The sequence below is a fragment of the Streptomyces tatrensis genome (assembly GCF_049310065.1).
Classification (GTDB): domain Bacteria; phylum Actinomycetota; class Actinomycetes; order Streptomycetales; family Streptomycetaceae; genus Streptomyces.
Genome location: NZ_JBMDLB010000011.1, coordinates 5653704 through 5711374, shown reverse-complemented (window position 1 = coordinate 5711374; position 57671 = coordinate 5653704). Strand labels below are relative to the sequence as shown.

49 protein-coding genes and 4 tRNA genes (1 of these 53 only partly in view) are annotated in these 57671 nt (G+C 70.6%); 17 read left to right on the top strand and 36 right to left on the bottom strand.

Annotation, left to right across the window (positions count from 1 at the left end; translation table 11 throughout):
- Positions 1-202 precede the first annotated feature (202 nt).
- A complete protein-coding gene (locus tag ACODT5_RS42060) occupies positions 203-2683 on the top strand; it encodes a YfhO family protein (protein WP_422524218.1) in 2481 nt (826 codons plus the stop codon).
- Positions 2684-2771: 88 nt separating this feature from the next.
- Here ACODT5_RS42060 and ACODT5_RS42055 read toward each other — a convergent pair whose 3' ends face one another.
- From ACODT5_RS42055 to ACODT5_RS42010, 10 genes are all read right to left on the bottom strand, one after another.
- Positions 2772-6671, bottom strand: coding sequence for a DNA-directed RNA polymerase subunit beta' (locus ACODT5_RS42055; RefSeq protein WP_422524217.1), 3900 nt, complete (start codon positions 6669-6671; stop codon positions 2772-2774).
- A 97-nt stretch (positions 6672-6768) separates the two neighbouring features.
- Positions 6769-10251 (bottom strand): DNA-directed RNA polymerase subunit beta, encoded by a 3483-nt coding sequence (gene rpoB / locus ACODT5_RS42050; protein WP_422524216.1) that lies wholly within the window; start codon positions 10249-10251, stop codon positions 6769-6771.
- A 587-nt stretch (positions 10252-10838) separates the two neighbouring features.
- Positions 10839-11219 (bottom strand): 50S ribosomal protein L7/L12, encoded by a 381-nt coding sequence (gene rplL, locus ACODT5_RS42045; protein WP_422524215.1) that lies wholly within the window; start codon positions 11217-11219, stop codon positions 10839-10841.
- 110 nt (positions 11220-11329) lie between these two features.
- A complete protein-coding gene (rplJ, locus tag ACODT5_RS42040; protein ID WP_215023401.1) occupies positions 11330-11860 on the bottom strand; it encodes a 50S ribosomal protein L10 in 531 nt (176 codons plus the stop codon).
- A gap of 291 nt (positions 11861-12151) precedes the next feature.
- The gene (locus tag ACODT5_RS42035) at positions 12152-12970 is read right to left on the bottom strand and encodes an SCO4651 family lipoprotein (RefSeq protein ID WP_422524214.1); all 819 of its coding nucleotides are present in this window, start codon (positions 12968-12970) and stop codon (positions 12152-12154) included.
- A 239-nt stretch (positions 12971-13209) separates the two neighbouring features.
- On the bottom strand, positions 13210-13938 hold the full coding sequence (gene rplA / locus ACODT5_RS42030; RefSeq protein WP_327254470.1) for a 50S ribosomal protein L1: 729 nt from the start codon (positions 13936-13938) through the stop codon (positions 13210-13212).
- 86 nt (positions 13939-14024) lie between these two features.
- Positions 14025-14459, bottom strand: coding sequence for a 50S ribosomal protein L11 (rplK, locus tag ACODT5_RS42025; protein ID WP_266905484.1), 435 nt, complete (start codon positions 14457-14459; stop codon positions 14025-14027).
- 170 nt (positions 14460-14629) lie between these two features.
- Positions 14630-15592, bottom strand: a complete 963-nt coding sequence (gene nusG, locus ACODT5_RS42020) for a transcription termination/antitermination protein NusG (RefSeq protein WP_422524213.1) — start codon at positions 15590-15592, stop codon at positions 14630-14632.
- Positions 15593-15676: 84 nt separating this feature from the next.
- Positions 15677-15958: a preprotein translocase subunit SecE gene (gene secE / locus ACODT5_RS42015; protein ID WP_243333337.1), complete on the bottom strand. Its 282-nt coding sequence runs from the start codon at positions 15956-15958 to the stop codon at positions 15677-15679.
- A 107-nt stretch (positions 15959-16065) separates the two neighbouring features.
- Positions 16066-16138 (bottom strand) — tRNA-Trp (locus ACODT5_RS42010).
- Between the two features lie 191 nt (positions 16139-16329).
- On the opposite strand from ACODT5_RS42010, the gene ACODT5_RS42005 reads away from it, so the two are divergent.
- Positions 16330-17556, top strand: coding sequence for a pyridoxal phosphate-dependent aminotransferase (locus ACODT5_RS42005; RefSeq protein ID WP_422524212.1), 1227 nt, complete (start codon positions 16330-16332; stop codon positions 17554-17556).
- Positions 17557-17944: 388 nt separating this feature from the next.
- On the top strand, positions 17945-18964 hold the full coding sequence (locus ACODT5_RS42000) for an adenosine deaminase (RefSeq protein WP_422524211.1): 1020 nt from the start codon (positions 17945-17947) through the stop codon (positions 18962-18964).
- 15 nt (positions 18965-18979) lie between these two features.
- On the opposite strand, the gene ACODT5_RS41995 is transcribed toward ACODT5_RS42000, so the two are convergent.
- The 9 genes from ACODT5_RS41995 to ACODT5_RS41955 all read right to left on the bottom strand — a co-directional run bounded on the left by ACODT5_RS41995 (position 18980) and on the right by ACODT5_RS41955 (position 24852).
- Positions 18980-19396 carry a hypothetical protein gene (locus ACODT5_RS41995; RefSeq protein WP_422524210.1) on the bottom strand — a complete coding sequence of 139 codons (417 nt, stop codon included), beginning with the start codon at positions 19394-19396 and terminating at the stop codon, positions 18980-18982.
- A gap of 17 nt (positions 19397-19413) precedes the next feature.
- Positions 19414-20469 (bottom strand): UDP-N-acetylmuramate dehydrogenase, encoded by a 1056-nt coding sequence (locus tag ACODT5_RS41990; RefSeq protein ID WP_422524209.1) that lies wholly within the window; start codon positions 20467-20469, stop codon positions 19414-19416.
- Positions 20470-21013: 544 nt separating this feature from the next.
- The gene (locus tag ACODT5_RS41985; RefSeq protein WP_422525198.1) at positions 21014-22555 is read right to left on the bottom strand and encodes an MFS transporter; all 1542 of its coding nucleotides are present in this window, start codon (positions 22553-22555) and stop codon (positions 21014-21016) included.
- A 120-nt stretch (positions 22556-22675) separates the two neighbouring features.
- Positions 22676-23236 (bottom strand): TetR/AcrR family transcriptional regulator, encoded by a 561-nt coding sequence (locus ACODT5_RS41980; RefSeq protein WP_422524208.1) that lies wholly within the window; start codon positions 23234-23236, stop codon positions 22676-22678.
- 124 nt (positions 23237-23360) lie between these two features.
- A complete protein-coding gene (locus tag ACODT5_RS41975) occupies positions 23361-23789 on the bottom strand; it encodes a MaoC family dehydratase (protein WP_384658428.1) in 429 nt (142 codons plus the stop codon).
- 1 nt (position 23790) lies between these two features.
- A complete protein-coding gene (locus tag ACODT5_RS41970; RefSeq protein ID WP_422524207.1) occupies positions 23791-24282 on the bottom strand; it encodes an FAS1-like dehydratase domain-containing protein in 492 nt (163 codons plus the stop codon).
- 122 nt (positions 24283-24404) lie between these two features.
- Entirely contained in the window at positions 24405-24569 is a 165-nt protein-coding gene (gene rpmG / locus ACODT5_RS41965; RefSeq protein WP_003956487.1) for a 50S ribosomal protein L33, read from the bottom strand.
- 89 nt (positions 24570-24658) lie between these two features.
- Positions 24659-24731 (bottom strand) — tRNA-Met (locus ACODT5_RS41960).
- Positions 24732-24779: 48 nt separating this feature from the next.
- Positions 24780-24852, bottom strand: a tRNA-Thr gene (locus ACODT5_RS41955).
- Between the two features lie 474 nt (positions 24853-25326).
- Between ACODT5_RS41955 and ACODT5_RS41950 the strand changes: the two genes are divergently transcribed.
- Together ACODT5_RS41950 and ACODT5_RS41945 are read left to right on the top strand one after the other, a co-directional pair.
- The gene (locus ACODT5_RS41950) at positions 25327-26694 is read left to right on the top strand and encodes an amidohydrolase family protein (protein WP_422524206.1); all 1368 of its coding nucleotides are present in this window, start codon (positions 25327-25329) and stop codon (positions 26692-26694) included.
- 54 nt (positions 26695-26748) lie between these two features.
- Positions 26749-27405 carry an SDR family oxidoreductase gene (locus ACODT5_RS41945; protein ID WP_422524205.1) on the top strand — a complete coding sequence of 219 codons (657 nt, stop codon included), beginning with the start codon at positions 26749-26751 and terminating at the stop codon, positions 27403-27405.
- A 132-nt stretch (positions 27406-27537) separates the two neighbouring features.
- Here ACODT5_RS41945 and ACODT5_RS41940 read toward each other — a convergent pair whose 3' ends face one another.
- The gene (locus tag ACODT5_RS41940; protein WP_422524204.1) at positions 27538-27975 is read right to left on the bottom strand and encodes a DUF3574 domain-containing protein; all 438 of its coding nucleotides are present in this window, start codon (positions 27973-27975) and stop codon (positions 27538-27540) included.
- 179 nt (positions 27976-28154) lie between these two features.
- Positions 28155-28236, bottom strand: a tRNA-Tyr gene (locus tag ACODT5_RS41935).
- Between the two features lie 198 nt (positions 28237-28434).
- Here ACODT5_RS41935 and ACODT5_RS41930 point away from each other — a divergent pair.
- From ACODT5_RS41930 to ACODT5_RS41920, 3 genes are all read left to right on the top strand, one after another.
- Complete coding sequence (locus tag ACODT5_RS41930) at positions 28435-28923, top strand: YajQ family cyclic di-GMP-binding protein (protein ID WP_266905515.1); 489 nt, start codon at positions 28435-28437, stop codon at positions 28921-28923.
- Positions 28924-29220: 297 nt separating this feature from the next.
- Complete coding sequence (locus ACODT5_RS41925; protein WP_422524203.1) at positions 29221-30648, top strand: SulP family inorganic anion transporter; 1428 nt, start codon at positions 29221-29223, stop codon at positions 30646-30648.
- Positions 30649-30675: 27 nt separating this feature from the next.
- A complete protein-coding gene (locus ACODT5_RS41920) occupies positions 30676-31932 on the top strand; it encodes an APC family permease (protein ID WP_422525197.1) in 1257 nt (418 codons plus the stop codon).
- Here the strand turns inward: ACODT5_RS41920 and ACODT5_RS41915 are convergent.
- From ACODT5_RS41915 to ACODT5_RS41850, 14 genes are all read right to left on the bottom strand, one after another.
- Positions 31916-32461: an SMI1/KNR4 family protein gene (locus tag ACODT5_RS41915; protein WP_422524202.1), complete on the bottom strand. Its 546-nt coding sequence runs from the start codon at positions 32459-32461 to the stop codon at positions 31916-31918. The two genes, ACODT5_RS41920 and ACODT5_RS41915, sit on opposite strands and share 17 nt — an antisense overlap.
- 47 nt (positions 32462-32508) lie before the next feature.
- Complete coding sequence (locus ACODT5_RS41910; protein WP_422524201.1) at positions 32509-33552, bottom strand: glycosyltransferase family 2 protein; 1044 nt, start codon at positions 33550-33552, stop codon at positions 32509-32511.
- A gap of 100 nt (positions 33553-33652) precedes the next feature.
- The gene (locus tag ACODT5_RS41905; RefSeq protein ID WP_266880582.1) at positions 33653-34045 is read right to left on the bottom strand and encodes a YccF domain-containing protein; all 393 of its coding nucleotides are present in this window, start codon (positions 34043-34045) and stop codon (positions 33653-33655) included.
- Positions 34042-34905, bottom strand: a complete 864-nt coding sequence (htpX, locus tag ACODT5_RS41900) for a zinc metalloprotease HtpX (RefSeq protein WP_422524200.1) — start codon at positions 34903-34905, stop codon at positions 34042-34044. Before htpX ends, ACODT5_RS41905 begins: the two co-directional genes overlap by 4 nt.
- 288 nt (positions 34906-35193) lie before the next feature.
- The gene (locus tag ACODT5_RS41895; protein ID WP_422524199.1) at positions 35194-36804 is read right to left on the bottom strand and encodes an NADH-quinone oxidoreductase subunit N; all 1611 of its coding nucleotides are present in this window, start codon (positions 36802-36804) and stop codon (positions 35194-35196) included.
- Positions 36801-38369 carry a complex I subunit 4 family protein gene (locus ACODT5_RS41890; protein WP_422525196.1) on the bottom strand — a complete coding sequence of 523 codons (1569 nt, stop codon included), beginning with the start codon at positions 38367-38369 and terminating at the stop codon, positions 36801-36803. Before ACODT5_RS41890 ends, ACODT5_RS41895 begins: the two co-directional genes overlap by 4 nt.
- A gap of 38 nt (positions 38370-38407) precedes the next feature.
- A complete protein-coding gene (locus tag ACODT5_RS41885; protein WP_422524198.1) occupies positions 38408-40435 on the bottom strand; it encodes an NADH-quinone oxidoreductase subunit 5 family protein in 2028 nt (675 codons plus the stop codon).
- Positions 40432-40812: an NADH-quinone oxidoreductase subunit NuoK gene (gene nuoK, locus ACODT5_RS41880; RefSeq protein ID WP_422524197.1), complete on the bottom strand. Its 381-nt coding sequence runs from the start codon at positions 40810-40812 to the stop codon at positions 40432-40434. The genes ACODT5_RS41885 and nuoK overlap by 4 nt, the downstream gene beginning before the upstream one ends.
- Positions 40812-41417: an NADH-quinone oxidoreductase subunit J family protein gene (locus ACODT5_RS41875; RefSeq protein WP_422524196.1), complete on the bottom strand. Its 606-nt coding sequence runs from the start codon at positions 41415-41417 to the stop codon at positions 40812-40814. The genes nuoK and ACODT5_RS41875 overlap by 1 nt, the downstream gene beginning before the upstream one ends.
- On the bottom strand, positions 41414-42004 hold the full coding sequence (locus ACODT5_RS41870; RefSeq protein WP_422524195.1) for a NuoI/complex I 23 kDa subunit family protein: 591 nt from the start codon (positions 42002-42004) through the stop codon (positions 41414-41416). The genes ACODT5_RS41875 and ACODT5_RS41870 overlap by 4 nt, the downstream gene beginning before the upstream one ends.
- Positions 42005-42973: a complex I subunit 1/NuoH family protein gene (locus ACODT5_RS41865; RefSeq protein ID WP_422524194.1), complete on the bottom strand. Its 969-nt coding sequence runs from the start codon at positions 42971-42973 to the stop codon at positions 42005-42007.
- A complete protein-coding gene (locus ACODT5_RS41860; protein ID WP_422524193.1) occupies positions 42970-44232 on the bottom strand; it encodes an NADH-quinone oxidoreductase subunit C in 1263 nt (420 codons plus the stop codon). Before ACODT5_RS41860 ends, ACODT5_RS41865 begins: the two co-directional genes overlap by 4 nt.
- Complete coding sequence (locus tag ACODT5_RS41855) at positions 44229-44846, bottom strand: NADH-quinone oxidoreductase subunit B (protein WP_385380590.1); 618 nt, start codon at positions 44844-44846, stop codon at positions 44229-44231. Before ACODT5_RS41855 ends, ACODT5_RS41860 begins: the two co-directional genes overlap by 4 nt.
- The gene (locus tag ACODT5_RS41850) at positions 44837-45244 is read right to left on the bottom strand and encodes an NADH-quinone oxidoreductase subunit A (protein WP_250740903.1); all 408 of its coding nucleotides are present in this window, start codon (positions 45242-45244) and stop codon (positions 44837-44839) included. Before ACODT5_RS41850 ends, ACODT5_RS41855 begins: the two co-directional genes overlap by 10 nt.
- Positions 45245-45411: 167 nt before the next feature.
- On the opposite strand from ACODT5_RS41850, the gene ACODT5_RS41845 reads away from it, so the two are divergent.
- The 6 genes from ACODT5_RS41845 (at position 45412) to rarD (ending at position 54125) form a co-directional block, all read left to right on the top strand.
- Positions 45412-46605 carry a sensor histidine kinase gene (locus ACODT5_RS41845; RefSeq protein WP_422524192.1) on the top strand — a complete coding sequence of 398 codons (1194 nt, stop codon included), beginning with the start codon at positions 45412-45414 and terminating at the stop codon, positions 46603-46605.
- Between the two features lie 820 nt (positions 46606-47425).
- A complete protein-coding gene (locus ACODT5_RS41840) occupies positions 47426-48736 on the top strand; it encodes a sensor histidine kinase (protein WP_422524191.1) in 1311 nt (436 codons plus the stop codon).
- 322 nt (positions 48737-49058) lie between these two features.
- The gene (locus tag ACODT5_RS41835; RefSeq protein ID WP_308313410.1) at positions 49059-49718 is read left to right on the top strand and encodes a response regulator transcription factor; all 660 of its coding nucleotides are present in this window, start codon (positions 49059-49061) and stop codon (positions 49716-49718) included.
- Positions 49719-49862: 144 nt separating this feature from the next.
- Positions 49863-51839, top strand: coding sequence for a 2-oxoacid:acceptor oxidoreductase subunit alpha (locus ACODT5_RS41830; protein ID WP_422524190.1), 1977 nt, complete (start codon positions 49863-49865; stop codon positions 51837-51839).
- Positions 51832-52899, top strand: coding sequence for a 2-oxoacid:ferredoxin oxidoreductase subunit beta (locus ACODT5_RS41825; RefSeq protein WP_422524189.1), 1068 nt, complete (start codon positions 51832-51834; stop codon positions 52897-52899). The genes ACODT5_RS41830 and ACODT5_RS41825 overlap by 8 nt, the downstream gene beginning before the upstream one ends.
- 221 nt (positions 52900-53120) lie before the next feature.
- The gene (rarD, locus tag ACODT5_RS41820; protein WP_422524188.1) at positions 53121-54125 is read left to right on the top strand and encodes an EamA family transporter RarD; all 1005 of its coding nucleotides are present in this window, start codon (positions 53121-53123) and stop codon (positions 54123-54125) included.
- A 78-nt stretch (positions 54126-54203) separates the two neighbouring features.
- Here the strand turns inward: rarD and ACODT5_RS41815 are convergent, their stop codons facing one another.
- Positions 54204-54602, bottom strand: coding sequence for a DUF6193 family natural product biosynthesis protein (locus tag ACODT5_RS41815; protein ID WP_422524187.1), 399 nt, complete (start codon positions 54600-54602; stop codon positions 54204-54206).
- Positions 54603-55025: 423 nt separating this feature from the next.
- On the opposite strand from ACODT5_RS41815, the gene ACODT5_RS41810 reads away from it, so the two are divergent.
- The 3 genes from ACODT5_RS41810 to ACODT5_RS41800 all read left to right on the top strand — a co-directional run.
- Entirely contained in the window at positions 55026-55691 is a 666-nt protein-coding gene (locus ACODT5_RS41810) for a YybH family protein (RefSeq protein WP_422524186.1), read from the top strand.
- A gap of 189 nt (positions 55692-55880) precedes the next feature.
- The gene (locus tag ACODT5_RS41805) at positions 55881-56522 is read left to right on the top strand and encodes an isochorismatase family protein (protein ID WP_422524185.1); all 642 of its coding nucleotides are present in this window, start codon (positions 55881-55883) and stop codon (positions 56520-56522) included.
- Positions 56519-57671: the 5' portion of an anthranilate synthase family protein gene (locus ACODT5_RS41800; protein WP_422524184.1), read on the top strand. It continues 752 nt past the right edge of the window; the window shows 1153 of its 1905 coding nt (coding positions 1-1153); the start codon lies at positions 56519-56521; its stop codon lies beyond the right edge, outside the window. Before ACODT5_RS41805 ends, ACODT5_RS41800 begins: the two co-directional genes overlap by 4 nt.

Genomic DNA, 57671 nt, shown 5'->3' with positions numbered 1-57671 from the left:
CGGAGCCGGCGAGCGCACCCTGCGCACACCCGTCCGGACCGCCCTGCCGACAGCCGCCCCACCGCCCGTCCGGGTCCACGCGTCCGGGCTCCCCGGCCCCGCCACGCCGTCAACCGCCCTGGAGCGCGGCCGCTGCGCGACAGCATGGGCGCCCGATCCGACGTACCACCAGCCGGACAGTCGACCAGCAGGGAGCAGACCCTTGGGGACCTTGGCCGTCGAGCCCGCGACGCAGAGCAGTCCGCCCGCCGATCAGGACCGGCGCCGGCCCGCACCGCGCCGCGCCCTCCGCTTCTACGGCCCGCTCCTCGCGTTCCTCACGGCCTCGGGCGCCTTCTGCGCGTCCTGGGCGGTCCGGGGCACCTTCCCCTTCGGCGACACCGGCCGGGCCGTCAACGACCAGGCCAACCAGTACGTCCCCTTCCACCGGGCCCTGTGGGACCTGGTCCACGGCAGGGCCGCCGGCGACCTCCTCTTCACCTGGCGCGGCGGCTTCGGCCAGCAGTTCCTGTCCGACTACTACACCTACCTCGGCAACCCCTTCTCCTGGCTGGCCGTCCTGGTCCCCCGCGCCCACGTGGACCTCGCCGTCTTCGCGATCACCCCGGTCACGATGGGCGCCGCCGCCGCCCTGATGACCGTCTACCTCGGCAAGCTCCACGCCGGCCCGTGGTGGCAGCGGGGCGTGCTCGGAGCCGTCTACGGGCTGTGCGGCTGGGCGCTCAGCGACGCCTCGTACATCCCGATGTGGCTGTGGGGCCTGGTCGCGCTCCCGCTGCTGGGCATCGCCGTCGAGTGGTGCCTGGAGGACCGCCGCTGGCCCGGCGTGGCCCTGCTGGTCGCGCTCGCCTGGTTCGGGAACTTCTACACGGCGATGATGGCGACGATGGCCGCCTGCGTGCTGCTCGCCGTCCGCCTGATCGTCCTCGAGCTCACCGGAGCCCAGCGGCTGCGCACCGCGTGGCGGGCCGGGACGGCCGCCGCGACGGGCATCCTGCTCACGCTCCCCCTGCTCCTGCCCGCGTTCCTCTCCAGCGGAGCCGCCCAGCCCACCGGAGCGGCCGCCTTCGACCCCGTCCGGATCGAGGTCTTCCTGACGGGCATGCTCCCCGGCACCCATCTGTGGGGCGGCCGTCCCCGGCTGTACGTGGCCTCGCTCGGCCTGATCCTGGCCGGGTCCTTCCTCCTCAACACGCGGATCGCGCGCAGGACCCGCCTGGCCTGGACGGCGGCGGCCCTGCTCGTCGTCCTCTCGTTCCAGTTCCCGCCCACCCAGTACGTCTGGCACGGGCTGGCCGTGCCGAACGGCAACCCGTACCGCGAGACCTTCGTGTTCAGCGGCATGGTGGTGGTCATCGCCTGGCTGTCGCTGGCCAACCGGCCGCGCCCGGCGCACCTGGCCCTGACGGCGGCCCTGCTGGTCGCCGCGACCTTCGCGCTGCGCCACACCGACGACTTCGGCGGGGCCACCTGGCCGGCCGTCCTGGGGGGCGGCGCGGTGTCGCTCCTCGCGCTGGTCCTCCTGGCCCTGGGAGAGAAGCACCGCGTACTGGTCCCCGTGGCCGCGGTCCTCATGGTCGGCGTCGTCTTCGCCGAATCCACCGCCGCCGCCGCGGGCGCGGACGCCCGCCGTGCCCGCGAACGCTGGGCGAAGCCGATCGCCACCTCCAGCAGGTCGATCACCAACCACTTCGACGCCGTCCGCTCGGTCGACGGCTGGCCCGCGTACCGCACCGACTCGGGCGGCCCGCAGACCTCGTACAACGACGCCCTCGCGCTCCGGGCACACGGCCCGCAGTACTACAGCAGCTACCTCCCCGAGGCCACGTACAAGGCCCTGGAACCCCTCGGCTACGGCTACAAGAACGACGGCCGCACCCTCTTCGGCGCCGACAACCCCGTCCTGGACGCGATCTTCTCGATCGGCGCCCGCGCCGAACCGGGCCCGGAGAAGGACAGCTGGACGGCCCGCACCTTCCCCGCCCCGCCACTGGTCACCGTCCGCAGCGCCCCGTACACCTCCCCCAACCCCCCGGCCGGCGTCTACGCCCACCAGGAGCAGGTCCTCGGCGCCACCGTCTACCGGGTTCCGCCCGTCACCCGCGGCGGCAGCGCCGCGAAGCAGCGGTACACCGCCCGGTGCGCCCCCGGCTCCGAAGCCTTCTGGTACTCGCCCCGGCTGTACGGCACCCTCTCCTACGCGGGCACCGAGAGGCCCCTGGAGGACCGCACGGCCGGGGTCCTGCGCCTGGGCGGGGTCCCCGCCTCCGGACGGGTCGACGTCACCGTGCGGACCCGTACCAGGGGCGCCGCCGCCGGCGCCCACCCCGTCGGCTGCCTGGACCGGGCCGCGCTCGCCACGACGGTCGGCCGCCTCACGGCCACGGGCGCCACCCGCGTCAGCGCGGGCGGCCACACCATCGAGGCCACCCTCCCGAAGGAGGCCTCCGGCACCGCCGTCTTCGCGATGACCGCCGTCCCCGGCTGGCGGTGCTCGGCCCCGGTGAAGAGCTTCCACGGCCTGGTCTCCCTGGACATCCCGCAGGGCACGGCCAAGGTCTCCTGCACCTTCCGCCCCGAGGGCCTCACCCCGGGCCTGGCAGGCGCCACCCTCGGCCTCCTGGCCCTGGCCTCGGTCACCATGACGGGCCTGCGCCTGCGCCGGCGCCGCACCGGAGCCTGATCCCGGCCGGGCCCGACCCAGGACACGAAGAAGCCCCCCGCCTCTCCTCTCGGAGCGGCGGGGGGCTTCCTCGTACTAGCTAACGAGCTCAGCCGTTGTACGGGCCGTAGTCGTAGTCCTCCAGCGGGACAGCCTGGCCGGAGCCGGTGCCGAAGGGCGAGTAGTCGATGTCGTCGTAGCCGACGGCCGAGTACATCGCGGCCTTGGCTTCCTCGGTCGGCTCGACCCGGATGTTGCGGTAGCGGGCGAGGCCCGTACCGGCCGGGATGAGCTTACCGATGATGACGTTCTCCTTGAGGCCGATCAGGGAGTCGGACTTGGCGTTGATCGCCGCGTCCGTCAGAACCCTGGTCGTCTCCTGGAAGGACGCCGCCGACAGCCAGGACTCGGTCGCGAGCGAGGCCTTGGTGATACCCATCAGCTGCGGACGGCCGGAGGCGGGGTGACCGCCCTCGGTGACCACACGACGGTTCTCGGTCTCGAACTTCGACCGCTCGACCAGCTCGCCCGGCAGGAGCTCCGCGTCGCCGGACTCGATGATCGTCACGCGGCGCAGCATCTGCCGGATGATGATCTCGATGTGCTTGTCGTGGATCGACACGCCCTGCGAGTTGTAGACCTTCTGGACTTCGCCGACCAAGTGGACCTGGACCGCACGCTGGCCGAGGATGCGCAGCACGTCGTGCGGGTTGGTCGCACCCATGGTGAGCTTCTGGCCGACCTCGACGTGGTCACCCTCGCTGACGATGACCTTGGCGCGCTTGGAGATCGGGAAGGGCGTCTCCTCGCTGCCGTCGTCGGGCGTGATGACGATCTTCTTCGTCTTCTCGGTCTCCTCGATCCGCACGCGACCGGCGGCCTCGGAGATCGGGGCGACACCCTTCGGGGTACGGGCCTCGAAGAGCTCGACGACACGCGGCAGACCCTGCGTGATGTCGTCACCGGCCACACCACCGGTGTGGAAGGTACGCATCGTCAGCTGGGTACCGGGCTCACCGATGGACTGGGCCGCGATGATGCCGACCGCCTCACCGATGTCGACCAGCTTGCCGGTGGCGAGCGAGCGTCCGTAGCAGAAGGCACAGGTGCCGACCGCGGACTCACAGGTCAGGACCGAGCGGGTCTTGACCTCCTCGACGCCGTTCGCGATGAGGGCGTCGATGAGCACGTCACCGAGGTCCACGTTGGCCGGCGCGATGACCTTGCCGTCGATGACGACGTCCTCGGCCAGCATGCGGGCGTAGATGGAGGTCTCGACGTCGTCGGCCTTGCGCAGAACGCCGGTCTCGTCCTTGACGCCGATCTTCAGCTTCAGGCCGCGCTCGGTGCCGCAGTCCTCCTCGCGGATGATGACGTCCTGCGAGACGTCCACCAGACGACGGGTGAGGTAACCCGAGTCGGCGGTACGCAGCGCGGTGTCCGCCAGACCCTTACGGGCACCGTGCGTGGAGATGAAGTACTCCAGAACGGTGAGGCCCTCACGGAAGGACGCCTTGATCGGACGCGGGATGGTCTCGTTCTTCGCGTTCGACACCAGACCACGCATACCGGCGATCTGTCGCATCTGCATCATGTTTCCTCGGGCACCCGAGTCAACCATCATGAAGATGGGGTTCGTCTTGGGGAAGTTCGCGTTCATCGCCTCGGCAACCTCGTTGGTCGCCTTGGTCCAGATCGCGATGAGCTCCTGCGTGCGCTCGTCCTTGGTGATCAGACCGCGCTCGTACTGCTTCTGGACCTTCTCGTCCAGCTCCTCGTAGCCCTTGACGATGGCCTTCTTGGCCTCGGGCACGACGATGTCGGAGACGGCCACGGTGACGCCCGAACGGGTCGCCCAGTGGAAGCCGGCCGCCTTCAGGTTGTCGAGCGTCGCCGCCACGATCACCTTGGGGTAGCGCTCCGCCAGGTCGTTGACGATCTCGGAGAGCTGCTTCTTGCCCACCGAGTAGTCGACGAACGGGTAGTCCTCGGGCAGCAGCTCGTTGAAGAGCGCGCGACCCAGGGTGGTGCGCAGCCGGAACTGGTCGCCCGCCTGGAACTCCTGCTCGCCTTCCTCGGCGACCGGGTGCACCCAGCCACGCGGAGGGATGGTGCCCACCGGGAAGCGGATGTCCACGGCCGACTGGAGCGCCAGCTCACCGTTGTCGAACGCCATGGTCGCCTCGGCGGTCGAGCCGAACGCACGGCCCTCGCCCTTGACGTCACGGAGCTCGCCGTCGGTGGTGAGGAAGAACAGACCCAGCACCATGTCCTGGGTCGGCATGGTGACGGGACGACCGTCTGCCGGCTTCAGGATGTTGTTCGAGGACAGCATCAGGATGCGGGCCTCGGCCTGCGCCTCTGCCGAAAGCGGCAGGTGCACGGCCATCTGGTCACCGTCGAAGTCCGCGTTGAACGCGGTGCAGACGAGCGGGTGGATCTGGATGGCCTTGCCTTCGACCAGCTGGGGCTCGAAGGCCTGGATGCCGAGGCGGTGCAGCGTGGGCGCACGGTTCAGCAGAACCGGGTGCTCGGCGATGACCTCTTCGAGCACGTCGTAGACGACCGTGCGGCCGCGCTCGACCATGCGCTTCGCCGACTTGATGTTCTGCGCGTGGTTCAGGTCGACCAGGCGCTTCATCACGAACGGCTTGAAGAGCTCCAGCGCCATGGCCTTGGGCAGACCACACTGGTGCAGCTTCAGCTGGGGACCGACGACGATCACGGAACGCGCGGAGTAGTCCACGCGCTTGCCGAGAAGGTTCTGACGGAATCGACCCTGCTTGCCCTTGAGCATGTCGCTCAGGGACTTCAGCGGGCGGTTACCGGGACCGGTCACCGGACGACCACGACGACCGTTGTCGAAGAGGGCGTCGACGGCCTCCTGAAGCATGCGCTTCTCGTTGTTCACGATGATCTCGGGGGCACCGAGGTCGAGAAGGCGCTTCAGACGGTTGTTGCGGTTGATCACGCGGCGGTACAGGTCGTTCAGGTCGGAGGTCGCGAAGCGGCCACCGTCCAGCTGCACCATCGGACGCAGGTCCGGCGGGATCACCGGCACGCAGTCCAGAACCATGCCCTTGGGCTTGTTGCTGGTCTGCAGGAACGCGGAGACGACCTTGAGGCGCTTGAGCGCACGGGTCTTCTTCTGGCCCTTGCCGGTACGGATGATCTCGCGGAGGCGCTCGGCCTCTTCGTCGAGGTCGAAGGACTCCAGACGCTTCTGGAGCGCCGCGGCGCCCATGCAGCCGTCGAAGTACGTACCGAAGCGGTCGCGCAGCTCGCGGTAGAGCAGCTCGTCGCCCTCGAGGTCCTGGACCTTGAGGTTCTTGAAGCGGGCCCACACCTCGTCGAGGCGGTCGATCTCGCGCTGGGCGCGGTCACGGAGCTGCTTCATCTCGCGCTCGGCACCTTCGCGCACCTTGCGGCGTACGTCGGCCTTGGCGCCCTCGGCCTCGAGCTCGGCCAGGTCGGTCTCGAGCTTCTTGGCGCGGCCTTCGAGGTCCGAGTCGCGTCGGTTCTCGATCTGCTGGCGCTCGACGGAGACGTGCGCCTCCAGGGACGGGAGGTCGCGGGTGCGGCGCTCGTCGTCCACGAACGTGATCATGTACGCGGCGAAGTAGATGACCTTTTCGAGGTCCTTCGGCGCGAGGTCCAGCAGGTATCCGAGGCGCGACGGGACGCCCTTGAAGTACCAGATGTGGGTGACGGGAGCGGCAAGCTCGATGTGGCCCATCCGCTCGCGACGCACCTTGGCGCGCGTGACTTCGACGCCACAACGCTCACAGATGATGCCCTTGAAGCGGACACGCTTGTACTTACCGCAGTAGCACTCCCAGTCCCGGGTCGGACCGAAGATCTTCTCGCAGAAGAGTCCGTCCTTCTCGGGCTTGAGGGTGCGGTAGTTGATGGTCTCCGGCTTCTTGACCTCGCCGTGGGACCAGGTTCGGATGTCGTCCGCGGTGGCAAGGCCGATCCGCAGCTCGTCGAAGAAGTTGACGTCGAGCACTGTGCGTCAATCCCTCTTTCGGGGTCGAGTCTCAATCATGGTCTGAACGGTCCCGGGGATGACGGGGGGCTCTTGAGCGAGCCCCCCGTCAGGCCCGTCAGACCTCTTCGACGCTGCTCGGCTCACGCCGGGACAGGTCGATACCGAGCTCCTCCGCCGCGCGGAAGACGTCCTCGTCGGTGTCGCGCATCTCGATGGACATGCCGTCCGAGGACAGCACCTCCACGTTGAGGCAGAGCGACTGCATTTCCTTGATGAGCACCTTGAAGGACTCGGGAATGCCCGGCTCGGGGATGTTCTCGCCCTTGACGATGGCCTCGTAGACCTTCACGCGGCCGGTCACGTCATCGGACTTGATGGTCAGGAGCTCCTGGAGGGCGTAAGCGGCGCCATAAGCCTCAAGCGCCCACACCTCCATCTCACCGAAGCGCTGGCCACCGAACTGCGCCTTACCACCCAGCGGCTGCTGCGTGATCATCGAGTACGGACCGGTCGACCGAGCGTGGAGCTTGTCATCGACCAGGTGGTGGAGCTTCAGGATGTACATGTAGCCGATCGAGACCGGCTCCGGGAACGGCTCGCCGGAGCGGCCGTCGAACAGGTGCGCCTTGCCGGTCGGGAGGACCAGGCGGTCCCCGTCGCGGTTCGGGATGGTGTGCTCGAACAGGCCGGAGATCTCGTCCTCGCGGGCACCGTCGAACACCGGGGTGGCGACGTTGGTACCGGGCGCGACCTTGTCGGCGCCGATGACCTTCAGCCGCTCGGCCCACTCCTCGCCGAGCCCGGAGACGTCCCAGCCGCGGCTGGCGAGCCAGCCGAGGTGGATCTCCAGGACCTGTCCCGGGTTCATTCGGGACGGGACACCCAGCGGGTTCAGGATGATGTCGACCGGCGTGCCGTCCTCAAGGAAGGGCATGTCCTCGATCGGAAGGATCTTGGAGATGACACCCTTGTTGCCGTGGCGGCCGGCGAGCTTGTCACCGTCGGTGATCTTGCGCTTCTGGGCGACGTAGACGCGGACCAGCTGGTTCACGCCCGGGGGAAGCTCGTCGCCCTCCTCGCGGTCGAAGACGCGGACACCGATGACCTTGCCGATCTCACCGTGAGGAACCTTGAGCGAGGTGTCACGCACCTCGCGGGCCTTCTCACCGAAGATCGCGCGGAGCAGGCGCTCTTCCGGGGTCAGCTCGGTCTCGCCCTTGGGCGTGACCTTGCCGACCAGGATGTCGCCGGCGACTACGTCCGCACCGATGCGGATGATGCCGCGCTCGTCGAGGTCCGCCAGGACCTCCTCGGAGACGTTCGGGATGTCCCGGGTGATCTCCTCGGGGCCCAGCTTGGTGTCACGGGCGTCGACCTCGTGCTCCTCGATGTGAATCGAGGAGAGGACGTCGTCCTGTACGAGGCGCTGCGACAGGATGATCGCGTCCTCGTAGTTGTGACCTTCCCAGGGCATGAACGCGACGAGCAGGTTCTTGCCGAGGGCCATTTCGCCCTCTTCGGTCGCAGGACCGTCGGCGAGGACCTGGGACTCCACGATCCGGTCACCCTCGTTGACGATGACCTTCTGGTTGACCGAGGTGCCCTGATTCGAGCGGGAGAACTTGGCGACGCGGTACGTGGTGTACGTGCCGTCGTCGTTGGCGACGGTGATGTAGTCGGCCGAGACCTCCTGGACGACACCGTCCTTCTCCGCACGGATCGAGTCACCGGCGTCGACCGCACAGCGGTACTCCATGCCGGTGCCGACGAGCGGCGCCTCCGCCTTGATGAGCGGAACGGCCTGGCGCATCATGTTCGCGCCCATGAGGGCACGGTTGGCGTCGTCGTGCTCCAGGAAGGGGATCATCGCGGTGGCGACGGACACCATCTGGCGCGGGGAGACGTCCATGTAGTCGACGTCGTCGCCGGCGATGTAGTCGATCTCGCCGCCACGACGACGAACCAGCACGCGGTTCTCGGTGAAGCGCATGTCGTCGGACAGGCCGGCGTTGGCCTGGGCGATGACGAAGCGGTCTTCCTCGTCGGCCGTCAGGTAGTCGACCTCGTCGGTGACGACACCCTCGATGACCTTGCGGTACGGGGTCTCGACGAAACCGAACGCGTTGACGCGGCCGTAGGACGCGAGCGAGCCGATCAGACCGATGTTCGGGCCTTCAGGGGTCTCGATCGGGCACATGCGGCCGTAGTGCGACGGGTGAACGTCTCGGACCTCGAAGCCGGCCCGCTCACGGGACAGACCACCCGGGCCAAGCGCCGACAGACGGCGCTTGTGGGTGAGACCCGACAGCGGGTTGTTCTGGTCCATGAACTGCGACAGCTGGCTGGTGCCGAAGAACTCCTTGATGGAGGCGACGACCGGCCGGATGTTGATCAGGGTCTGCGGCGTGATCGCCTCGACGTCCTGGGTCGTCATCCGCTCGCGGACGACGCGCTCCATACGAGCCAGACCCGTACGGACCTGGTTCTGGATGAGCTCGCCGACGTTGCGCAGACGACGGTTGCCGAAGTGGTCGATGTCGTCGGTCTCGACGACGATCGAACGACCCGACTCACCGACGGTCTCGGTCTCACCGGCGTGCAGCTTGACCAGGTACTTGATGGTCGCGATGACGTCGTCGGTGGTGAGAACGCCGGCGTCCAGCGGCTCATCGGCGCCGAGCTTCTTGTTCACCTTGTAGCGGCCGACCTTCGCGAGGTCGTAGCGCTTCGGGTTGAAGTAGAGGTTCTCGAGCAGCGTCTGAGCGGCCTCGCGGGTCGGCGGTTCGCCCGGACGCAGCTTGCGGTAGATGTCGAGCAGCGCGTCGTCCTGGCCCTGGGTGTGGTCCTTCTCCAGGGTGGCGCGCATGGACTCGTACTGGCCGAACTCCTCCATGATCTGCTCGGTGGTCCAGCCGAGAGCCTTCAGGAGAACGGTGACGGACTGCTTGCGCTTGCGGTCGATGCGAACACCGACCATGTCGCGCTTGTCGATCTCCATCTCGAGCCAGGCACCCCGGGAAGGGATGATCTTGGCGGCGAAGATGTCCTTGTCGGACGTCTTGTCGATGGAGGAGTCGAAGTAGACACCGGGGGAACGGACGAGCTGCGACACGACGACACGCTCGGTGCCGTTGATGACGAAGGTGCCCTTGTTGGTCATGAGCGGGAAATCGCCCATGAAGACCGTCTGAGACTTGATCTCTCCGGTCTCGTTGTTCGTGAACTCGGCAGTGACGAAAAGCGGCGCCGCGTACGTGAAGTCGCGGTCCTTGCACTCGTCGACCGAGTTCTTCGCCGGCTCGAAACGGTGGTCGCGGAACGTCAGCGACATCGACCCGGAGAAGTCCTCGATCGGCGAGATCTCCTCGAAGATCTCTTCCAGACCGGACTTGGTGGGAACGTCCTGTCCGCTCTCAAGCGCCGACTCGACGCGAGACTTCCAGGCGGCGTTGCCGAGCAGCCAGTCAAAGCTCTCGGTCTGCAGCGCCAGGAGGTTCGGAACCTCGAGGGGCTCCTTGATCTTTGCAAAGGAGATGCGCAGCGGGGCGGTGCTGGCACCGTTGTTCGTATTGGTCGAGGCGTTGCGCGAGGCGGCCAAGAGGGGGTCCTTCCGAGGGCTCGGACTCACTACGCGCGTACCGGTCCCAGCTGACACAGAAGACAAGCGCCCCCCATCTGGTCAAAGGACCAGCTCAGGGCCGTTCAATCAAGTGTGCTCATGCGTGGGCATGCCCCTGGCGACGGGCAGGGGGCAGCTAACAGGCAGCGCAAAGGGTCAGTGTAGCCACTAGGCTCACTGATGTCCAGACCAGGTTTCCGGAAACCGGCAACAGGCCTTCCCCATGTCGTTTAAACAACTGTGCGTCCCGCTCGGCTCGCATACAGAGCGCGTAGCAGTACTGCCCTCTTCGTAGTCGATCCATGCCCGATACGGACCCGATCCATGCCTCGGATCTCGGATCGGGCCTGCCGATCTCACGACGGATCTGAGAATTGCGCGCCGCGTCCCGTTCGTCAAGGCCCCCTGCTCCGAGCGGATCATCGAAGGACCCTGCCGCAGAGCAACGAAGATCACCCTACTCCCCAACGAGACGGGGGCAAATCAGGCACTCCGGGTACGCCAAAGGGCGACCACCCTTACGGGTGATCGCCCTTGGTTGAGGCCTCAGAGAGGCCTCAGAGGTGTTACTTGACCTCGACGGAAGCGCCGGCGGCCTTGAGGGTCTCGGCGGCCTTGTCAGCGGCCTCCTTGGCGACCTTCTCGAGGACGGGCTTCGGAGCGCCGTCGACGAGGTCCTTGGCCTCCTTCAGACCGAGGGAGGTCAGCTCGCGGACGACCTTGATGACCTGGATCTTCTTGTCACCGGCGGCGGTGAGGATGACGTCGAACTCGTCCTGCTCCTCGACCTCGGCGGGGGCGGCAGCGCCACCGGCCGGGGCAGCGGCGACGGCCGCAGCGGCGGTGACGTCGAACTTCTCCTCGAACGCCTTCACGAACTCGGAGAGCTCGATGAGCGTGAGCTCCTCGAACTGAGCGAGCAGGTCTTCCTGAGAGAGCTTCGCCATGATGGGCGATCCTTCCACTAAATCGGCAGGTGCCGGATGTATATAGAGGCGGGCGTAACGGCCCGCTTTGACCCACGCACTAGGCGGCGTGGATCAGTGCGCGAGCCGAATTACTCGGCACCGCCCTGCTCGGCGAGCTTGACGCGAAGCGCTTCCGCAGTGCGGACGAACTTCGACGGCAGCGCCTGGAAGAGCGAGGCAGCCTGAGACTGCTTGCCCTTGAACGCGCCGGCCAGCTTGCTGAGCAGAACCTCGCGGGACTCGAGGTCCGCAAGCTTCTTGATCTCATCGGCGGTGAGCGCCTTACCATCAAGGACACCCGCCTTGATGATGAGGTTCGGGTTTTCCTTGGCGAAGTCACGCAGGCTCTTCGCCGACTCCACCGGGTCACCGGTGATGAAGGCGACCGCGGTGGGACCAGCGAAGTGCTCGTCCAGCGCGGTGATCCCGGCCTGGTTGGCCGCAATCTTGGTCAGCGTGTTCTTCACCACGGCGTACTGGGCGTTCTCACCGAGAGAGCGACGCAGCGTCTTGAGCTGCGCGACGGTGAGACCCCGGTACTCGGTCAGCACGGCGGCGTTCGAGTCGCGGAACTGGTCCGTGAGCTCGGCTACCGCGGCAGCCTTGTTGGGCGTCGGCATAGTGCGTCGGCCTCCTTCCGGGTGATGAGGACCGCTCAGAAGGGGCGTAAATACGAAACGCCCCGGCGCAGGCGCCAGGGCGTAGCTCAACCGGAACGAGTCCGGGAACTTTCCTTGAACACCTGCGCAGGACGTCCGCAGTTAGCGGATCCTTCGGCCACCGCACCCTTGCAGGCACGGCAACGACCAGCGGTCTTTGGCTTCTTCGGAAGAGTACGTGAACCACCCGATGAGGAGCAAATCCGCCCGCCGGGGCCCTCGCGGACCGGTCCCCGCAAGGGCCCCTGCTGCTCAGCGACCCATGACCTCGTCGAAGTCCGCCGTGTCCCCGGCCGGGGGCGCGACCACGGCGGGAGTCGTACCGAAGGCGGAGAACTTCGCCTTCGTCCGGAGCGGACCCTCCGGGGCCCCCGTCTCCGTGGAGTCCCAGCGGACGGGATACCCGTCCTTGCCGATCCACAGGTCGACGCGGAGCTCCTTGACGCCCTTGAGCGCCTCGTGGAGGTACTGGCGGTTCTTCTCCTCCATGACCTTCGTGGCCTCGTCCGCCTTCAGCAGCTCCGCGCCCGTGAGGATGGCCTTGTAGTGCTCGGCCTCGATCCCGTCGACCTGCTCCGCGCCCACGTACCGGACGGTGTCCTGCCCGAGGAGCATCGCCAGGTACTCGGCCGGGTCCTCGTTGCGCCGCACACCCGGCTTTCCGTCCTTGGCCAGGTCCATCTTCATCCAGGACTTGCCCTGCAGGGGCTTGTCCAGCTTGGTCCAGATGGTGTCGCCGATCATGATCGAGTGCTTGTCGGGCCCGTCGCCCTTCAGGACGACGTCGTGGCTGGACGGGTACCAGCCCTTGGAGCCGGACTGGCCCGAGGTCTTCTGTGCCGGGTCGGTGGTCGTCAGCTCGACCTCGGCGGACTTGGCGGCCGCCGTCTTGAGGTAGGCCGCCTTCACCGCCTCCGCGGGCGTCGGAGGCTTGGCCGCCTCGCTCGTCGAGTCGCCGCCCCCGCCCTTGCCCACGGCGGGCTCGTCCGCGCCGCATGCCGCGAGGCCGCTCACGAGCAGTGCTGCGCCCGCCAGGGCGGCACCGGTCCGCGTCCGGACAGCCTTGTTCATTCCGTGCTCCCCCATGAAAGAAAACCTTGTTCGTCGTTCGTCGTCGTTGCTGTTCCTGTACGCGAACGAAAGCGCCGCCCCTGGCGTGCGTGATCGTCGGCTTTGAAACGCGACCCTACGGGCCGGTCGGCCGATCACTCCGCCGTTTTCCGGGCGGAACGCAAGAACGGGCCCTTCGCCCCCCATGGGGGGCGAAGGGCCCGTTCGGCAACTTCAGCGGGCCGTCAGGCCCGGCTCAGTCAGACCGCGGCCGGGTCTTCCTCGACGAGGAGGTTCCGGGTGCGGTTGGAGTCCAGCAGGATGCCGGGGCCCATGGTGGTGCTGAGGGCGGCCTTCTTGATGTAGCGGCCCTTCGCGGCGGACGGCTTCAGACGAAGGATCTCGTCCAGGGCCGCGCCGTAGTTCTCGACCAGCTGCTCATCGGAGAAGGAGACCTTGCCGATGATGAAGTGCAGGTTCGAGTGCTTGTCGACGCGGAACTCGATCTTGCCACCCTTGATCTCGGTGACAGCCTTCGCGACGTCCATCGTGACGGTGCCGGTCTTCGGGTTCGGCATCAGGCCACGGGGACCGAGCACGCGGCCGAGGCGGCCGACCTTGCCCATGAGGTCCGGCGTGGCGACAACGGCGTCGAACTCGTTGAGGCGGTTGCCCTTGGCGATCTCGTTGATGAGCTCGTCGTCGCCGACAATGTCGGCGCCGGCGGCTTCCGCGGCCGCAGCACGGTCACCGGTCGCGAAGACCAGGACCCGGGCGGTCTTGCCGGTGCCGTGCGGGAGGTTCACGGTGCCGCGGACCATCTGGTCGGCCTTGCGCGGGTCTACACCCAGGCGGAAGGCGACCTCGACGGTGCTGTCGAACTTGGTCGCGGAGGTCTCCTTGGCGACACGGACGGCCTCGAGCGGGGCGTAAAGCTTCTCCCGGTCGACCTTGGCGTCCGCAGCGCGGAGAGTCTTGCTGCGCTTCACTTCTGCTCCTGTGTTGTGATCAGGCATGGAGTCGTGGTGCGGACCAGCGCTTGGCCCTACCACTGTGGTGCTGGGGGGTGGCTGAATCAGCCTTCGACCGTGACGCCCATCGAACGCGCGGTGCCGGCGATGATCTTCATCGCGGCGTCGACGTCGTTGGCGTTCAGGTCGGGCATCTTCAGCTCGGCGATCTCGCGGACCTGGGCGCCGGAAAGCTTGGCGACCTTGGTCTTGTGCGGCTCGCCGGAGCCCTTCTCGATGCCTGCGGCCTTCAGGATGAGGCGCGCGGCCGGCGGCGTCTTGGTGATGAAGGTGAAGGAGCGGTCGTCGTAGACCGTGATCTCCACCGGCACGACCATGCCACGCTGCGACTCGGTCGCGGCGTTGTAGGCCTTGCAGAACTCCATGATGTTGACGCCGTGCTGACCGAGCGCGGGGCCGACCGGCGGAGCCGGGTTGGCCGCACCGGCCTTGATCTGGAGCTTGATAAGCCCCGTGATCTTCTTCTTCTTGGGAGGCATTGCTCTCTCCGGGTCCTAGTGAGAGTTTTCGCCGCCAATCCGGTCATCCGGATGGAGGCATACCGCACCACGATAACGGGTATCGGTGCGAGGCAGAAAACCGAGCAGGTCAGACCGCCCGCAAGCGGGCCATCTGACCTGTCCGGAAGCGTGTGCCAGAAGGCTGTGGATCAGTTCTTCTGGATCTGGTCGAAGCTGAGCTCGACCGGGGTCTCGCGGCCGAAGATCTCGACGAGACCCTTGACCTTCTTCGAGTCCGGGTTGATCTCGTTGATGGTCGCCTGCAGCGTCGCGAACGGGCCGTCGGTGACGGTGACCGAGTCGCCGACCTCGAAGTCCAGGACCTCGATGGCGCGCTTGACGGCGGGAGCCGGCAGACCGGCCTCTTCCGCTGCCAGCTTGGCGGCCTTCTCCTGCAGCTCCGGAGCGAGCATCTTGACGATCTCGTCCAGGGTCAGCGGGTACGGGTCGTACGCGTTGCCCACGAAGCCGGTGACGCCCGGGGTGTTGCGGACGACGCCCCAGGACTCGTTCGTCAGATCCATGCGGACGAGAACGTAACCGGGCAGCTTGTTCTGCCGGACGTTCTTGCGCTCGCCGTTCTTGATCTGGACGATCTCTTCCTCGGGCACCTCGGCCTGGTAGATGAAGTCCTCGACGTTGAGCGAGACGGCGCGCTGCTCCAGGTTGGCCTTCACGCGCTTCTCGTAGCCGGCGTAGGTGTGGATGACGTACCACTCGCCGGGCAGGAGGCGCAGCTCTTCGCGCAGGGCCTGGATGGGGTCGACGGGCTCGGCGGGCTCGACTTCGGCAGCCTCTTCGGCCTCCGCGTCGTCAGCCTCGGCCTCGACGGCGTCGTCGGAGGCCTCGTCGGCCTCGTCCTCGTCGGCGTCCTCGGAGTCGTCGGCCTCTTCGGCGTCGTCCTCGTCGGAGTCGTCAGCGTCCTCGAAGTCAGCTTCGGCGTCGACCTCGCCCTCGACGTGCAGCGCGGCCTCTTCGGCGGCGACACCCGCCTCGGCGTCGGCGAGCTCGGCCTCGTCCGGGTCCACAGCGTCTGCAGCCTCGACGATGTCGAGCTCGTCCTCGACGGACTCGACGGAGTCGGGGCTCACGTTCAGGTTCGGGTCAGACACGGTGGCTGCTTCTTCCTGGATACAAAAGGTGGTCGAACATGCGAAAACGGGCGGCACCCATCAAGGCGCCGCCCTCCGCGGGGATCAGCCGAAGACGAACTTGATGGCTTCCTGGAACCCATAGTCAATCACGGTCACCAGACCGATCATGATGACGACGAAGACAATCACCACAGAGGTGTACGTCGTCAGCTGGTTGCGAGTGGGCCATACAACCTTGCGGAGTTCCGCGACGATCTGGCGGTAGAACAGCGCGAGACGACCCAGAGGGCCCTTCTTGCCGCGCTTGCCGCCCTTGCGGGCCTTCTTCTCGCGAGTGTCATCCTCGGCGTCAGGCATGTCGATGGAGCCCAGGGCGTCCGTCACGTCTCTCACCTGAATCCGGGTCGTGGCCGTAGCCGCGCCCGGTTGCGCCGCACGGCACTGCATCTAAGTACGTACCTGCGCACACACTTCCGAGAAGGAGTGTGGAGCAGGGCCGGAGGGACTCGAACCCCCAACCGCTGGTTTTGGAGACCAGTGCTCTACCAATTGAGCTACGACCCTTTGCGTCCCTCAACCTACCGCATCCGGGCGAGTGCACGGTGTGCTCACGCTCTGCAGCGGTTGACGAGGGCCAACGACGGTTGAGTGTACGTGGTCCGGGCCCTGACGTCGAACAGCATCGGCCGGAGAGCGTCCGTCCGGTAACTGAAACGGAGTGCGGCGCTCGTTTCGCGTCTGGGACGATTGGCCGCATGACCTCTGAAACGCCTTCCGCCGAGCGCCGCGTATCCGCCCGTATCGGTGCCATCTCCGAGTCCGCCACCCTCGCCGTGGACGCCAAGGCCAAGGCCCTCAAGGCCGCCGGGCGTCCGGTGATCGGTTTCGGAGCGGGTGAGCCCGACTTCCCGACCCCGGACTACATCGTCGACGCCGCGGTCGAGGCCTGCCGCAACCCCAAGTACCACCGCTACACCCCGGCCGGCGGTCTGCCCGAGCTGAAGGCCGCCATCGCCGCGAAGACGCTGCGCGACTCCGGCTACGAGGTCGACGCGTCCCAGGTCCTGGTGACCAACGGCGGCAAGCAGGCGATCTACGAGGCGTTCGCGGCCATCCTGGACCCGGGTGACGAGGTCATCGTCCCGGCCCCGTACTGGACCACGTACCCGGAGTCGATCCGTCTCGCGGGCGGTGTCCCGGTCGAGGTCGTCGCCGACGAGACCACCGGTTACCGGGTCTCCGTCGAGCAGCTCGAAGCGGCCCGCACCGAGCGCACGAAGGTCGTCCTCTTCGTCTCCCCGTCGAACCCGACCGGCGCCGTCTACACCGAGGCCGACGCCGAGGCGATCGGCCGCTGGGCCGTCGAGAAGGGCCTGTGGGTCCTGACCGACGAGATCTACGAGCACCTGGTCTACGGCGACGCGAAGTTCGTCTCCCTCCCGGCGATCGTTCCCGAGCTGGCCGACAAGTGCATCATCGTCAACGGCGTCGCCAAGACGTACGCCATGACGGGCTGGCGCGTGGGCTGGGTCATCGGCCCGAAGGACGTGGTCAAGGCCGCGACCAACCTCCAGTCGCACGCCACCTCCAACGTCTCCAACGTGGCCCAGGTCGCGGCGCTGGCCGCCGTCTCCGGCAACCTGGACGCCGTCCACGAGATGCGCACGGCCTTCGACCGCCGCCGCCAGACGATGGTGCGGATGCTGAACGAGATCGACGGCGTCTTCTGCCCGACCCCCGAGGGTGCGTTCTACTGCTACCCGGTGGTCAAGGACGTCCTCGGCAAGGAGATCCGCGGCAAGCGCCCGCAGACCTCCGTCGAGCTCGCCGCGCTGATCCTGGACGAGGCCGAGGTCGCGGTCGTCCCGGGCGAGGCCTTCGGCACCCCCGGCTACCTCCGCCTCTCCTACGCCCTGGGCGACGAGGACCTGGTCGAGGGCGTCTCCCGCATCCAGAAGCTCCTGGCGGAGGCCAAGGCCTAGAGCGGCCCGCAGCCAGGTCTGAGCGGCGGTTCCCTCCGGGGGAGCCGCCGCTCAGGCGTTTCCGGAGCCGCCGCTGCGCGGGGCGAAAGTCCCCGCCCCGCCCTTCGCCCGTTCCCCGGGCTCCGCCCGGACCCCCCTGGGGCTCGGCCCCAGACCCCGCTCCTCAAACGCCGGAGGGGCTGGATATGGCCGGCGTCAGCCCGTACGTGACCGTCGGCGGTCGGGAAGATCCAGCCCCGCCGGCGTTTGAGGCGCGGGTCCGGGCAGCGCCCGGGAGGCCCCGTGCAGCGGCTCCCCGCTCCCCTGCACCCGCGGATTTACGTTCGGGCAAGGACCCGTTCAGGGAATCGGGCTGCCGATCGGGTGACAAGTGCGGCAGGATCAGCAAATGGAGCACGTACGCGACCTCACGCTTCTGCCGAAAGCCCACCTCCACCTGCACTTCACCGGTTCGATGCGCCCGTCGACCCTGCTGGAGCTCGCCGACAAGTACGGCGTCCGCCTCCCGGACGCCCTCACCTCCGCCGAGCCACCGAAGCTCCGCGCCACCGACGAACGCGGCTGGTTCCGCTTCCAGCGGCTCTACGACGCCGCCCGCTCCTGCCTCCGCGAGCCCGACGACATCCGCCGGCTGGTCCGCGAGGCCGCGGAGGAGGACGTGCGCGACGGCAGCGGCTGGCTGGAGATCCAGGTGGATCCCACCTCCTACGCCCCCCTCCTCGGCGGGATGATCCCGGCCGTCGAGATCATCCTCGACGCCGTGGACGCCGCCTCCCGCGAGACCGGCCTCGGCATGCGCGTCGTCATCGCCGCCAACCGCATGAAGCACCCCCTCGACGCCCGCACCCTGGCCCGGCTCGCCGTCCGCTACGCCGACCGCGGCATCGTCGGCTTCGGGCTCTCCAACGACGAGCGCCGCGGCATGGCCCGCGACTTCGACCGGGCCTTCGCCATCGCCCGCGAGGGCGGGCTGCTCGCGGCCCCGCACGGCGGCGAGCTCACCGGCCCGTCCTCCGTCCGCGACTGCCTCGACGATCTGCACGCCGCCCGCATCGGGCACGGCGTACGGGCCGCCGAGGATCCCCGCCTGCTCGAGCGGCTCGCCGACCGGCAGATCACCTGCGAGGTCTGCCCGGCGTCCAACGTCGCCCTCGGGGTGTACGAGCGCCACGAGGACGTCCCGCTGCGCACGCTCTTCGAGGCCGGGGTGCCGATGGCCCTGGGGGCGGACGACCCGCTGCTCTTCGGGTCCCGGCTCGCGGCCCAGTACGAGATCGCCCGCCGGTACCACGCCTTCACCGACGCGGAGCTGGCCGAGCTGGCCCGCCAGTCGGTGCGCGGCAGCGCGGCGCCCGTCGGCGTACAGGAGAAGCTGCTGTCGGGGATCGACCACTGGATCGCCTCGTAAGGGGGGCGGCGCGCGTCAGCGCGTGAGCCGCAGGTCGCCCTCGTGGCAGTCGGCCCGTACCCGCGCGCCGTCCGGGAAGCCGATCTCCAGGTGGGTGCGCCCCTGCGCGGGCAGCGCGAACTCGGCGACCGACTCCACGGTCTCGCCGAGGTGGCGCAGGAAGGGGTGGTCCCCGAGGTCCTCGCCGACCTCGATGCGGCCCCACTCCCCCATGTCGTAGGGCTCGTGCGGGGACTCGGATTCCACGATGAGACAGGCGTCGGACCCGGTGGTGATGCGGGTGGACTCCCCGTCGCTGTCGAGGAGCCAGACGTCGAGGGGAGCCTCGGAGCGCTCGCCGTCGCTGATGTGCCAGGACGCGACGACCTTGTCGATCGTGCGTCCCACCAGCCGGGTGGGGTCCGTACCGGCCCCGTGCAGGGGACAGAGCATGGGCGGGCCGGGACTCCTCAGATGCTGACGCCGACCGTCACCGGCTCGTTGACCAGGGTGACGCCGAAGGCCGCGTGGACGCCCGCGACGACCTCGCGGGCCAGGGCGAGGAGGTCTTCGGTGGTGGCCTCGCCCCGGTTGGTGAGGGCGAGGGTGTGCTTGGTGGAGATCCGGGCGGGGCCCTCGCCGTAGCCCTTGGTGAAGCCGGCCTTGTCGATCAGCCAGGCCGCGCTGGTCTTCGTACGGCCTTCTCCGGCCGGGTACGCGGGCGGGGCGGTCCCGGGGCCGAGCCGCTCCTGGGCGCGGGCGAGGAAGGCGGCGTACGCCTCGTCGCCGAGGATCGGGTTGTGGAAGAAGGAGCCGGCCGACCAGGTGTCGTGGTCGGCGGGGTCGAGGACCATGCCCTTGCCGGCGCGCAGCCGCAGGACGGTCTCGCGGGCCTGGGCGGCGGGCACCCGGTCGCCGGCCTCGACACCGAGGGCGCGGGCCGTCTCGGGGTACTTGACCGGTGCGGACAGGCCGCCCGCGTCCTCCAGGGCGAACCGGACGCGCAGGACGACGTACCGGTCGGGCCGGTGCTTGAAGAGGCTGTCGCGGTACGAGAACGCGCACTCGGCGGCCGACAGGGTGACCGTTTCCCCGCGCGTGCGGTCGTAGGCGACGACCTCGGTGATCGTGTCGCAGACCTCCTGGCCGTACGCCCCGACGTTCTGGATCGGGGTGGCGCCGGCCGAGCCGGGGATCCCGGCGAGGCATTCGATGCCCGCGAGCCCGGCGTCGACGACGCGGGCGACGGCCTCGCTCCAGTTCTCACCGGCGGCGAGCTCCAGGCGCGTCCCGTCAAGCGCGAACCCGGTGGTCGCGATCCGCAGGGCGGTGCCGTCGAAGCCCTGGTCGCCGATGACCAGGTTGCTGCCGCCGCCGATGACCAGGAGCGGGGTGCCGCTCTCGTCCGCGGCGCGCACGGTGGCGACGACCTCGGCGTCGGTGGTCGCGGTGACCAGCCGGGCGGCGGGGCCGCCGAGCCGGAAGGTGGTCAGCGGGGCGAGGGGGGCGTCGTGGAGTTCCTGCACGTGGACAAGAGTACGGTCCGCGTCCCCCGGACCAGGCGGGGCCACGGACCGTAGTGGCATCACCGACACCACAGAAGCTCAGTAGCGGGCTCGCGGTCTCGAAGCGGGAGGCCATCACTTGGAGCTCTCTCCCGGCCGAAGCCGGGAGATTCCCCCCTAGGTTGCCCTGGCGGGTTTGACAGGTCAGGCCCGTCCGGCGACGACCCTCCCGGCCGCCGGAGCAAGTACGGGACTCGCTCAATTCACGCTGCACCTCAGCGACTCCAGCTTGGTTGTCGCTGAGGTCATTGATGACTCTAGCGAAGCCCGGCGCTCCGCGCCTTCGATTCGACGATGCCCCCATCCCCGCGGTATATGGCGGAGCACCGGCCAAGATCAAAGGAGACCTCGGCGTCCCGGGCGGGCCGGGTGGGCGTGGACCAGGGGATGTCGGGCATGACGGGCCTTCCTCTCGCGGACGTGTCGTACGGAACTTCGTGCGGTGCGACGGCTGCGGTCCCCCCGCCGGCCGCCGCGCGGGCACCGGCCGGCGAGCGGGACCCGCTCAGACGGCCACTTTCTCGGGGGCGCGCCCGCCGGCCGGGGCCGCACCCCGGTCGTCCGCCGGCAGGTCCTCCGTCAGCCGGTCCTCCGTCAGCCGGTCCTCCGCCGGGCTGTCCTCCGCCGGGCTGTCCTCCGTCGGCAGGGCCTCCGCGGCCCGGGCCTTCTCCTGGATCCGGCCGGGGAGCAGCAGCGCCAGGACGGCCGCCACCGCGACGGCCGCGGCGCCGATCCAGAGGGCGGGGACGGTGCCGTCCGTGAAGGTCTGCCCGGACTCGTAGCCGCCCTGGGCGGAGAAGACGGAGGCGAGGACGGCGACGCCGAGGGCTCCGCCGACTTCGCGCAGGGCGCTGTTGGCGCCGGCGGCCTTGCCCTGGTCGGCGGGGGCCACGGTGGACATGAGGGCGTTGGAGGCGGGGGCGAAGAACAGGCCCATCCCGATGCCGCTGATGATCAGTGCCGGGAGCTGGGAGGCGTAGGAGACGTCGGTGCCCAGGATCACGGCGAACCAGCCGAGGCCGATGGCCTGGAGGGCGAGCCCGGCGACCACGACGGGGCGGCTGCCGATCCGGTCGGAGAGGATCCCGGAGATCGGCGCGGCGATCATGGGCATCGCGGTCCAGGGGAGCATGCGCAGCCCTGCTTCGGTGGGCGAGTAGCCGAGGACGCCCTGGAGGAACTGGCTCAGCAGGAAGATCGAGCCGAACATCCCGACGAACATCAGCAGGCTCGCCATGTTGATCCCGAAGAAGCCCCGGTCGCGGAAGAGCCGCATGGGCAGCACCGGATTGGCGTTGCGGAAGCCGTGGTGGATGAACCCGCCCACGAGGGCGGCCCCCACCAGCAGCGAGGTGAGCACGGAAAGGCTGGACCAGCCGTGCGCGTTGGCGTTGACCAGCCCGTAGACGATGCCGAAGAGCCCGCCGCTGATGAGCAGGGTGCCCGGGAGGTCGAGCTTCGCCTGCGGGGCGGTGGATTCACCGAGCCGCATCCGGGAGAGCGGCATGAGCGCCAGCCCGATCGGGACGTTCAGCCAGAAGATCCACTGCCAGGAGATGTGTTCGGTGAGGCTGCCGCCGATGAGGGGGCCGCTCGCGACGGCGAGGCCGGTGACGGCTCCGTAGATGCCGAGGGCCATTCCGCGCCGGGCGGCGGGGACGGCGACGGTCAGCAGCGTGAGCGAGAGCGGCATCATGATCGCCGCGCCGACTCCCTGGACGGCTCGGGCGGCGATGAGCTCGTTGATGCCGGGCGACATGGCCGCGGCGGCGGAGGCGACGGTGAACACGGCCGTACCGGCGATGAAGAGCCGCCGGCGGCCGAACCGGTCACCGAGGGCCGCGCCGAACATGAGCAGGACGGCGAAGGTGAGCGTGTACGCGTTCACCGTCCATTCCAGGTCCTCCAGCTTCCCGCCGAGGTCCTCCCGGATGGACGGGAGCGCCGTGGTGACGACGAGGTTGTCGAGCGCGGCCATGAAGCTGGCGGCCCCGGTGATGACGAGGGCCCAGACCGCGGGCCCCCGAAGCTTGGTGTCTTGCACGATTCCCCCAGAACTAGTTATTGATCACTAACTTCAACGGGCAGAGCTGAGCCCCACGCACGGCCGGAGTGGCAGCCCCGACCGGTGGACTCGGCGCAGTCGGCACACGGGTCCCCGCCGGCCTTACTGGGGCCGCAGGCCCGGATAGCAGCCGTCCCAGACGCGGTGCTGGGGCGGGAACCCCATGGCGGACAGGGTGTTGATCAGCATTCCGTAGGCCAGGAAGGTGGACGTCGCGTCCACGTCCGCCCCGAGCGGCACGTGGACGGTGTCCCACAGCTCCATCCAGGCGGCCCGCACCATCTCACCGAATTCCGGCTCCCCGGCAGCTTCGGCGGCGGCGACGGTCACGTAGGTCTGGAGCTGCATCTGCAGCTTCTCGGGCTGATCGGCGATCAGCTTCATGTACGCCGCGCCGAGCACCTCGACCGCCTCCTCGCCTTCGACCGGGAGGTCCTTGGCGGCCTCCTCGAAGACGCGCCGGATGTCCTCCATGCAGCGCGCGGCGGCGGCCAGGAAGATGGCCTGCTTGTTCGGGAAGAGGCGGAACAGGTAGGGCTGGGACACCCCGACCCGTTTGGCGATCGCCTCGGTGGAGGTCCCGTAGTACCCACCCCGGGCGAACTCCCCCATCGCCGCCAGGATGACGCTCTCGCGCCGCTCTTCCGCACTCATCCTTGCCATGCTTCAAAGTTAGTACTCAATCACTAACTTGACAACCCGAAACCTGGAACGGGCACCAAAAAGGCTCTGACCTGCGAGTTTCCTCGACGGCCAGAGCCTTGTCGGTAGTACACCCGGGGGTTCCCTACGCGAGAGCGACCACCGCGCGCGACATCCCCAGCACCTTCTGCCCGGCGCTCATGGCCGTCAGGTCGACCCGGACCCGGTTGTCGTCCAGCTTCGCCGCGACCTTGGCCGTGACCTCGATCAGCGCGCCCTGGCCGTCGTTCGGAACGACGACCGGCTTCGTGAACCGCACCCCGTACTCGACGACCGCACCCGGGTCGCCCACCCAGTCGGTCACCACGCGGATCGCCTCGGCCATGGTGAACATGCCGTGGGCGATCACGTCGGGCAGTCCGACCTCGGTGGCGAACTTCTCGTTCCAGTGGATCGGGTTGAAGTCGCCCGACGCACCCGCGTACCGCACCAGCGTCGCCCGCGTGACGGGGAAGGACGCCGCCGGCAGCTCGGTGCCGACCTCGACTTCGTCGTACTGGATCTGGGCAGCCATCTCAGGCCTCCTCGGGAGCGGAACCGGCGGCGGCGGGAGCGGCGGCGGGCTCGGGCGCCCGGGAGACGAGCTTCGTCCAGGCGGTCACCACGTGCTCGCCGGACTCGTCGTGGACCTCACCGCGGATGTCGATGACGTCGTTGCCCGCGAGCGACTTGATGGACTCGATGGTCGAGATCACGGTCAGCCGGTCACCGGCCCGCACGGGGCGGGAGTACGCGAACTTCTGGTCGCCGTGCACGACGCGGCTGTAGTCCAGCCCCAGCTGCGGGTCGTCGACGACCAGGCCGGCCGCCGCGAACGTGATGGCAAACACAAAGGTCGGCGGGGCGATCACGTCCTGGTGACCGAACGCCTTGGCTGCCTCGGGATCCGTGTACACCGGATTGGCGTCACCCACGGCGACCGCGAATTCGCGGATCTTCTCCCGGCCGACCTCGTACGGATCGGTGGGCGGGTAGCTCCGCCCCACGAAGGACTGGTCGAGCGCCATGACTCCCTACCTCCTTGCTGAAACGATCTGTCAAAACGATCTGTCGAAACGACATAAGGCCGCCCCCTAAATGAAGGGGACGACCTCATGACTGTGCCTGTTGAACGAGACTTCGCTAAGGACTAGCGGGTCTCGCGGTGCGCGGTGTGCGAGTTGCAACGCGGGCAGTGCTTCTTCATCTCAAGACGGTCCGGGTTGTTACGCCGGTTCTTCTTGGTGATGTAGTTCCGCTCCTTGCACTCCACGCAGGCCAGCGTGATCTTCGGGCGGACGTCGGTGGCAGCCACGTGAGTGCTCCTTGACGGACATTAGGGACGGATGAACGCATAAAAGAGTAGCCGATCGGGAGACCGACCCCGCAATCGGCTACTGTGTGTAGCGGCGACCGGATTTGAACCGGTGACACAGCGATTATGAGCCGCTTGCTCTACCGACTGAGCTACGCCGCTTTGATGAGATCCGCCCCCCACCCGAGGGTGGGGAACCTCTCTCACCAGAGCCCCAATGCGGAATCGAACCGCAGACCTTCTCCTTACCATGGAGACGCTCTACCGACTGAGCTATTGGGGCGAGCGAGGAAGACATTACACGGTTGCCCGCCGATCGCCCAAATCCTTTGCGGGGCCTGGGCTCCGAGCACCACCGGCGCCTTTCTTGATCCGCGCGCGAAGCGCCTCAGGACCCTCTTCGGGCACGTTTCGCCCCGAAAGGTGTCCGGCATCACATCCGTGGCGGGCCGCGACCGCCCGAATCCCACCCTGAGTCACCACGAAGCCGCGCCCGCCCCTCGGCGGAGCCCTTCGGGGGAGCCTCCGGTGGAGCCCCTCGGCGGAGTCCTCGCCTGTTCGGCTCCGGTTTCCTGCCCCCGGGGGCGCGCTCGCCTCTCGGCCCACATCGCGGTCCACCCAGACGCACCGGTACGACTATTGCCCTCTTCCGCGAAGCGAGCACCCCTGCCCCCTAGGCTCTGAGCACGCTGCGTGATCTTGGGCCGCGGGCCGCGGCCACGGCCCCAGGAACCGCCCGAGCCCCCGCAGGAGCGCGATGTCCGACAGCCCGCCGCAGCAGCCGTCCCACTCCCCGCGCAACCGCCCCGGCAGCGGCCAGGGGCAGGGTCATGGCCAAGGACATGGCCAGGGGCATGGCCAGGGGCAGGGGCGCGGCCCCGAAGGCGCCCAGGGCGGCCAGAGCAGCCAGGGCCCGGCTGCCCCCGAGGCCGGCACCCTGCTCCTCACCGGTGCCCGCCTCACCGACGGCCGCGCCGTCGACGTCCGCCTCGGCGGCGGCCGGATCCAGGCCGTCGGGACGGCAGGCAGCCTGCCCGCCGCCTCGGGCGCCCGCGTCGACCTCACCGGCTACCTGCTGCTCCCCGCGCCCGCCGAGCCCCACTCCCACGGGGACACCGCCCTGACCGCGGACAGCGAGGGGCCCGTCTCCTACTCCCCCGACGAGGTGCAGCGCCGCGCCACCGAGGCGGCCCTGCTCCAGCTCGGGCACGGCGCCACGGCCGTCCGGTCCCACGTGCGCATCGGCGACGTGCACGGCCTCGGCCCCCTGGAGGCCGTGCTCCAGGCCCGCCGCTCCCTGCGCGGGCTCACCGATCTCACCACCGTCGCCGTACCCCGGCTGCTGACCGGGGTGGCCGGGGCCGACGGGCTGGCCATGCTGCGGGACGCCGTGAAGATGGGCGCCTCCGTCATCGGCGGCTGCCCCGACCTCGACCCCGACCCCACCGGGTTCCTCGAAGCCGTACTGGAGCTGGCCTCCGAGCACGGCTGCCCCGTCGACCTGCACACCGACGGAGACGACCCCGCCCGCCTGTCCCGGCTCGCGGCCATGGCCGGCGGGCTGCGGCCCGGGGTCTCCATCGGGCCCTGCGGCGGTCTGTCCCGGCTCCCGCTGGACGTGGCGACCCGGGCCGCCGACCAGCTGGCGGCCGCCGGCGTGGGGGTGACCTGCCTCCCCCAGGGCGACTGCGCGGCCCTGGAGCGCCGGGGCCTGCGCACCGCCCCCGTACGGCTGCTGCGCGCCGCCGGGGTCCGTGTCGCGGCCGGCAGCGGGGCCCTGCGCGACGCGGGCAACCCGGTCGGACGCGGAGACCCGCTCGAAGCCGCGTACCTCCTGGCCTCCCAGGGCGGGCTCCGAGCCGCCGAGGCCTACCACTCGGTCGCCGGCGCGGCCCGTGAGGCGATGGGCCTGCCGGAGGTGCGGGTGGAGGCCGGCTTCCCGGCGGAGCTGCTCGCCGTGCGGGGGGAGCGGATCGCGAGCGTGCTGTCCCTCGCGTACAGCCGGATCGTGATCCACCGCGGGCGGGTGGTAGCCCGGACGAGTGCCGTACGGGAGTACTGCGACTCCGCCGTCGCGGTGGCTCTGGACCTGCCCCGGCAGGGCCGTATGGAGCCCGGTCCCTGAGGGTTCACCGCATGTTCCCGGGCGCGGGCGCCCGGCTCGTCGTACGGTCGTGGCATGCGCATCGTCATCGCGGGTGGACACGGTCAGATCGCGCTGCGGCTGGAGCGCCTGCTCGCCGCGCGCGGGTACGAGGTCGCGGGCATCATCCGCGATCCGGCACAGGGCGACGACCTCAGGGAGGCGGGCGCCGAACCGGTGCTGTGCGACCTGGAATCGGCGTCGGTCGAGCACGTGGCGGGCATCCTGCAGGGTGCGGACGCCGCGGTGTTCGCGGCGGGTGCCGGGCCCGGCAGCGGGGTCGGGCGCAAGGACACGGTGGACCGGGGCGCGGCGGTGCTGTTCGCGGACGCCGCCGAACGGGCCCGGGTACGCCGCTTCCTGATGGTCTCTTCGATGGGCGCGGACACCCGCCGTGAGGGCGACGAGGTCTTCGACGCCTACCTCCGCGCCAAGGGCGAGGCCGACGAGCACGTCCGCACCCGTCTGGGCCTGGAGTGGACGATCCTGCGCCCGGGCTCGCTGATCGACGACGCGGGTACGGGTCTGGTCCGCCTGGAGGCTCGGACGGGCCGCGGGCCGGTCACCCGCGACGACGTGGCGGCGGTGCTCGCCGAGCTGCTCGAGACCCCGGCGACCGCGGGGCTCACCCTGGAGCTGATCGGGGGCTCGACCCCGGTCCCGGTGGCGGTCAAGGACGTGGCGGGCAACTAGCACGGCCCGCAGTGCCCCGGCCGGCGGGAAGCCGGCCGGGGCACACCCGGCCACGGACCACCGGTCGCCCGGTCGCCCGGTCAGCCAGCCGGCCAGCCGGCCAGCCGGCCAACCGGCCTACCAGCCGACCGGTCAGAAGTCGGCGGTCAGCCGGTCGTCGGAGCGCCCGACGGAATCCTGCTCGAACCGCTTCTCGTACGCCTCCCGGATCCGCTCGATGCGCGCGCCGCGCTCGTCGGCCTCCTGCTCCGGGTACAGCAGCACCACCTCGTACGAGATCTCACGGATGATCTTCCCGTTCCGCTGCCACTGGCCGCGCCCGTCCTGGAGGGTCAGCCCCTCGGGGAAGGCGGGGGTGATCTCCCGTTCGAGGAACCCCATGAACTCCCGCTCCCCGACCGGTGGACGGCCGTTCGGCCGCTCGGTGCCGAAGTAGAGCCGGGTCTCCTGGTAGGGATGCCCCACATCACTGTCCAGCGCCGCTCCGACCAGGGCCGGGATCCCCGCTCCGAGCAGGGCGAGGAGCACCCCGCCGCCGACCTTTCCGCGCGCGTCAGAAGTCCATTTCACGCCGGATGAACGACCGGGGCCCCGCATCGGTACGCCCGATCCGCCCGATGGCCGCACCCCGGCTCGTACCGGTGGCGTTCGACGCGGGCGGACTCCGGAAGGGTGAGGGCGGAGGCGTCCGGAGAACGAGAAAACCCCCGCCCATCGCATTTCTGCAATGGGCGAGGGTTTCACTCGCGTGGCGGCGCCAGGGTTCGAACCTGGGTAGGCTGAGCCGGCAGATTTACAGTCTGCTCCCTTTGGCCACTCGGGCACACCGCCATGATCGCTGCCGTCTTTCCGCCTTGCGGCGGCGCTCCTTGGCAACGACGTAAACGATACCCGATGACCGGGGGTGCTTCGCCACCGGATTGATCAGCACCGCACGTGGGCGCGGTGGCTAGGCTTTGCGGAGCGGTCCGGGGATGTCCGGCCGCGCCCTTCGGGGCCGTCACTACCGACTTCAAGGAGCCACAGCACATGGCCGACTCCAGTTTCGACATCGTCTCGAAGGTCGAGCGGCAGGAGGTCGACAACGCCCTCAACCAGTCCGCCAAGGAGCTCTCGCAGCGCTACGACTTCAAGGGCACCGGCGCCACGATCGCCTGGTCCGGCGAGAAGATCCTGATGGAGGCGAACTCCGAGGAGCGCGTCAAGGCCGTCCTGGACGTCTTCGAGACCAAGCTGGTCAAGCGCGGGATCTCCCTCAAGGCGCTCGACGCCGGTGAGCCGCAGCTGTCCGGCAAGGAGTACAAGATCTTCGCCACGATCGAAGAGGGCATCTCCCAGGAGAACGCCAAGAAGGTCGCGAAGATCATCCGTGACGAGGGCCCCAAGGGCGTCAAGGCCCAGGTCCAGGGTGAGGAGCTGCGCGTCAGCTCCAAGAGCCGCGACGACCTCCAGGAAGTCCAGGCCCTCCTCAAGGGCAAGGACCTGGACTTCGCGATCCAGTACGTGAACTACCGCTGATCATCGGCTTGGGCCTCGGCTCAGCCCGCACGCCGGCCCGGCGGTCCTTCGAGGACCGCCGGGCCGCGGTCGTTGCGGCGGGGGTACGCGCGGCAGGTGCCACGTGCGGCAAGTGCCTTTGTGGCGGGCTACCGCGGGCGTCGTCGCGGCCGGTGTCGCGGGACCGGCGCTCGGTGGGTGTGTGCCGGGCGTGAGCGGCGTGCGCGCCCGTGGCGTCCTCCGTGTGCACTTGGGCGGCGGGGAGTGCGCCCACCAGGGTGAGGGGTGTCCGTCACCGCCTCGACAGGGGGTTCCCGCATGCCTGGGGCCGACACGTTACGTGAAGACTTCGGGGCGTCCGTGGTGGTCGCCCTGGTCGCGCTACCGCTCTGCGTCGGAGTGGCCGTCGCCTCCGGGGTGCCGGCCGAACTCGGGATCCTCACCGGGGTGGTGGGCGGGCTGGTCACCGGCTGGTTCCGGGGCAGTTCCCTCCAGGTGAGCGGCCCGGCCGCCGGGCTCACCGTGCTCGTCTACGAGGCCGTGCGGACCTACGGGCTGCCCGCGCTCGGCGTCCTCGTCCTGGCCGCCGGCCTGGTGCAGCTGGGCATGGGCGTGCTGCGGCTCGGGCGGTGGTTCCGGGCGATCTCCGTGGCCGTCGTGCACGGGATGCTGGCCGGCATCGGGCTCGTGCTGATCGCCGGTCAGCTGTACGCGCTGGCCGGTGTGGAGGCCCCGGCGCGGACCCTGGAGAAGCTGGCCGGTGCCCTGGAGCTCGGCGGGCGCGCCGACTGGACCGCCGTGGCCCTGGGGGCCGGGACCGTAGCGGTCCTGGTGGCCTGGCGGCGGCTGCCCGACCGGCTGCGGCTCGTACCGGGGGCGCTCGTCGGGGTCGCGGCCGCGACCGCCGCGGCCGTACTGCTGCGGCTGCCCGTGGAGCGGGTCCGGGTCACGGGCGTCCTGGCGGCCGTGACCCCGCCCGACTGGGAGGACTTCGGAGTGCTGGCCTCCGTGGGGGCCGCGGGGACCGTGGTGGCGCTCGCGCTGATCGCCTCCGCCGAGACGCTGTTCAGCGCCGCGGCCGTGGACCGCATGCACGACGGGGACCGGACCGACTACGACCGCGAACTGGTCGCCCAGGGCGTCGGCAACACCTTCTGCGGGCTTCTCGGGGCACTGCCGATGACCGCCGTCATCGTCCGCAGCGCCGCCAACGTCGAGGCCGGCGCCCGTACTCGGGCCTCGCGGATCCTGCACGGCGGCTGGCTGCTGCTGTTCGCCGTGGCCGTCCCCGGACTGCTGGAGTCCGTCCCGCTCGCCGCGCTCGCCGGGGTGCTGCTGCACGCCGGCTGGAAGCTGCTGCCGGTGCGGGCGGTGGCCGCCCTGTGGCGGTCGCACCGGGGCGAGGCGGTCGTCCTGGTGGCGACGGCCTCGGCGATCGTGGCCACGAACCTCTTCGAGGGGGTGCTCGCCGGGCTGGGGCTCGCCGTCGCCAAGGCGGCCTGGGAGACCTCCCACGTCCACCTCGAGCCGGTGTGGGAGGGCGACGAACTGCGCGTGCGGATCCTGGGGAACGCAAGCTTCCTGCGGCTGCCCAAACTGCTCGACGAGCTGGACGCACTCCCCCACGGCGGCACCGTCCGCCTCGACCTGAGCGGTCTGCGCCACCTCGACCACGCCTGCCTGACCGCGCTGGACGGCTGGGAGAGCAGCCGCACGCCGGTTCCCGGCAAGGAAGGCGTCATCTAGCCCGGATACCCTCCGGCCGTGACCGCCATGAACTCCAACGCCAACGCCTTGCCGGACGAGATGAAGCGCACCCTGGGTGTCTTCGACGCCGTCGTCGTCGGGCTCGGAGCGATGATCGGCGCCGGGATCTTCGCCGCGCTGGCCCCGGCGGCCCGGGCGGCGGGCGGGGCGCTCCTCGCGGCGCTCGCGGTCGCCGCACTGGTGGCGTACTGCAACGCGCACTCCTCGGCGCGGCTGGCCGCCCGGTATCCCTCCTCGGGCGGCACCTACGTGTACGGGCGCGAACGGCTCGGGCCCTTCTGGGGATATCTGGCCGGCTGGGGCTTCGTCGTCGGCAAGACGGCCTCCTGCGCGGCGATGGCCCTCACGGTCGGGGCCTACGCGTGGCCCGGGCAGCAGCACGCGGTGGCCGTGGCCGCGGTGGTGGCACTGACCGCGGCGAGCTACGGCGGGGTGCAGAAGTCCGCCCGGATCGCCCGGGTGATCGTGGCGGTGGTGCTGGCCGTCCTGGCCGGGGTCGTCGTGGTGTGCCTGTCCTCCGGCGCGGCCGACGCCGGCCGTCTCGGCGGCTCGGACTGGGCCGCAGCCGGGCTGCTCCAGGGCGCCGGGCTGCTGTTCTTCGCCTTCGCGGGCTACGCCCGGATCACCACCCTGGGCGAGGAGGTGCGCGACCCGGAGCGCACGATCCCGCGAGCGGTGCCCCTCGCCCTGGGGATCGCCCTGCTCGTCTACGCCGCGGTCTCGGTGGCGGCGCTGTCGGTGCTCGGAGCCGACGGGCTGGGGCGGTCGGCGGCTCCGCTGGCCGATGCCGTGCGCGCGGCCGGCTGGCCCGGACTGACTCCCGTCGTCCGGGTGGGCGCGGCTCTGGCGGCGCTGGGCTCGCTGCTGGCACTCGTACTCGGGGTGTCGCGGACCACCCTGGCGATGGCCCGGGACGGCCATCTGCCGCGCGCGCTGGCCGCCGTACACCCACGGCATCAGGTGCCGCACCACGCCGAGCTGGCGGTGGGCGCGGTGGTGGCGGTGCTCGCGGCCACCACCGATCTGCGGGGCGCGATCGGCTTCTCGTCCTTCGGCGTGCTCGCCTACTACGCGATCGCGAACGCCTCCGCGTGGACTCTCGATTCAGGTGTCAAGGACCGGGCCGTGGCAGCGGTGGGGCTGTCCGGCTGCGTGGTGCTGGCCTGCGCGCTGCCCGCCGCGTCGACGATCGCGGGGGCTTCTGTGCTGGCGCTGGGCGCGCTGGCCTACGGCGTGCGCCGGAGGCTCACACCCGGGCTCTGAAGTCCGCCCAGGGGGTCAGTTCCAGGTCCCACTCCTCCCCCGCGCCCGATTCCTCGCTGAACCAGGCGCTGCCGTCGAGCCAGCCGTGCAGCCAGTCGGCGAGCGCGGGTGATTCGAGGTACCAGGCGAGGGCCGGATCACCCGAGTTCGGTTCGAACAGCAGGACTTGGGCGGTTTCCGAGCGGCAGTCCACGCAGGCGCGCAGGGCGCAGCCGAAGTCGGCTATGGGCAGGACGCCCTCGGGCCAGCGCCAGGCCGACGCGCGCATCGCGGTGTATTCGGCGACGGCGCGCTCCAGGGACAGCAGGCCGTACTCGGGCCCGAAGCCGCCGTCCGCGACCCGGGTGTGGAGGGCCCCGAGGAGGGGCGGCAGGGCGAAGCCCAGGGCGGCCTCGGCCCGGTGCAGCTCCTCGGCGGCCAGGGGCGCCGGAAGGGGTGCGGGCGGGGCGCCGGTGGCCCCGTACCGCCCCTGGTGGGAGCCGTGCGCACGACCGGCTACTTGCTTCAGCAACTGCTCGGTGTCATCCATGCACACAGAGTGACACTCCCCACTGACAATCCCGCTGACCTGGGATTTCAAGGGTTCAGGCGCTGCCGACGGGGATCTCGGTCCGCTTGGCGTTCCGTGGTCGGCGCCCCGGCGGCGGCGTTCGAGTCGTACCCGACGAAGAAGGTGGGCCGGCGCTGCACCGCCGTGTAGATGCGGCCGATGTACTCGCCGAGCAGGCCGACGCAGATCAGCTGCACCCCGCCGAGGAACAGCATCACGATGAACAGCGAGGTCCAGCCGGGAACGGTCTTGCCCTCCAGGTAGATCGCCAGGGTGGCGCCCACCATCAGCAGGCAGCCGAAGAAGCTGGCCACCCCCAGCCAGGTCGCCAGGCGCAGCGGGGCGGCGGAGAAGTTGATGACGCTGTCGACGCCGAGCCGGAGCATCTTGCTCAGCGGGTACTTGGTCTCGCCCGCCACCCGCTCCTCGCGCTGGTAGGTGACCTGGCCGCTGGGGAAGCCGAGCCAGGGCACGAGCAGGCGGTACACCTGGTGCTGGTCGGGCATGGCCTTGACCGCGTCGACCGCCGCGCGGCTCAGCAGCCGGAAGTCGCCCGCCTGCGCGGGCACCTGCTTGCCGACGAGGCGGCGCACCAGCCAGTAGTACGCGCCGGCCGTGTGCCGCTTGAACCCGGTGTCGGTGCTGCGGTCGGCCCGGACCCCGTAGACGATGTCGAGGCCGTCCGCGCGGGCCAGGTCGAGCATCTCCGGGATCTTCTCCGGCGGGTCCTGGAGGTCCGCGTCGATGCTGGCCACGTACGCGCCCGAGGCGCTGTGCAGGCCGGCGGTCAGGGCGGCCTGGTGGCCGGAGTTCCCGCGCAGCCGCACGATCCGCAGCTCGGGCCATTTGGCCTGGAACTCGGTGAGCAGTTCCGCGGTGCGGTCCTTGCTGCCGTCGTCGACGGCGACGACCTCGTACCGGACGGCCATGGAGTCGAGAGCCGGGCGCAGCCTGCCGACCAGGGCCGGCAGCGCATCCTCCTCGTTGTACATCGGCACGACCACCGAGAGGGTCGTGGGGAGCTCGGAGGGCTCGGAGAACTCGGAAGGCTCAGAGGGCTCAGTCGACATCGGTTCTTCCCTGCCCGTCGTGCGTGCCGCTCGTCCGCGTCACTCGTCCGCAACCCGGAACTTTAATACGAGTGGATGCACCTGATCCGGGCTCGGCGGCTCAGCGCGAGGCGAACGGGGCGTCCGTGGGGACGATCTCACGGCCCAGCGGGAGCAGGGACAGCGGGACCATCTTGAAGTTGGCGATGCCGAACGGGATGCCGATGATCGTGAGGCACAGCGCGATGCCGGTGACGATGTGGCCGAGGGCCAGCCACCAGCCCGCGAGGACCAGCCACAGCACGTTCCCGACGCAGGACGCGGCGCCCGCGTCACGGCGCTCGACGGCGGTGTACCCGAAGGGCCACAGGGCGTACACCGCGATGCGGAACGAGGCGATGCCGAAGGGGATTCCGATGATGGTGATGCAGAGGATCACGCCCGCCAGGCAGTAGCCCAGGAAGAGCCAGACGCCACTGAGGACGAGCCAAATGAGATTCAGGATGGTCTTCACCGGCTGCGTCCTGCCATCTGTTCGAGCCGGGCGATGCGCTCGGCCATCGGGGGGTGCGTGGAAAACATCTTGGACAATCCCTCGCCGGGACGGAAGGGATTGGCGATCATCATGTGGCTCGCGGTCTCCAGTCGCGGCTCGGCCGGCAGCGGGAGCTGCTTGGTGCCCGCGTCCAGCTTGCGCAGGGCGCTGGCGAGGGCGAGCGGGTCCCCGGTGAGCTGGGCCCCGGAGGCGTCCGCCTCGTACTCGCGCGAGCGGCTGATGGCGAGCTGGATCACGGAGGCCGCCAGCGGGCCGAGGATCATGATCAGCAGCATGCCGAAGAGGCCCGGGCCCTCGTCGTCGTTGGAGCGGCCGATGGGGATCAGCCAGGCGAAGTTGACCAGGAACATGATCACGGAGGCGAGGGCGCCCGCGACCGACGAGATGAGGATGTCGCGGTTGTAGACGTGGCTGAGCTCGTGGCCGAGGACCCCGCGCAGCTCGCGCTCGTCGAGGATCCGCAGGATGCCCTCGGTGCAGCAGACCGCGGCGTTGCGCGGGTTGCGGCCGGTGGCGAAGGCGTTGGGGGCCTCCGTCGGGGAGATGTAGAGCCGGGGCATGGGCTGGCGCGCGGAGGTGGAGAGCTCGCGCACCATGCGGTAGAGCTCGGGGGCCTCGAACTCGCTGACGGGGCGGGCACGCATCGCGCGTAGAGCCAGCTTGTCGCTGTTCCAGTACGCGTACGCGTTGGTGCCGAGGGCCACGAAGACGGCGACGATCAGGCCGCCCCGGCCGAAGAAGCTGCCGATGAGGATGATGAGGGCCGACAGACCACCGAGGAGTACGGCGGTCTTCAGTCCGTTGTGCCGGCGGTGCACGGTGCGCCCTCCAAGTGGTGCGGCAGGGGGACCCGTCCAGGATCTGGGGATCGGAGGGCCTACGGTCCAGTGGACCCTTCCTTCCTGGTCAACGCGAGGTGAGCGCGGCAGGTTCCCCGGGCGCGCCGAGCCCCGCCGCCCCGGTGGACCGGGGGGCGGGGCCGCGGCGGGCGCGGTGGAGATTAGGCCGTACGGGTTACGGGCGCGGTGCAGGCCACGGCTCCGGCAGGGCTCGGAGGGGGCTCCGGCAGCGCTCCCGCAGTGCTCCCGCGGCGCTTCGGCCCGGCTCTACAGCGGGAAGAGGCTGCCCGTCGCGAAGCGCAGGACGAGCTGCGGGGCGCCCGAGAGGACCAGGGCGGTGGCGGCGGTGAGCACGATGGCCGCCGTGACCGGCCAGGGGGTCCCCGTCCGGGGCTGCGCGCCCTCCTGTGCGCCCCCTTGTGCGCCTTCCCGCGCCGGGTCCCTGTCGGGGGCGCGGAAGAGCAGGGCGGTCCAGCGCAGGTAGTAGTACAGCGCGATCACGACGTTGACGGCCATGACCACGGCGAGCCAGCCCAGCCCGGCGTCGACCGCCGAGCGGAAGACGGTGACCTTCGCGAAGAGCCCGATGATGCCCGGCGGCAGACCGGCCAGGCAGAGCAGGAAGAACGCCATCGCGAGGGCGGCGAGCGGGCTCTCGGCGTACAGGCCCCGGTAGTCGGAGAGCCGGTGCAGGGGCTTCGTACGGGCCACCAGGGCGGCCACGGCGAAGGCGCCGAGGTTCACGGCGGCGTACATGAGGGCGTAGGCGACGGTGGAGCCGATCTGGTCGCGGCCGGCGTAGGCGGCGGCCGCGATCGGGACCAGCAGGTAGCCGGCCTGGCCGACGGAGGACCAGGCGAGCAGCCGTACGGCGCCGCCGGGACGGTCGGCGGACTGGCGCAGGGCCGCCGCGTTGCCGAGGGTCATGGTGAGGGCGGCGAGGACGGCGAGGGCCGGGCCCCAGACGTCGGAGTACGCGGGGAAGGCGATCACGGTGACGAGGATGAGCCCGGTGAAGCCGACGGCCTTGCCGATGACCGACAGGTATCCGGCGACGGGCAGCGGGGCGCCGACGTAGGTGTCCGGGACCCAGAAGTGGAAGGGGACGGCGGCCGTCTTGAAGGCGAAGCCGACCAGGGTGAGCGCGACTCCGGCCATGGCGAGGGTGTCGAGCTGCCCGGGGACGCTTTCGAGCCGGTCGGCGACCTGGGTGAGGTGCAGGGAGCCGGTGGCGGCGTAGACGAAGCTGACGCCCATCAGGGACACGGCGGTGGCGGTGACCGAGGACAGGAAGAACTTGAGGGCGGCCTCGGAGGAGAGCCGGTCGCCGCGCTGCAGGCCGACGAGGGCGAAGGCGGGCAGCGAGGCGACTTCGAGGGCCACGATCAGGGTGGCGAGGTCGCGGGAGGCGGGCAGCAGGGCCGCGCCGGCGGCGGAGGAGAGCAGCAGGAACCAGTACTCGCCGGCCGGCATGCGCGCCTCGCGGACGGCCGTGACCGACAGCAGGGCGGTGACCAGGGCGCCGCCCAGGACGAGGAACTGGACGACGAGCGCGAAGTGGTCGGCGGCGTAGCTGCACGCGGCGGGGTCGGCCGTACCGGGTCCGGTGAGGCAGAAGGTGGTGCGGTCGCCGGCGCGCAGCGGCAGCAGCGTGGCGGTCGCGGCGGCCAGTCCGGCGACGGAGATCCAGCCGAGCAGCGGCTTGCGGCGCTCCGGCAGGAAGAGGTCGGCGACCAGGACGAGGAGGCCGACGGCGGCGGTGATGACGACCGGCGCGATGGCGAGCCAGTCGACGGACTGGACCATGCTGGGGCCGCCGGCGGCGGCGATGGCGTTGCTGGTGATGGGGCCGCTGGTGAGGGGGCTGAGGACCGTCATGAGTTCCCTCCGGCGAGGAGCTTCTGGACGGCCGGGTCGGTGAGGCCGAGGAGGACCGCGGGCCACAGGCCGGCGAGGAGGGTGAGGGCGACGAGCGGGGTCCAGGCGGCGTACTCGTAGCGCTGGATGTCCGCGAGGACCACGGGGGCGGCGGCGCTTTCGCGCGCGGCCTTCGGGTCGCCCATGCACACCCGCCGTACGACGATCAGAAGATAGGCGGCCGTGAGCAGGGTGCCGAACGCGCCGACGGACATGTACGTGAGGAACGCGGGCCGGGACAGGCCCTCGGCGGGGTCGAACGCGCCGAAGAGGGCCAGCATCTCGCCCCAGAAGCCGGCCAGGCCGGGGAGGCCCAGCGAGGCGATGGCGGCGAAGGCGAGGAGGGCGCCGAAGCGGGGGGCACGGCCGTAGAGGGCCGCTCCGGTGGCTCCGGCGAGGGTGTCGAGGTCGGCCGTGCCGTAGCGGTCCTTGAGGGCGCCGACCAGGAAGAAGAGGAGGCCGGTGATCAGGCCGTGGGCGACGTTGGCGAAGAGCGCGCCGTTGACGCCGGTGGGGGTCATGGATGCGATGCCGAGCAGCACGAAGCCCATGTGGCCGACGGAGGAGTACGCGATGAGGCGCTTGAGGTCGCCCTTGTTGCCCTTGCGGGCGAGGGCGAGGCAGGCCAGGGATCCGTAGACGATGCCCACGGCGGCGAAGGCGCCCAGGTACGGGGCGAAGGTGGCCATGCCGTCGGGGGTGGCGGGCAGCAGGATCCGGACGAACCCGTAGGTGCCCATCTTCAGCAGGACGCCCGCGAGGAGGACGGAACCGACGGTGGGGGCGGCCGTGTGGGCGTCCGGCAGCCAGCTGTGCAGCGGCCACATCGGGGTCTTCACGGCGAGGCCGATCCCGATGGCCAGGACGGCCAGGACCTGGGTGGTGTGGGACAGTTCGCGGCCGTTGTCAGAGGCGAGTGCCACCATGTCGAAAGTGCCGCTGTTCAGTCCGATCAGCAGCAGGCCGAGCAGCATGACGACGGAGCCGAGGAGGGTGTAGAGGATGAACTTCCAGGCGGCCGCCTGCCGCTGAGCACCGCCCCAGCGGGCGATGAGGAAGTACATCGGGATGAGGACCATCTCGAAGGCGAGGAAGAACAGCAGCAGGTCGAGGACGGCGAAGGTGGCGAGGGTGCCGGACTCCAGGACCAGGAGCAGGGCGACGAAGGCCTTCGCGGAGGGGCCCGCGGGGAGCTTGAAGTAGCTGTAGAGCGCGCAGAGGAAGAACAGCAGCGCGGTCATCAGGAGGAGGGGGAGCGAGATGCCGTCGATGCCGAGGTGGATCCGGACGTTCAGCGCCTGGATCCAGCTGATGTCCGTCGTCGCCTGGAAGCGGGACGGGGCGTCGTGGTCGAAGCCCACGGCGAGGACGACCGCCGCGGCGAGGATGGCACCGGTCACGGTCACGCCGTGGCGCAGTACGGCCTGTTCGGGGCTCTTGCCCTTCAGTCCGGGCGGGGCCGGCAGGAGGGCGGCGACCGCGCCGACGAGGGGTCCGGCCACGACGAACGCCAGAAGGAACTGCATCACGGACGGGCTGATATCAATCACGGCTGACTCACGGCTCACGATCCGGCGTTGACGTTGGCGAGGACGGCGGTGGCGATCGCCAGGACCACGGCGCCGGCGAGCAGGGCACTCAGGTAGCTCTGCACGTTGCCGGTCTGGGCGCGGCGTACGAGGCCGCCGAGCAGCCGGGGGCCGAGGCCGGCGCCACGGACGTACGAGTCCACGACCTCGCGGTCGAGGAAGCGTACGAGGGCTGCGGCGGCTCGGACGGGGCGGACGAACAGGCGGTCGTAGACGGCGTCGAGGTGGAAGCCGACGGCGGCGTGCCGGTGCAGCGGGCCGAGCAGCGCGCGGCCGGGGTCGGCGGCGGGGGCCGTGGACACGACGGGGTGGTCGTGGGTGACCTGGCCGACTTCGGGGCTCTCCGCGGCGGACTCGGCGGCTGCGACGGACGCGGGCACCGCGGCGGTGGCGGACACCTTGGCGGGGCCGCCTCCGGCCGGGGCGAGGGCGGCCTGGGCCTTGGCGCGCTGCCACAGGGCGTAGGTGAGCACCGCGCCGACGGCGGCGGCGCCGGTGCCGAGGACCGAGGTCGTCAGCGACGGGGTGAGCTCGCGGCCTTCGAAGAAGTCGGTGAGGGGACCGGCCAGCAGGCCGAAGCCGACGGACGGGACGGCCAGCAGCCACAGCACGCCGGTCATGGCGACGGGCTCCTTGCCGTGGTCGGGGGCGGCCACGCCCCGGCCGCGGAAGGCCATCAGCCACAGCCGGGTGGCGTAGGCGGCGGTGAGCAGGGCGGTCAGCACGCCGGCGACGAGGACCACCCAGCCGGCCGCGCTCGGGGCGAGCTCCGAGTGGCCTCCGGCGGTGTGCTCGGCGGCGACGAGGACGGCTTCCTTGGAGAAGAAGCCGGCGAAGGGCGGGAAGGCGGCGAGCGCGAGCAGCGCGATCGTCATCGTCCAGAAGGCGTCGGGGATGCGCTTGGCCAGGCCGTCCATGCGGGACATGGCGGCGAGGGAGTTCGTCCCCGCGGCATGGATGATCACGCCGGCGCCGAGGAACAGGAGCGCCTTGAAGGCGCCGTGGGACAGGAGGTGGAAGACGGCGGCCGCGCGGTCGCCTACGGCCAGGGCCCCGGTCATGTAGCCGAGCTGGCCGATCGTGGAGTAGGCGAGCACCCGCTTGATGTCGTCCTGGGCCAGGGCGGCGAGGGCGGAGCCGACCATCGTGACGGCCGCCATGACGGCCAGGACCACCAGCGCGGCACGGGAGGCCGCGAAGACGGGGAGGAGGCGGGCCACGAAGTAGACACCGGCGGCGACCATCGTCGCCGCGTGGATCAGCGCGGAGACCGGGGTGGGGCCCGCCATGGCGTCCGGAAGCCAGGTGTGCAACGGGAACTGCGCGGACTTGCCCGCGACTCCGGCCAGCAGGAGCAGCGCGATGAGCGTCGGGTGGTCGAGCCCGCCCGCGGCGACGGTGCCCAGGATCTTGGTGATCCGGAAGGACCCGGCGTCGGTGGCGAGCGCGAACAGGCCGATGAGGAAGGGGACGTCGCCCAGCTTGGTGACGAGGAAGGCCTTCAGGGAGGCGGAGCGGGCCGCCTCGGTCTCCCAGTAGTGGCCGACCAGGAAGTACGAGCAGATGCCCATGATCTCCCAGCCGACCAGCAGCACCATCAGGTCGCCGGAGTAGACGACGAGCAGCATGGCGGAGGTGAACAGCGAGACCAGGGCGGCGTAGGACGGGTAGCGCGGGTCCTCGCGCAGGTACGCCGTCGAGTAGATCTGCACGCAGGTGGCGACGACGCCCACGAGGACGGCCACCATGACGGCGAAGCCGTCCAGGTGGAGCGAGAGCTCGATGGGCACCGAGCCGGTCGGGGTCAGCTCGGTCGCCGTGTCGATCGCCTTGCCGCCGGCCTGGCGGAAGGCGACCAGGACCGCGAGGACGGCGGCGGCCAGCGTCGGCAGGACGGCGAGCGGCTTGACGAAGCCGGGGGCGGTCCGGCCGAGCAGCAGTCCCGCCAGCGCGCCCAGGAAGGGCAGGAGGGGGACCAGTACGGCGAGGGTCGGGGTGCTCACGCGGCGGCTCCGGTCGCAGGGTTCGCGCTGTCCGGGTTCGCGCCGGCCGGGTTCCGGCCGTCCGGCTCGTGGCCCTCGGCGGTGTCGCGCAGTCGGTCGACGTCCGCGGTGCCCCGGTTGCGGTACACCATCAGCACGATCGCGAGGCCGATGCCGATCTCGGCGGCGGCGATGGCGATGGTGAAGAGGGTGAGGGCCTGGCCGGCGTGCAGGCTGTCGCGCAGCCAGACGTCGAAGGCCACCAGGTTGAGGTTGACGGCGTTGAGCATCAGCTCGACGGACATCAGGACCAGGATGGCGTTGCGGCGGGCGAGCACTCCGTACAGGCCCGTGCAGAAGAGGAGCGCCGCCAGCACGGCGGGGTAGGCGAGGTGCATCAGCGCTGCCCCTTCTTGTCGGTGGCGGGCGCGGCGGGGGTCGCGGCGGCGGGGGCGGCGCTGTCGGGGGTGTCCTTGCGGGACAGCACGATGGCGCCGATCAGGGCCGCGAGGAGGAGGACGGAGAGCGCCTCGAACGGCAGCACCCAGTGCCGGAAGAGGATCTCTCCCGAGACCTTGGTGGAGCCCTGGGCGGGTCCGTCGAGGTCGATCCAGGTGGTGCGGAAGGCGTCGACGACCACCCAGACGAGCGCGGCGGCCGCGACGAGGGCGACGCCGAGCGCGACCGGGCGGTTGCCCGAGTCGGCGTCCGGTGAGCGGCCGATGGGGGCCTTGGTGAGCATCAGCCCGAAGAGGAGGAGGACGACCACGGAACCGAGGTAGATCAGTACCTGGACCCAGGCGATGAACTCGGCCGTCAGGAGCAGGTACTCGACGGCGACCCCGCCGAGCGCGACGACCAGCCACAGGGCGGCGTGCACGAGCTGCTTGGTGGTGACCGTGACGACGGCCGCGCCGAGGGTGGCGAGGCCGACGAGGACGAAGGCGATCTCGACGCCGCTCGGGGAGAGGAAGCCGTTGCCTTGGGCGGCTGCGGTGATCACGCGTCTCCTTCCGGGGCCGGGGTGTCGAGCGTCGCGGCTGCGGCAGCGGCGGCGGCCGCCGCGGCTGCGGTCTCCGCCTTCTCCACTGCCTTGCGGGCGGCCGCGATCTCCTTGGGCTCCTCGGCTGCCGGGTCCAGGGCGGGCGGGGCCGGGACGGTCCACATCCACTCGCGCAGCTTGTCGCGCTCGTGGGTCAGTTCGTGGATGTCGGTCTCGGCGTACTCGAACTCCGGCGACCAGAACAGCGCGTCGAAGGGGCACACCTCGATGCAGATGCCGCAGTACATGCAGAGGGAGAAGTCGATGGCGAAGCGGTCGAGGACGTTGCGGCTGCGCTCACGGCCACCGGGGGCGGTGGCCGGGAGCGTCTCCTTGTGCGAGTCGATGTAGATGCACCAGTCGGGGCACTCGCGGGCGCACAGCATGCAGACCGTGCAGTTCTCCTCGAACAGGCCGATGACCCCGCGCGAGCGCGGCGGGAGTTCGGGCTGCACCTCGGGGTACTGGGCGGTGTGCGAGCGCTTCGTCATCGTGCGCAGCGTGACGGCCAGGCCCTTGGCGAGGCCGGAGCCGGGGATGGGGGGCATTTACTGGATCGCCACCTTCACGATGCCGGTGAGCGCGATCTGGGCGAGCGCGAGCGGGATGAGTACGGTCCAGGCCAGCTTCTGCAGCTGGTCCTCGCGCAGCCGGGGGTAGCTCACGCGGAGCCAGATCACCACGAAGGACAGCGCGGCGATCTTGATCAGGGTCCAGGCCCAGCCGAAGTCGTCACCGCCGAAGGGGCCGTGCCAGCCGCCCAGGAAGAGGACGGTGGTCAGGGCGCACAGGACGACGATGCCGGCGTACTCGGCGAGCAGGAACAGCGCGAAGCGCAGGCCGGTGTACTCGGTGTACGCGCCGAAGATGATCTCGGAGTCGGCGACGGGCATGTCGAACGGGGGCCGCTGGAGTTCGGCGAGGCCGGCGGTGAAGAAGACGAGCCCGCCGACGATCTGCCAGGGCAGCCACCACCACTCGAAGGCGCCGACGATGCCGGGGAGCGACACCGTTCCGGCGGCCATGGCGACCGAGGCCGCCGCGAGCAGCATGGGGAGCTCGTAGGCGAGCAGCTGGGCGGCGGTGCGGAGGCCTCCGAGCATGGAGAACTTGTTGGCGGAGGCCCAGCCGGCCATGAGCGAGCCGAGGACTCCGATGCCCATGACGGCGAGAGCGAAGAAGATCCCGGCATCGATGACCTGGCCGACGGCGCCCTCGCCGGGGCCGATGGGGATGGCGAGGAGGACCAAGAGGTACGGGAGGAGCGCGACGGCCGGGGCCATCTGGAAGACGCGGCGGTCGGCGTTGGCCGGGACGATGTCTTCCTTCTGCGCGAACTTGACTCCGTCGGCGACGAGCTGGGCCCAGCCGTGGAAGCCGCCGGCGTACATGGGGCCGAGGCGGCCCTGCATGTGGGCCATCACCTTGTGCTCCATCTGCCCGACGACGAGCGGGAGCACGAGGAAGACGGCGAAGACGACGATCAGCCGCAGGGCGACGTCGAGGACGTCGTTCACGCGGCGCCTCCGGTGGGGTCGTTGGGGGTGGGGTCCGTGTCCGTGTCCGTGGCCGTGTCCGTGGCCGTGTCCGTGGCCGAGGGGTCCGCCTTGGGGGCGGACTTGGACCCGGGCTCCTGCGCGGAGTCGGAGCCGGGCTCGGGCTCGGCCTCATCAGAGCCCGCCGGGGTGGCCGGTTCGGCCGGGGACGGCGCGGGGGTGTCGAAGGCCAGCTTCGGGTTGTGCCAGGGGGCGTCCGTACTGCCGCGGGCCGGGCGGGCCGGGGTCTGGGGTTCCGCCGCGGGCGTGGCCTCGGCCTCGGCCGGAGTTGCGGCGGCCTGGCTCGCGGAGCCGTCCGCGACCGAGCGGGAGCGGCGTACCGGGCGGGCCGGGGCGGCGTCCGCCGGGGGTGCCGGGGCTTCGGGCGAGGCCGTGGGGGTCTCCGCCTGGCTCGCGGAGCCTTCCGTCACCGAGCGGGAGCGGCGTACCGGGCGGGCCGGGGTCGCTTCGGACGGGGGCGCCGGGGCTTCGGCCGCCGTCGGCGGGGTGGCTTCGCCGGCTTCGCCGACAGCCGCACGCGGGGTGCGGACCGGGCGGTCGCCGGTGGCGCCGGCCGCCGCACGCGGGGTGCGGGCCGGGCGGTCGCCGGTGGCGCCAGCCGCGGCGCGGGGGGTGCGGGCGGGGCGGGCCGGGGCCGGGGGGAGCTGGCCCTTCATCGGGCCCCAGTCGTTGGGGTCCGGTACGCCCGGCGGGAGCATCTGGCGGCGCTTCGGGGCGTCCGGGTCGTGTGCCTCGCCCGGCTCCTTCGCGCCCGGCCAGGCCTTGGCGACGCGCGCCGCGAGGACGAAGTCCTTGCGCAGCGGGTGGCCCTCGAAGTTCTCGGGGAGGAGCAGCGGGACCAGGTTCGGGTGGTCCGTGAAGACGACCCCGAACATCTCGAAGGTCTCGCGCTCGTGCCATTCGGCGCCGGCGTAGACGGCGACGGCCGAGGGCAGGGAGGGCGCCGAGTGCGGGACGGTGGTGCGCAGCAGGAGGCGGCGTACGCGGTGGTTCTCCAGGGAGACCACGTGCGCGCAGATGCGGAAGCCCGTGCCCGGCTCGTCCACCGCGCTCAGCCAGTCGAAGTAGGTGCAGCCCAGCTTGTCGCGGGCGATCTCCAGGGCGGGGATCCAGCTCGCGGTGGGGACGTCGACCGTGAGGACGGAGTAGGCGAAGGAGCCGACCGCTTCCTCGCCGAAGACCGTTCCCGCCGCGTCGGGGAGGGAGTCGTAGAGGTTCACGCGTCCGTCCCGGGGGCGGGGGGAGGAGACACCAGGCCGCTCGTGAGCTGCGCCGGGGACGGCGCGGGCGTGTTCGCGTAGCGCTCCGCCAGCGATTCGCGGGCGATCTTCTCCTGGAGCTTGAGGATGCCCTGGAGCAGTGCCTCGGGGCGGGGCGGGCAGCCGGGGACGTAGACGTCGACCGGGATGATCTGGTCGACGCCCTTGGTCACCGAGTACGAGTCCCAGTACGGGCCGCCGCAGTTGGAGCAGGCGCCGAAGGAGATCACGTACTTGGGCTCGGGCATCTGCTCGTACAGCCGCTTGACGGCCGGGGCCATCTTGTCCGTCACCGTGCCGGAGACGATCATGAGGTCCGCCTGGCGCGGGCCGGGCGCGAAGGGGATGACGCCGAGCCGGATGAAGTCGTGGCGGGCCATCGAGGCCGCGATGAACTCGATCGCGCAGCAGGCGAGGCCGAAGTTGAAGACCCACAGGCTGTAGCGGCGGCCCCAGTTGAGGACCACCTTCATGGGCTCGGGCGCGAGGCGGGACAGGACGCCCAGCCGCTTCGGCTCCGGGAGCAGCTGCGGCTCCGACGGCACGGCCGGGGTACCGGCCGGGGTCACAGCCATTCGAGGACGCCCTTCTTGTACGCGTAGAGCAGGCCGACGGCCAGGAAGCCGAGGAAGATGAACATCTCCACCAGCGTCGTGGCGCCGTAACCGGCGGCGGCGAACACCGTCGCCCAGGGGAAGAGGAAGATCGAGTCGACGGCGAAGATGACGTAGAGGAAGGCGTAGACGTAGTAGCGGACCTGGGTGTGCGCCCAGCCCTCGCCCACGGGGTCCACGCCGCACTCGTAGGTCAGCAGCTTCTCGCGGGTCGGGACGGACGGGCTCAGCAGACGGTTGGCGCCGAAGGCCACCGCCACGAAGAGCACGCCGAGCGCGGCCAGGAGGCCGACGACCGAATACGTCCGGAAGTAGTCCGCGGCGAGCACGGATACGGTCGATACCGTTGGTTCGGGCACGTCCGTTCCTCGTTCCTCGGCCACTGTCGACGATCAGGTTGATCTGCGGTTGATCTGGTACGGACGGGAGTCTAGGGCCTGGGGTCCACGGGGTGGGGTTATCCCCCGTTTACCTCGGCCCGGCTACCCCATGGCACGAGGGGCCGTGGGCTTGGCAGGGTAGGCGCATGACCGCGAGCAAGCACACCCCCGACGACGGCGCTCCTCCTCCCGTCCGCGCACCCCTCGATGCCGTGACGTGGAAGGAAATCGCCTACCTGTTGAGCAATTTGCCCGCCGCCCTCATCGGGTTCGTCTACACGGTGGTGATGGTGGCGACCGCGGGCGGTCTGTCGGTGACCGCGATCGGTCTGCCGCTGTTCGCATGCGGTCTGTTCGTGTCTCGCCAGTTGGGACGGCTGGAACGGGCGCGGGCCCGCGACCTCTTGGGCGTACGGGTCGACGAGCCGACGCCGATGCCGGGGCCGGGCCGGTCCGGGGGGTTCTTCCCCTGGCTGTGGGCGAGCCTCAAGGACCCGGTGGCGTGGCGGACGGTGCTGTTCGAGCTGATCCGGCTGCCGTGGGCGGTCCTCACCTTCAGTGTGGCACTGACCGGGCTGTTCGTGCTGTGGCCGGTGCTGCCGTGGGTGGTCCGCGGGCTCGCGAACGTGGACCGGGCGATGGTACGGGGCCTGCTGTCGCCCTCCGACGAGCTGGAGCGGCGCATCGCCGAGCTGGAGTCCGACCGCGGCGTCGTGGTCGACACGGCGGCGGCGGACCTGCGGCGCATCGAGCGGGACCTGCACGACGGGGCTCAGGCCCGGCTGGTGGCGCTGGCGATGGGGCTGGGCCTGGCGAAGGAGAAGCTGCTGGAGGACCCCGAGGGGGCGGCGGCGATGGTCGACGAGGCGCACGGGGAAGTGAAGATCGCCCTCCAGGAGCTGCGGGACCTCGCGCGCGGGATCCACCCGGCGGTGCTGACCGACCGGGGGCTGGACGCGGCCCTGTCCTCGGTGGCCTCCCGGTGCCTGGTCCCCGTGAAGGTGGCGGTGGACCTGCCGGCGCGGCCGGCGGAGGCGATCGAGGGGATCGCGTACTTCGTGGTCTCGGAGCTGCTGCAGAACGTGAGCAAGCACGCCGGGCCGGGGGCGCGGTGCGCGGAGGTCGAGGTGTGGCGCACGGGTGGCTCCGCCGACGGGCGGCTGCTGATCCGGGTGTCGGACGACGGGCGGGGCGGAGCGAACGCCCTGGCCGGGTCGGGGCTGGCGGGGCTGGGTGAGCGGCTCGACGCGGTCGACGGCGTGCTGGTGGTGGAGTCGCCCGAGGGGGCGGGGACCGTGGTCACGGCGGAGCTGCCTTGGCGGGAGCGGGTCGCGCGGTAGCGCGGGGGCGGGCTTGCCCGCCGGGAGCCGGATCCTGTGCCCGGCTGGGGGCGCCCGCCGCGGGTGGGTGCGGCGCCGTTCCCGGGGGCCGGCCCCCGGACCCCTGCGCCTCAAACGCCGGCGGGGCTGGATTTGCCCGGCCGGGCGGGGCGCTTGCGCGGCCGGGCGGGGCGCTTGCGCGGCCGGGGCGGATCTTCTGCCCCCGCCGTGGGTGAGTGCGACGCCGTTTCCCGGGGACCAGCCCCCGGACCCCCGCGCCTCAAACGCCGGCGGGGCTGGTTTTGGCTGGGCCCGCCTGTGCGTGCGGGCCGTTGCGGCTGGAATATGGCTCCGCCCATCCACACGTGCCCGCCTTCGGGCTGGAATTTGGTTCCGCCCATCCACACGTGCCCGCCTTCGGGCTGGAATTTGGTTCCGCCCATCCACACGTGCCCGCCGGCAGGCTGGAATGTGGCTCCGCCCGTCCACACGTGCCGGCCGCTGGGGCTGGATCACCCCGCAAGGTGATCCAGCCCCGCCGGCGTTTGAGGCGCGGGTCTGGGCGGAGCCCAGGGAACGGGCGAAGGGCGGGTCGGGGACTCTGCCTCCGCGCAGCGGCCCCCGAGTCCCGGGGCCAGGGCCAGAGCCCCACCCCGGGCTCCGCTCAGCGGCCGCCGAGCCCGGAGCCGGGACCCCGCCCCCGGACCCGCGGTGGGGTATCCCCGGCCGGGCCCGGGGTGGGGTTAACCCCCCTGGGGAGAGGCCGACCCGCCGGATGGTTCCGGGTGGGGGGTCGGCGGGAGGGTTGGGGGACACAGTGGATGAAGGGCGGGTCGGCGATATGGGTAGCGGCGCACACAGCGGCAGCGGGTTCGGCAGGGTGGTGCGGGCTCCCTTCGAGGGGCGGACCTGGCGGGAGTTCGGGTACCTGATGCTCGGGCTGCCGCTGAGCACCCTGTACTTCTCGCTCGCCATCACCGGCGTCAGCCTCGGCGCCGGACTGCTCGTCACCTTCCTCGGAGTCCCGGTGCTGGCCGGGGTCCTGGCCATGTGCCGCGGGTTCGGGCGCGTCGAGCGGGCCCGGCTGCGCGGAATGCTCCGCCACGACATCGCCGAGCCCGCGCCGATCCGGGCGGAGAAGGACAGGGCGATCGCCCGGATGGGGGCGCTGCTCAAGAGCGGGAGCGCCTGGCGGCACGTGCTGTACTCGGTCGTCCACTTCCCGTGGGCGGTGTTCGCCTTCTGCGTGGCCCTGACGTTCTGGGCCTACGGGTGGGCCATGCTGCTCTACCCGCTCTGGTTCTGGGTGTTCCCGGCCTTCACCGATCAGCCGGGGCTGCAGCTCTTCCAGAACGGCGACTCCTACTCCTTCTACCTGGACTCCCCGCTCGCGATCGCGGCGACCTGCGCGACCGGGCTCGCCCTCACGCTGGCCACGCCGTGGGTGGTGCGTGCCCTGACCACCGTGGACCGGGTGCTCGTCTGCGGGCTGCTCGGGCCCTCGCGGCTCGACCACCGGGTCAGCGAGCTGGAGTCCGACCGGGGTGTCGTGGTCGACACCGCCGCGGCCGATCTGCGGCGCATCGAGCGCGATCTGCACGACGGCGCGCAGGCCCGGCTGGTGGCGCTGGCCATGGATCTGGGGCTGGCGAAGGAGAAGCTGACGGAGGACCCGCGGGCCGCCGCCCGCATGGTGGACGAGGCGCACGGGGAAGTGAAGATCGCCCTCCAGGAGCTGCGGGACCTGGCCCGCGGGATCCACCCGGCGGTGCTGACCGACCGGGGGCTGGACGCGGCCCTGTCCTCGGTGGCCTCCCGGTGCGCGGTACCCGTACGGGTGGCAGTGGACCTGCCCTCGCGGCCGGCGGCGGCGATCGAGGGGATCGCGTACTTCACGGTGTCGGAGCTGCTGCAGAACGTGAGCAAGCACGCGAGGGCCCGTACGGCCGGGGTCGACGTGTGGAAGTCGGGCGAGCGGCTGCTGATCCAGGTCGCCGACGACGGGGTCGGCGGGGCCGACTCCGTGGCCGGTTCGGGACTGGCGGGGCTGGCCGAGCGGCTCGACGCCGTGGACGGGCTGCTCGTCGTGGAGTCCCCCGCCGGCGGCGGCACGACCGTCACCGCGGAGCTCCCCTGGCGCCGCGACGCCTGAACGCCTGAGACCCCGGGACGACGACCACGACCGACCGCACGGATGCCCCGTAGGGGGTGTCCGTGCGGTCGCATGTCCTGCGCCCTCCCCCACGGCTTCCGCCCCCCACGGGGTGCCGTTCGGCCCGCCGCGAGCGGGGGCCAAAGCCCTGACTTTCGGGAGTGGGTGGCCCGGCGGGGCGCCCAGGGCCGAAAACAGCCGGTCCGGGGGTACGCGTTGATCGCGCTCCGGCCACATCCGGGCTCGAGACTGGGATGCTTGGCCGAGTCAGGGAACACGGGGCATGAGCGGACGCGGGAGCAGCGAAGTCGTGGAAGACAGGGTGCGGGTGGTCATCGCCGAGGATTCAGTGCTGCTGCGTGAGGGCCTGACCCGGTTGCTGACCGACCGGGGGCATGACGTCGTCGCAGGCGTCGGGGACGCGGAAGCCCTGATCAAGACGGTGGCGGAGCTGGCGGCCGAGAACGCGCTGCCGGACGTGGTGGTGGCCGATGTGCGGATGCCGCCGACGCACACCGACGAGGGGGTGCGGGCAGCCGTACGGCTGCGGCGCGATCACCCCGGCATAGGTGTGCTCGTGCTGTCCCAGTACGTGGAGGAGCAGTACGCCACCGAACTGCTGGCCGGGTCCAGTACCGGGGTGGGGTACCTGCTGAAGGACCGGGTGGCCGATGTGCGCGAGTTCCTCGACGCCGTCGTCCGGGTGGCCCGGGGCGGTACCGCCCTGGACCCGGAGGTCGTGGCGCAGCTGCTCGGCCGCAGCCGCAAGCAGGACGTGCTGGCGGGGCTGACCCCGCGCGAGCGCGAGGTGCTCGGGCTGATGGCCGAGGGGCGGACCAATTCCGCGGTGGCCAAGCAGCTGGTGGTGAGCGACGGCGCGGTGGAGAAGCACGTCAGCAACATCTTCATGAAGCTGGGCCTGTCACCCAGTGACGGGGATCACCGGCGCGTGCTGGCCGTTCTCACCTACCTAAGATCTTGATCAACTGACACTCTGTCAGGTAAGGCCGGATTCGGACAGACCGCCGAAGGGGCGGTCCAGAAAATGAGCAGCCCGGGGAAGCGATCCCTACGGACGTAGGGTTGACCTTGGGCAGTGCTCACGCCTCGAAGGAGGTCCAGTTCAGTGACCAGCCAGGTCAGTAGCCCAGCCGAACAGTCCGACGGGGCCGAAGGCGCAGTCGTCGGCGAACAGCGGACGTCCCCGGGCCCGGACAGCGCACCCACGGGCCACACCGGGGACGCCGGGGCGAAGGAAGTGCGCCGACTCGATCGGGTGATCATCCGCTTCGCGGGTGACTCCGGTGACGGCATGCAGCTCACCGGTGACCGCTTCACCTCGGAGACCGCCTCCTTCGGCAACGACCTCTCGACGCTGCCGAACTTCCCGGCCGAGATCAGGGCGCCCGCCGGCACCCTCCCCGGCGTGTCGTCCTTCCAGCTGCACTTCGCCGACCACGACATCCTGACGCCGGGCGACGCCCCGAACGTCCTGGTGGCGATGAACCCGGCGGCGCTGAAGGCGAACATCGCGGACGTGCCGCGCGGCGCGGAGATCATCGTCAACACCGACGAGTTCACCAAGCGCCCGATGGCGAAGGTCGGCTACGAGACCTCCCCGCTGGAAGACGGCTCCCTGGACGCCTACAACGTCCACCCGGTGCCGCTGACCAGCCTCACCGTCGAGGCGCTGAAGGATTTCGGGCTCTCCCGCAAGGAGGCCGAGCGCAGCAAGAACATGTTCGCGCTCGGGCTGCTGTCCTGGATGTACCACCGGCCCACCGAGGGCACCGAGAAGTTCCTGCGGCAGAAGTTCGCGAAGAAGCCGCAGATCGCGGAGGCGAACGTCGCCGCCTTCCGGGCGGGCTGGAACTTCGGCGAGACCACCGAGGACTTCGCCGTCTCCTACGAGGTGGCCCCGGCCACCCGCGCCTTCCCGGCCGGCACCTACCGCAACATCTCCGGGAACCTCGCCCTGTCCTACGGGCTGATCGCGGCGGGCCAGCAGGCCGATCTGCCGCTCTACCTGGGCTCGTACCCGATCACCCCGGCCTCGGACATCCTGCACGAGCTGTCGAAGCACAAGAACTTCGGCGTACGCACCTTCCAGGCCGAGGACGAGATCGCCGGCATCGGCGCGGCGCTGGGCGCGGCCTTCGGCGGCGCGCTCGCCGTGACCACCACCTCCGGCCCGGGCGTGGCCCTGAAGTCCGAGACGATCGGCCTCGCGGTCTCCCTGGAGCTGCCGCTGCTGATCGTGGACATCCAGCGCGGCGGCCCGTCGACCGGTCTGCCGACCAAGACGGAGCAGGCCGATCTGCTCCAGGCCATGTACGGGCGCAACGGCGAGGCCCCGGTGCCGATCGTGGCCCCGCGCACCCCGGCGGACTGCTTCGACGCCGCCCTGGACGCGGCCCGGATCGCGCTGACCTACCGGACCCCGGTGTTCCTGCTCTCCGACGGGTACCTCGCCAACGGCTCCGAGCCCTGGCGGATCCCGGACGTGGCGGACCTGCCGGACCTGAAGGTGCAGTTCGCCGCCGGACCCAACCACGAGCTCGCGGACGGCACCGAGGTCTTCTGGCCGTACAAGCGCGATCCGCAGACCCTGGCCCGCCCGTGGGCGGTCCCGGGCACGCCGGGGCTGGAGCACCGGATCGGCGGCATCGAGAAGCAGGACGGCACGGGCAACATCTCGTACGACCCGGCCAACCACGAGTTCATGGTCCGCACCCGCCAGGCCAAGATCGACGGCATCCAGGTCCCCGACCTGGAGGTCGACGACCCGGACGGCGCGCGGACCCTGGTGATCGGCTGGGGTTCGACGTACGGGCCGATCACGGCCGCCGTGCGCCGGCTGCGGATCGCCGGGCTCCCCATCGCGCAGGCCCACCTGCGCCACCTCAACCCCTTCCCGAGGAATCTGGGTGAGGTCCTGAAGCGTTACGACAAGGTAGTGGTGCCGGAGATGAACCTCGGGCAGCTCGCGACCCTCCTGAGGGCGAAGTACCTGGTCGACGCGGCGTCGTACAACCAGGTGAACGGCATGCCGTTCAAGGCCGAGCAGCTCGCCAACCATCTCAAGGAGGCCATCAATGACTGAGGTGACCGACAGCCCCTCCCTTCTCTCGCTGGTGCCCAAGGCGGCCGCCAAGCAGTCGATGAAGGACTTCAAGTCGGACCAGGAGGTCCGCTGGTGCCCCGGCTGCGGCGACTACGCGGTGCTCGCGGCCGTCCAGGGCTTCATGCCGGAGCTGGGGCTGGCGAAGGAGAACATCGTCTTCGTCTCGGGCATCGGCTGCTCCTCGCGCTTCCCGTACTACATGGACACCTACGGGATGCACTCGATCCACGGCCGCGCCCCGGCCATCGCGACGGGGCTCGCCACCTCGCGCCGCGACCTGTCGGTCTGGGTGGTCACCGGTGACGGGGACGCGCTCTCCATCGGCGGAAACCACCTGATCCACGCCCTGCGGCGGAACGTGAACCTCAAGATCCTGCTGTTCAACAACCGGATCTACGGGCTGACCAAGGGGCAGTACTCCCCCACCTCCGAGGTCGGCAAGATCACCAAGTCGACCCCGATGGGCTCGCTGGACGCGCCCTTCAACCCGGTCTCGCTGGCGATCGGCGCGGAGGCCTCCTTCGTGGCCCGTACGGTCGACTCCGACCGCAAGCACCTCACCGAGGTACTGCGCGCGGCGGCCGCACACGAGGGCACGGCGCTGGTGGAGATCTACCAGAACTGCAACATCTTCAACGACGGCGCCTTCGAGGTCCTCAAGGACCACGAGCAGGCCCAGGAGGCCGTGATCCGGCTGGAGCAGGGGCAGCCGATCCGGTTCGGCGTGGACGGCGCCAAGGGCGTCGTGCGCAACGTGGCCACCGGCGACCTGGAGGTCGTGACCGTGACCCCCGAGAACGAGTCCCGGATCCTGGTCCACGACGCCTCCTCGGCCTCCCCGACCAACGCGTTCGCGCTGTCCCGGCTGGCCGACCCCGACACGCTGCGCCAGACGCCCATCGGGGTGTTCCGCAACGTGCGGCGGCCCGTCTACGACACGCTCATGGCCGACCAGCTGGAGACGGCCGTGGACCGCAGCGGCAAGGGCGACCTGGGCGCGCTGCTGAGCGGGAACGACACCTGGACCGTCGTCGGCTGAAGCGTCCGCTCGGCCGCTCGGGCGCTCGGCCGCTCGGCCGTCCGCCGCAGTCCTTCGGAGCCCTTCGGAGCCCGGACCCGGGAGACCAGGTCCGGGCTCCGTCGCGTCCCGGCCACCGCGCGGCAACGCAAGTGTCATGAGCATCTCGCCAGACACTAATGACTTTCGGCGTGTGCGGCGCTACCGTCGTCAGGTTGGCTTGAAGTAGCTCTGGAGGTCCCGTGAAGGCACAGAACGACCAGCGCACGGGGTTGCTCTACGGCTTCGCCTCGTACGGGATGTGGGGGATCGTGCCCCTCTTCTGGCCGCTCCTCCAGCCCGCCGGAGCGATCGAGATCCTCGCCCACCGCATGGTGTGGTCCCTGGCCGTGGTCGGCGTGGCCCTGCTGGCCCTGCGGCGCTGGGGATGGATGGCGGAGCTGCTGCGCCAGCCGCGCAAGCTCGCCCTCACAGCGGTGGCCGCCGCGCTGGTCACCGTGAACTGGGGCGTCTACATCTGGGCCGTCAACAACGGCGCGGTCGTCGAGTCGAGCCTCGGCTACTTCATCAACCCCCTGGTCACCATCGCGCTCGGCGTCCTGGTCCTGGGCGAGCGCCTGCGCCGCACGCAGTGGGCGGCGGTCGGGATCGCCGTCACCGCCGTGCTGGTCCTCGCCGTCGGGTACGGGCGGCCGCCGTGGATCTCGCTGATCCTGGCCTTCTCCTTCGCCCTGTACGGGCTGATCAAGAAGCAGCTCGGCATGGGCGGCCTGGAATCGCTGACCGCCGAGACCGTGATCATGTTCCTGCCCGCCCTCGGCTACCTGCTGTGGCTCGGCTCGCGGGGCGAGTCCACCTTCACCGCCCAGGGCCCGGGGCACGCCGTCCTGCTGGCCTCGGCCGGGCTGGTGACCGCGATCCCGCTGATCTGCTTCGGCGCGGCCGCGATCCGGGTCCCGCTCTCCACCCTCGGGCTGCTCCAGTACATGGCCCCGGTCTTCCAGTTCGGCCTCGGCGTCCTGTACTTCCACGAGGCCATGCCGCCCGCCCGCTGGGCCGGCTTCTCCCTGGTCTGGCTCGCCCTCTCGATCCTCACCTGGGACGCCCTGCGCACCGCCCGCCGCTCCCGGGCCCTGCGCCTGGAGGCCCTGTCGGCGCACCTCCCGAGCGGCCTCCCGAGCGGCCTCCCGAGCACCCCGAGCCCTCTCCCGAGCTCCCTTCCGACCCCGGCGCGCGAGACCGCGTAACACCGATCGGAGCACCGGCGGGCGCGTCTTCGGACGCGCCCGTCCGCATGTCCGCCCCCGCCGCACCCCCGCCCGGGCCTACCCGTCCATCGGCAGCCCCGTCGTGGCGAGGCGGAGGTCGTGCGGCGCGTGCGCGGCCACCAGGGCCACGGCCTCCCCGGCCGTGGCGACCTCGCCCACCTCCCCGGCGGGATCGCGCCGCACGACGCGGAACCGCCCGTCGGGCAGCGGGATCACGTAGGGGACCGCCACCTCGTAGGGGAAGCGGGTCGTGCTGCTGAAGTGCACGTGGCAATGGCTCGTGTACGGGTACAGCCGCTGCAGGAGCGGGTGCGCGTGGGCCGCCTCCAGCACCGCGATGGTGCCGAGTCGCCAGACCTCGGGCCCGAGGCGCTCCAGGCCGTCCTCCCATGTCCGCCGCCGGTCGATCCACTGCGCCTCGACGACCGCCGAACGGATCTCTTCGTTCACATTCATCCGCCCAGTGTCCTCTCGCACCGGCCCTGCGGGCGGCTCCGTCCCCCGCCCGCCCGCGAGCCGCACGCTCCGCCACTGCGCCACTCGGCCCGCCGCGGTCGGGCGGAATCCGGGTTTCCCCTTATTTCATCGGCCACCCCCGCCTCCTCGGCCGCATCCCACCGGCCGAATTCCGCGATCCGCGATCGCCGCAGGTCGTCACGGCCCGGCGCATATTCCGCTTTCCGCTCCGGCCGGAGAGAATTGCACACCAGCGACACAGGCATTTTTGGCTCGTTGACAACCCCGAGTTCCCGGCGGTTATATGAAGTCATCGAAGGGGGGGATGGCAAATGAGGACCAGCCGAAAGTCCCGATTCCGCAGCCGAATCACACGCAGCCGAATTTCATTAATCCATTGCCATCTCCAATTGAGGAGATGACATGAGCATAATCAAGCACACGCTTCCGCTCGCCGCCGCCGCCATCGTGCTGACGGCCGGAAGCATCGCAGGGCCCGGCTTCATCCAGGCCCAGTCGGCGGCCGCGAGCACCTCGGCCGTCACCGAGACCCCGGCAGCCGCCGAGGCTCCGGCAGTCGGCGAGGCCGTGGCAGCCAGTGAGGCTCCGGCGGCCCCCGAGAGCCAGACGGGCATCTTCAACCCGCGGCCGGTCGCGAGAACCCCCGAGCAGCTGCTCCAGCTCCTGGGCGAGCGGATCAAGGCCAAGGACATCGACGGCATCATCGCCCTGCACGAGACCGAAGCGGCGATCGTCGACTGGGACCTCTCGGTCATCAGGGGCCACGCCGCCATCAGGGCCTTCTACGTCGGATGGTTCGACCTGAACCCGGTGCTCACCGTCAACGCCCGCCAGACCGTGGCGACGGGCGGATGGCGCGGCTGGGACGGCGTGGTGCGCCAGCGCACGGCCTCCATCATGGGCGACTACAGCCTGGAGCAGGCCGGGCCGGACGGCACCCGCGTGAGCTTCACCGGCAACTTCTGCGACACCGTCGAGGAGCAGCTGGACGGTACCTGGCTGTACGTCCTGGACAACCCGTACCCGCCCCACGGCGGGGGCACGCCGGCGACGGCCGCCCACCACTGATCCGGGCATCCCAGCGGTCTCGTCCTTTTCCGCTCAGCCCGCCGGCCGGCCGGTGAATTCCTTACGCGCATCGCACGCTTTATCAGCCGTGCCGAAAAGCGAGCAGGACGAGAAAACTCCGCCCACCCATGCGGGATCCATCATCCGCATGGGTGGCCGGCCACCACTCAATCAACCCGAGGGGGAACCGTGCCGGGCATAGCCCCGATCTCGTCATACCCACTGCCGACGGCGGCCGAACTGCCCGCCAGCCAGGCCCCGTGGAAACCCGATCCCGACCGAGCGGCCCTGCTCGTTCACGATATGCAGCGCTACTTCCTCGCACCGTTTCCCGAGGAGATCCGCGATCCGCTGGTACGCCACTGCGCGATCCTGCGGGAGCGCTGCGCCTCCCTCGGGGTCCCCGTGTTCTACACCGCGCAGCCCGGTGGCATGACCGACGGGGACCGCGGCCTCCTCAAGGACTTCTGGGGTCCGGGCATGAGGGTGGACCCCGTCGACCGCCAGATCGTCGCGGAACTGGCTCCCCGGCCCGCGGACCAGGTGCTCACCAAGTGGCGCTACAGCGCCTTCTTCCGCTCGGACCTGCTGGCCCGGATGCGCGCCCAGGGCCGCGATCAGCTGATCGTCTGCGGGGTGTACGCACACGTCGGCGTGTTGGCGACGGCCCTCGAGGCGTTCAGCAACGACATCCAGCCGTTCCTGGTCGCCGATGCCGTCGGCGACTTCTCCGCCGAGTACCACCAGCTGGCCCTCGACTACGCGGCCGCCCGCTGCTCGGTGGTCACCACCACCGAGGAGATCTTCACCACCGAGGAGGTCTTCCGATGAACCCGACGCAGCTGCTCGAGCACGTGCTGGGCACCGATCCGGGTCCCTTCGCCCTGCTGCACCGCCCCGAGTCGCTGGGCGCGGACCGCGTGGAGATCCTGCTGGGCCAGGTCAGCACCCCGGCCCGGCTGGCCGACGTCCCGCTCGCCGGCCGGAGCGGGGGGCCCGGCGGGGCCCGGCACGAGTCGCTGGTCCTGGTGCCCCACCAGCAGATCACCGAGCGCGGCTTCGTCGCCGCCGCGGACGGCTCGCCGCTGATCGCGATGTCGGTGACCGACCAGGGGCAGATCGCCACGTCGGAGGCGCTGCGAGCCCTGCCGGACGAGCCGATCACCCTGGACGGCGGGCATTTCGACACCGAGGACGAGGCGTACGCCGACACGGTCCGCGCGGTCCTCGACAACGAGATAGGCACCGGCGAGGGCTCGAACTTCGTCATCAAGCGCTCGTTCGTCACCACCATCACCGGGTACTCGACGCGCAGCGCGCTCAGCCTGTTCCGCCGGCTGCTCACCCGGGAGAGCGGCGCCTACTGGACCTTCATCGTGCACACCGGCACCCGGACCTTCGTGGGCGCCACTCCTGAGCGCCACGTCAGCCTGCGGGACGGCGTCGCGGCGATGACCCCGATCAGCGGCACCTACCGCTACCCGCCGACCGGACCGGACCGGTCGGAGGTCATGGAGTTCCTGACCGACGGCAAGGAGACCGACGAGCTGTACATGGTCCTGGACGAGGAGCTCAAGATGATGGCCCGGGTCTGCCGGGGCGGCGGCCGGGTGAGAGGACCGTTCCTGCGGGAGATGTCCCGGCTCGCGCACACCGAGTACGTCATCGAGGGGCACAGCGACCTCGACCCACGGGACATCCTGCGGGAAACGATGTTCGCGCCCACGGTGACCGGCAGCCCGCTCGAGAACGCCTGCCGGGTGATCGCCCGCTACGAGCCGCGCGGTCGCGGGTACTACGGCGGCATCGCGGCCCTCATCGGCCGCGACGCCGACGGCGCGCGCACCCTGGACTCGGCCATCCTCATCCGCACCGCCGACATCCGGGCCTCCGACGCCGACGGCAGCGGCCACGTGGAGGTCGGGGTGGGCGCGACCCTGGTCCGGCACTCCGACGCCGACGCCGAGGTCGCCGAGACCC

Coding starts and splice junctions, on each gene's coding strand:
- ACODT5_RS41870 (WP_422524195.1), bottom strand. CDS start 42,004: ATGCCCCCCATCCCCGGCTCCGGCCTCGCCAAGGGCCTGGCCGTCACG.
- ACODT5_RS41915 (WP_422524202.1), bottom strand. CDS start 32,461: ATGGATGACACCGAGCAGTTGCTGAAGCAAGTAGCCGGTCGTGCGCAC.
- ACODT5_RS41815 (WP_422524187.1), bottom strand. CDS start 54,602: ATGAATGTGAACGAAGAGATCCGTTCGGCGGTCGTCGAGGCGCAGTGG.
- ACODT5_RS41855 (WP_385380590.1), bottom strand. CDS start 44,846: ATGGCTGTGACCCCGGCCGGTACCCCGGCCGTGCCGTCGGAGCCGCAG.
- ACODT5_RS42035 (WP_422524214.1), bottom strand. CDS start 12,970: ATGAACAAGGCTGTCCGGACGCGGACCGGTGCCGCCCTGGCGGGCGCA.
- ACODT5_RS41925 (WP_422524203.1), top strand. CDS start 29,221: ATGCCTGGGGCCGACACGTTACGTGAAGACTTCGGGGCGTCCGTGGTG.
- nuoK (WP_422524197.1), bottom strand. CDS start 40,812: ATGCACCTCGCCTACCCCGCCGTGCTGGCGGCGCTCCTCTTCTGCACG.
- ACODT5_RS41930 (WP_266905515.1), top strand. CDS start 28,435: ATGGCCGACTCCAGTTTCGACATCGTCTCGAAGGTCGAGCGGCAGGAG.
- ACODT5_RS41980 (WP_422524208.1), bottom strand. CDS start 23,236: ATGGCAAGGATGAGTGCGGAAGAGCGGCGCGAGAGCGTCATCCTGGCG.
- ACODT5_RS42000 (WP_422524211.1), top strand. CDS start 17,945: ATGGAGCACGTACGCGACCTCACGCTTCTGCCGAAAGCCCACCTCCAC.
- ACODT5_RS41825 (WP_422524189.1), top strand. CDS start 51,832: ATGACTGAGGTGACCGACAGCCCCTCCCTTCTCTCGCTGGTGCCCAAG.
- ACODT5_RS41970 (WP_422524207.1), bottom strand. CDS start 24,282: ATGGCGCTCGACCAGTCCTTCGTGGGGCGGAGCTACCCGCCCACCGAT.
- ACODT5_RS41910 (WP_422524201.1), bottom strand. CDS start 33,552: ATGTCGACTGAGCCCTCTGAGCCTTCCGAGTTCTCCGAGCCCTCCGAG.
- ACODT5_RS42005 (WP_422524212.1), top strand. CDS start 16,330: ATGACCTCTGAAACGCCTTCCGCCGAGCGCCGCGTATCCGCCCGTATC.
- ACODT5_RS41945 (WP_422524205.1), top strand. CDS start 26,749: ATGCGCATCGTCATCGCGGGTGGACACGGTCAGATCGCGCTGCGGCTG.
- ACODT5_RS41810 (WP_422524186.1), top strand. CDS start 55,026: ATGAGCATAATCAAGCACACGCTTCCGCTCGCCGCCGCCGCCATCGTG.
- rplK (WP_266905484.1), bottom strand. CDS start 14,459: ATGCCTCCCAAGAAGAAGAAGATCACGGGGCTTATCAAGCTCCAGATC.
- ACODT5_RS41845 (WP_422524192.1), top strand. CDS start 45,412: ATGACCGCGAGCAAGCACACCCCCGACGACGGCGCTCCTCCTCCCGTC.
- ACODT5_RS41840 (WP_422524191.1), top strand. CDS start 47,426: ATGGGTAGCGGCGCACACAGCGGCAGCGGGTTCGGCAGGGTGGTGCGG.
- rplL (WP_422524215.1), bottom strand. CDS start 11,219: ATGGCGAAGCTCTCTCAGGAAGACCTGCTCGCTCAGTTCGAGGAGCTC.
- ACODT5_RS41975 (WP_384658428.1), bottom strand. CDS start 23,789: ATGGCTGCCCAGATCCAGTACGACGAAGTCGAGGTCGGCACCGAGCTG.
- ACODT5_RS41895 (WP_422524199.1), bottom strand. CDS start 36,804: ATGACGGTCCTCAGCCCCCTCACCAGCGGCCCCATCACCAGCAACGCC.
- rplJ (WP_215023401.1), bottom strand. CDS start 11,860: ATGCCGACGCCCAACAAGGCTGCCGCGGTAGCCGAGCTCACGGACCAG.
- ACODT5_RS41995 (WP_422524210.1), bottom strand. CDS start 19,396: ATGCTCTGTCCCCTGCACGGGGCCGGTACGGACCCCACCCGGCTGGTG.
- ACODT5_RS41950 (WP_422524206.1), top strand. CDS start 25,327: ATGTCCGACAGCCCGCCGCAGCAGCCGTCCCACTCCCCGCGCAACCGC.
- ACODT5_RS41890 (WP_422525196.1), bottom strand. CDS start 38,369: ATGCAGTTCCTTCTGGCGTTCGTCGTGGCCGGACCCCTCGTCGGCGCG.
- ACODT5_RS41920 (WP_422525197.1), top strand. CDS start 30,676: ATGAACTCCAACGCCAACGCCTTGCCGGACGAGATGAAGCGCACCCTG.